Raw genomic sequence first — 57,671 nt, 5'->3', positions numbered from 1 at the left:
CATTTGTCTTGCTATTATAATTTTTATCCTTAAAACTCTTACAATCTTTACTAATTGCCTCATAAAGTGCCCTTGTTACCGAGTTAAATTTATCATCTTCTAAATACTCCTTAAGCTCACATTTTTCATTAAAATAAGCCACTGTATCAATCATATTTTTTAAGGCTCTTAAATTTTCATCAAATGGCAACAATTTACATAATATATTTTGTGCCTTTGGCTCTAATTTACTTTCTTCTATGATCAGCTTTTGAACCTCTTCATTATCCTCTATGCTTATTTCATAATCTATACTTTTTTCCTTATGGGCCTTAAAATCCTCCAAATCTATCCTTTTTTCTTTTTCTATAAGATTATCTGATTCTTGATTCTCTTTTTCCTTCTTACCATCTTGATCTACATATTTTTCCTTATAGCTTCCAAAGTTGTACCGATCTGTCCCTCTTTCTTTTTTATTATCTTGTTTATTATCGTCTTGTTTTTCAGGAACTAGCTCATCTTCATTAAATATTAAAACCACGCTACATTCTTTTCTTTCCTTAAGCTCTGCTACAAGGCCTAATAATTCTTTCATTCTTAATTTATTTGACTTTCTTTCTATATCATCAAAGCATATAATAATATTTTTAAATTCTTCTTTTTCAAACGAAGACAAAAGCAAGCCTAATGGAAGGCCTCCTACTGATATCCCCTTAAAACTTTTTAAGATTTTATTTTTTCTTCCATAAAGTTTAAGCACGATTTCATCTAAAATTTGCTGATAATGCTCTTTACCAAAAAGAGAAATGGTAACGATTTCTTTTTTATTATCCTCATAAGAAGTGATAATTTCTTTCTTATTATCCTTACGAAATTCGCAAAACTCGCAAAACTCGCAAACGATATTACGAAGCATAAGAAAGATTTTTATTAGTGGGCAAAAAACTAATTTTTTTAGACAAAAAGATATTTTTATTAGACATTTTAAACTTGACTTATCGTTTTCTTTATCTTTTAATAAAATATCTTCTTTCAATTCCTTAGCTATTCTTTCATGCCATACATAGCTTTTACCAACACCCCAACTTCCCTTTATAGCTACACATATACCCCTTTCAGCACTCAAAAGCTCCACAACCCTTTCTATCTTAGTTTTTAAATTCTCATTCTCTAAATTTTCCATAGCCACTCCTTTTAAAATTGCATAATTATAATATCACTAAAAAAATTAAATTTATATTTTTTCAATTTATTTTTGAGATATTCTTTTAAAATGTCTCTAAAAAATAAAAGATGAAAAACTCTATTTACTTTATTTTTCCTTAATCTTACCCCTTTGCGATGACTTAAGGATAAAAATGAGGTTTTTGCACGATCGCCTACCACTAAAAGCTCATTGTAAAACTCAAATTTAAACAAAGCCTAAGCACAAAGCAAGCCTTTAAAATAAGCTTAATTTTAATATAATTTTGATTTTTTATAAGCTATAATATTCTATAAAATTATTTTAAGGAGTTTAAAATGGCAGAAATGAAAACAGAGCGTAAAAACGTGTTGGATTATTTATCTAAAAATAAATTCGTTATACCAATGTATCAAAGAGCCTATGTGTGGGGAGAGGATGAGTGTGAGCAACTTTTTGATGATGTGTATAATTTTTTGATAATAAACAAGAGGATAGCGAGGAAGAGTATTTCTTAGGCTCTGCGATAAGGAAAATGGCAGACAAAACATAATAGACGGTCAGCAAAGAACTACAACTCTCAGTCTTTTAATCCGTGTCTTGTATAGAAAGGCATTAAATCAAAGTAATAATTTAAGAATACAAAAATTACTTGATTCCCTTGCTTCTTGTTTATGGGATACTGATCCACTTGATGGTTCGGTAGATTATTCTAAAGCACATTTAACAAGCGAGGTAGCAATAGATTCTGATAATACCTTGCTTAACGATATCTTAAGTGATAAATATGATTTTGATAAAGAAGATATTGATAATACTATTAAAAAGTCAAAGTCAAATTATGAAAAAAATTATTTGTATTTTGTGAAAAAAGTGGATGAATTAGCTCAAGATAAACCTGATAATTGGTATGGTTTTTGTTTGTGCTTACTTAAAAATTGCATTATTTTACCTATTGAATGCGATGGGCAAGATAATGCTTTAAGAATCTTTAATACTCTTAATAATCGTGGAGTTTCTCTTGATACAGCAGATATTTTTAAGGGTATAATTTATGCTAAGTTAAATAGTGAGGATAGATTAAACTTTGCTAGAGAATGGAAAAGCTTAGAATCTAAAATAGCCAACTCAAGCTATCTAAATAAAGAAAATATAAGTTTTTTATTTACACAACTAGAGCATATCATAAGAGCACAGCATAATGAAGTAGATACAGTAATTCCTAGCACACTAGATTTTTTCACCAAAAAAGATAAGGCAAATACTAAAAAGAAAAAGGTATTTTTTGGTGCAAATGATGAGCTTTTAAATAAAAAGGAGACCTTTGAGCTTATAAAAAAATTAGCAGAGTTTTGGTGCAATCCTAAAGAATATATGTCAAATGAAGCACAAAAATATTTTGACATCTTAAATATTTATCAAAATAGACTTTGGCAAATGGTAGTAAGCACTGCATATTTTAAACATGAACCAAGTAAGCAGCAAAGTGAAAATATATTTGATTTTATATTACCACAAGTGGTGTGCTACTGTGCTATTGGCTTAATCTATGGTAAGGGCGGAAGCTCTGGGCTATTTTGGGGCTTTATGAGAGCAAATATTAATATATTAGAGGGCAAGGAAAAAATATTTGAAAAGGGTATGAATATACCTGATTTAAGCATGCCAGAGCCTGATCGTTTTACTAATTTTTGCATAAAGGCTCTACCTAAGCATATCCGCTATATCCTTGCTATATACACGCTAATTTATGATAAAAATCAAGAGTGGGAGTGGAATTATAAGGGTAAAAATTGCTCAGTAATTAAGGGTGAAATAGAACATATCCTGCCAAAAAAATGGCAAGAGGGTAATTATCAAGTAAGAAAGGATGATGCAGGAAAGTTTTTAGAACACATAGGCAATAAGAGCTTATTAGAAAAGAAAATAAATATACATTGTGGCAATGATTATTTCTTAAATAAAAAGGAAAAATATTTAGAATCTAAGTTCTTAGAACTTAAAAAATAGGAGAAGATAAAAGCTTAAAAAATTGGTCTAGAAAAGAAATTGAAGAGCGAAATTCTAAAATTCATAAGCTTTTAGAAGACTTTTTTGCCAAAAGGCTTTTGCAATAAAAAATAAGCATTATTTTTAAATTTTTTGCCCTTGTGCTTGACTTAGAGCCACTCTTATTTTTTATAATTTCAAAAAGGCTTTTAGCCACAAAGGAGAAAAAATGAAAAAACTCATATCCTTACTTGGGGTATTTTTTGGGCTTAATCTCTTGGGCGCTTCTTGGAGTGAGGCTGATTTTAAGGACATTTTAAACAAGGATAAAAAAATGAAGATCTTAATCATAGGGGCAAATGGTAGCGTAGCAAAGGAAGTTACAGCTGGTTTTTTAAGCGGGACAAGTGTAAATTTAAGGCTTTTTTTAAGAAAGGCAAGTCGTTTGCAAGGCCTTAAAAATGCAAATCCTAGCAGGGTTGAGCTAGTTGAGGGCGATGCCACAGATAAAGAGGCCTTAAAAAGGGCTATGCAAGGAGTTGACGCAGTGTATGCAAATTTAGCTGGAGATTTAGAAACTATGGCTAAAACTATCATAGAGGCTATGAGCGAAGTAGGGCTTAAAAGGCTTGTTTGGATAAGCTCTTTTGGGGTTTATGAGGGAGAAATTTCTCAAAAAGAATTTAATAAAATAGCAAGTTATAATCCCCCTCACAGAGCTGCTGTAAGGCTTATTGAGGCAAGTGATTTGGATTATACCATAATTAGGGCTCAGTGGTTTAGCTGGGCTAATGAGATTGATTATGAGCTTACACAAAAGGGCGAGGCTTTTAAAAACGAAAGCGCTTATATTTCTAGAAAAAGCATAGCTCATTTAGTGATAAAACTTTGCCTTGAGGGTTCAAATTTAAGACAAAGCCTAGGTATAAACAAGCCTTAAATTTAACCTTTTAAAACTTATTTAAACTAAGATTTTATAATTTTTTTATTTTTTAAAAGGAGTAAAAATGCAAGAAAGAAGAGAATTTTTAAAAAGAGGGGCCAAATTTGTTTTAGCCTCATCATTTTTAAGCCTTAATAGCTTAAATTTGTTTGCAAATGAGACTAAGGAGGCTCAAATGCCAAAACTTAAATTACACAATGGGCTTGAAATGCCCCTACTTGGCTTTGGCACTTTTCAAATTTCAGGCTCTGATGCTCAAAAAAGCGTTGAAGAAGCTATTAGTGTGGGTTACCGCCTCATTGACACGGCTCAGTATTATCAAAATGAAAGTGAGGTAGGAGCTGGGGTTAAAGCTACCATAAAAGGCGGGCTTAAGAGGGAGGATTTTTTCATCACCACAAAGATCACTCCAAAAAATTATGAGGACACTAAAAGAGCCATTGAGCAAAGCTTAAAAAGGCTTGATCTTAATTATATTGATTTACTTTTGATACATTGGCAAAGTGCTGATGCTGAGGCTATGTGGAAGGCTTTTGAGGAAGCTCATGATCAAAAGCTTGTAAAAAGTCTTGGTATTTCAAATTTTAGCCGTGAAAGATTTAGTGATTTTATGAAAAAAATCCGCATAAAGCCTGTGCTTAATCAGCTTGAAACCCATGTTTTCTTTCAAAGAGCTGATTATCAAAGCTTTTTGGAGCAAAACGGGGTCAAACTTCAGGCTTGGAGTCCTTTCGCTCAGGGCAAAAATAATTTTTTCAAAAATGAAGTTTTAAGCAAAATTGGCTCAAAATACAATAAAACCCCAGCTCAAATAGGGCTTAAATACCTAGCTCAAAGGGGCATTAGCGTGATACCAAAGACTACAAAAAAGCAAAGAATGATAGAAAATATCAGCATATTTGACTTTGAGCTAAGTAAGGAAGATCTAAGCTTGATAGCCGGACTTGATACAGGAAAAAGTGTCTTTGGCTGGTTTGAGGGTTGATTTAAGGCTAAATTTCAAATTTAGCCCTTACAAACACCAGGTGTCAGCTTTTATAATTTCATAAATATTTAAATTTATACACTCAAAAAGGTAAAAAATGTTCTTGCAAACAATAAACAAAATCTTTAGCCTAAAACAAGGCGAAATAAGGCTTTTACTCTTAAGCGTGCTTTTTATCTTTATGCTTTTTAGCTCTTATGCGATCTTGCGTCCTTTGCGTGATGCTTTGGGACTTGAGGGCGGACAAGATGAGCTAAAATGGCTTTTTTTAGGCACTTTTATAGCTACTATTCTTGGCTCTTTATTAGCCATGCGTTTAAGTGGGGCTGTGAAGCGTAAATTTTATCTTAATGCCATTTTTATCTTTTTTGCCTCAAATTTGCTTTGTTTTTATGTGGCTTTATTTTTTATATCTACGAATTCACAGGGCTTTGTTTGGCTTGCGAGGATTTTTTATGTTTGGGTAAGCGTTTTTAATCTTTTCATCATCTCTAGTGCTTGGAGCTTGCTTGCTGATATTTTTAACAAGGATCAAAGCAAAAGGCTTTTTGGTATCATCACAGCCGGAGCAAGCCTTGGAAGCATACTTGGAGCTTTTAGCGTTAAGCTTCTTTCAAGCCATTTAGACGCCCAAAATTTCATACTCATATCCGTTCTTTTGCTCTTTTTAGTCCTCATACTCAAGGCGTTTTTGCTCAAAGAAAGCCTAAAACTCTTAGAAGAAAAGCAAAAATTCATACAAAGATTTAACACGCCCATAGGCTCAAAAAGTGCGTTTATAGGCTTTTCTATCATTATAAAGTCTAAATTTTTACTCGTTTTTGTGGGCTTTATCTTGCTTTTAACAAGCGTAAGCACCTTTTTATACATGGAGCAAGCTAGGATCATCAGCGAGCTTTTTCCAAAAAGCGATCCAAACTCAAGGGCTTTAAGGACGGCTGCCTTTGCAAATATAGATTTTATCGTGCAAAGTTTAAGCTTTATCATTCAAATTTTCTTCACAGCCAAAATCGCAAATTTAAGCCTAAAATGGCTACTTTGTCCGCTTGGCTTTATACTAAGCTTTGCCTTTGTGATCCTAGCTTTTACGCACCCTGCCTTACTTCCTATCATCATTGCTATGAGCGTGCGAAGGGTTGGCGAATACGCCCTTGTCAAGCCAGCTAGAGAAATGCTCTTTGTGCCTTTGAGTAGCGAGGAAAAATACAAGGTCAAAAATTTCTTAGATACCGTGGTTTATAGAGGCGGAGACGCACTTTCCGCCCAGCTTGAAGCAAGCTTGTTACACTTTGGCGTAGCTTTTACTCTCATTAGTGGTGGAGTTTTGTCCTTTTTATGGGGTATTTTAGGACTAAAACTAAGTAAAGACTATGAGAAAAATTTTTAAATTTAGGGGTTAAGATTTTTACTTTGCTATGTTTGCAACTGCAAAGAATTTGCCATTATGCTTTTTAGCGTTTGCGTAAATTTATAAATGAGGTATTAAAAACCCACTCATTTAAGCCACTTTGAGCTTTTATAATTTAGCTCTTTTAGTATATTTTAGTTTGTGCGATCTTACCTACTTCAAATTAAAAAATTTAGGCTTAATGCCACCATAAGATATTTAGACATGTTTTTAATGATAAAAAGAATAAAAATTTAAGAGAGGATTATAAATTTAGAGAAGTTTTAAATGGGGTTTGGCTTAGCAAACCCCATAAATTCTTAGAATTTATATAATGCTTGAAGGCGAACTGTGCTTTTTTTGTATTGATCACTATCAACACCAGAAGGCACATCACTTGAAGCATCAAGATAAGAGTAGTAAGCTAGGAAGCCAAGATTTTTGTTATAGTTATAGCTTAGCTCGCCTACGATTTCTGATTTTTTACCACCACCAGCGGCAACACCATAATGTCCTGCTTTAGTGCTACCAAAGACATATTGAGCGCCTATGCGGATATCTTGAGGTAGAGTATAACCAGCTCCTACATAAGTATAAGCACTTTTACCAAGAGCATCAGTTAGTCTTGAACCCTCAGCATAGAAAAGTTCTTTACCAAGTAAGCCTATAGAGTTTTGATCTTCTACAGTATTTACTGTAACCTTATCATCTTTACCATAGCTTACATAACCAAGTGTTCCATCAAAGCCATAACCCTTGATCGTACCATCAACTCTGTATAACATACCATTATCAACAGCATTATTAAGCTTATCTTTAAGTGCTGAGTCAAGTGAGTTTCCAAGATAAGAAGCTCTTATGTTCCACTTAAGATCTTCAGCAAGATCTAAGCCGTATTTTACATCAAGTGCATAAAGTGTAGCTCTTTTTTGCATATAACCAAACCAAACTTGTGCATCAAGACTTGATCCACCAAGATCAAAAGAGGTTATAGCTGCTGCACCATAAAGATTTTGTCTATAAAAGAAATCAGATACATAAGCATAGCTACCAGCACCTGTTCCTTGAACTTGACTAGCTACTACATTTTGATAAGCTGAAGCTCCGCCTTTGTTATTTGCAAAAGCTCTTTCGCCATCGCCTACTTCAAAGCCATCGACCCAAAAAGCTGCTAAGGTAACACCCTCGATAGAAGTGTTTACAAGCTTACCAGCTATACCCACCATATCATCTGTCCAGATAGTGCCTAGCTCTTGACGACCTACGATCACTGAGGTTGCATAGTCGCTGTTTGTATACTCTAAGTAAGCTTGGCGAAGGTTAAAAGCTCTTTGTGTATCTGCACTATTGCCATTTGTAGTAGGACCATAACCACCATTTGCTGACTCACCATACTGAGCTTGACCAAATACCTTAAAATCATCAGCTATACTTGCCTTTACACCAAGTCTTGCTCTGATCTTGTGGCTTTGTTTTGAAGTCGCTGTAGAGCTTTGTCCTATAAGAGGAGCTGCCACATCACTTGCTGTATCATAGCGGTAACGCAAATTTCCTGTAAAATCAACATTTTTAATCGCATCTTCTAAAGAAACAGCGTTTAATGCTGATAAAGAACCAGCAGCTAAGGCTGCAACTAAACTTAGTTTTACTAACTTCATTGAGAATTCTCCTTTACTGAAATTTAAAATTAGTGGTATTAGTGTAGCATAAGAGTTCGTAAAACTTGCTTAAATTTTGTTTAAAATGCCCAAAAATAGAATAAAATTTATAAGATTTAAAAGATAAAATTTGTTTTTTTAGGGTTTGTTTAGACAAACCCTAAGTGAAAATTAGAATTTATAAAGTGCTTGAAGACGGATAGTGTTTTTCTTGTAATTATCTTCATTTAAGCCGGATCTGAGATCACTTGAGGCATCAAGATAAGAATACCAAGCTTGGAAATTTAAAGCCTTGTTATAATCATAACTTACTAAGCCTAAAATTTCTTGCTTTTTACCACCGCCATCTTCTGAGCCTAAAGCACCTACCTTAGTTGCACCAAAAAGATAATGCACATTTAAGCTCACACCTTGAGGGAGAGTATAGCCTACTTTTGCATAAGCATAAGCATTTTCACCCTTATCGCCTGTAAGGTTTGATCCTTTTGAGTAGAAAAGTTCTTTGCCCGGTAAGCCTAGTTTGCCTGTGTCTTCAACTGTGTTTACGGTGTAAGCGTCTTTTTTACCATAGCCAAGATATCCAAGTGTTCCGTTAAAACCATAACCCTTGAGATCGCCTTCTACTCTATAAAAAGTGCCATTATCTACTTTTGCTTGGTAGCGTCTAGCAACATAGTCTTTCAAAGTAGAATCAACAGAGTTTCCTAGATAAGAAGCTCTTAAGCCCCAATTTAAATCCTCAGCTATATCAAGGCTGTATTTTACATCAAGAGCATAAAGAGAGGCTCTTTTTTGCATAAAACCATACCAAAGTTGAGCGTCGATCTTTTGTCCTCCAAGATCAAAAGAGGTTACAGCAGCTGCACCGTAAAGGTTTTGTCTAAAGAAGAAATCGTGGAGGTTAGTTCCAGGAATGTCTTGATTTTGTGCGTTTTTAAGATTTGTAGTAAAAAGCGTGGTATTAAAAGCTTCATCGCCATCACTTTCCATTTCAAAACCATCGACCCAAAAAGCTGCTAAGGTAACGCCCTCGATAGAAGTGTTTGTAAGCTTACCAGCTATACCCACAAAATCATCTGTCCATATAGTGCCTAATACTTGGCGACCAACAGAGGCTGAGGTTGCGTAATCACTCAAGACATATTCTAAATATGCTTGGCGAAGTTTTAAAGAACCTTGAGTATCAGCACGGTTGCCATCAGCTACAGAACCATAACCACCCTCATTAGAGTTTCCATACTGAGCTTGACCAAAGACTCTAAATTCATCAGAGATATGGGCATTAGTGTTAAGCTGGGCTCTTAAGCCGTGTCTTTGTTTTCTTTTGATAGAACTTTGAGTGTTATTTGCAAAGGCACTTGCTGTATCATAGCGGTAACGCAAATTTCCTGTAAAATCAACATTTTTAATCGCATCTTCTAAAGAAACAGCGTTTAATGCTGATAAAGAACCAGCAGCTAAGGCTGCAACTAAACTTAGTTTTACTAACTTCATTGAGAATTCTCCTTTACTGAAATTTAAAATTAGTGGTATTAGTGTAGCATAAGAGTTCGTAAAAATAACTTAAATGAAAATTAAACAACTTAAAAAGATCAATGGGGATAGGAAATGCCTTTTTGGTATAGATAAGAATTTATGATAAAAATAAATTTAAATTAAACAAGCGTAATTGTTCAACTACGCTTGTTTGAGTTTTAGAAATTATATATGGCTTGAAGACGGACAGTGTTTTTCTTGTAATTATCTTCATTTAAGCCAGATCTGAGATCACTTGAGGCATCAAGATAAGAATACCAAGCCAAGAAATTTAGGTTTTTGTTGTAGTTGTAGCTTACCTCGCCTACGATTTCTTGCTTTTTGCCACCGCCATCTTCTGAGCCTAAAGCACCTACCTTAGTTGCACCGAAGATATAAGTAAGACCGATTCTCACATCTTGAGGGAGGGTATAACCCGCTACTGCATAAGCATAAGCATTTTCACCCTTATCGCCTGTAAGGTTTGATCCTTTTGAGTAGAAAAGTTCTTTACCTGCTAAGCCAAGCTGACCTACATCTTCAACTGTGTTCACGGTGTAAGCGTCTTTTTTACCATAGCCAAGATATCCAAGTGTTCCATCAAAGCCATAGCCTTTTAAAGCACCCTCCACCCTATAAAAAGTGCCATTATCTACTTTTGCTTGGTAGCGTCTAGCAACATAGTCTTTCAAAGCTGAATCAACAGAGTTTCCTAGATAAGAAGCTCTTAAGCCCCAATTTAAATCCTCAGCTATATCAAGGCTGTATTTTACATCAAGAGCATAAAGAGAGGCTCTTTTTTGCATAAAACCATACCAAAGTTGAGCGTCGATCTTTTGTCCTCCAAGATCAAAAGAGGTTACAGCAGCTGCACCGTAAAGGTTTTGTCTAAAGAAGAAATCGTGGAGGTTGTCTTTTGTTCCATTTTCAAAAAGTGCAAAAGCTTCATCGCCATCGCCTTCCATTTCAAAGCCATCGACCCAAAAAGCCGCTAAGGTAACGCCTTCAATAGAAGTGTTCGTAAGCTTACCAGCTATACCCACAAAATCATCTGTCCATATAGTGCCTAGCTCTTGGCGACCAACAGAAGCTGAGGTTGCGTAATCACTCAAGACATATTCTAAATACGCTTGGCGAAGAACAAAAGGTTCATCAGTTTTTGCTCTGTTGTTGTTGCCGTTACCAGTTGTAGGACCATAACCACCCTCTGTTGTTGGCTGAAACTGAGCTTGACCAAAGACTCTAAATTCATCAGAAATATGAGCTTTTGCACCAAGAACAGCCCTAAAGTTGTGGTTTTGCTTTCCTCCAACAGAACTTTGAGTGTTGTTTGCAAAGTCGCTTGCTGTGTTGTAGCGGTAACGCAACTGACCTGAAAGATCAACATTTTTAATCGCTTCTTCTAAAGAAACAGCGTTTAATGCTGATAAAGAACCAGCAGCTAAGGCTGCAACTAAACTTAGTTTTACTAACTTCATTGAGAATTCTCCTTTACTGAAATTTAAAATTAGCACACACACTATAACATAAGAACTTGAAAAGAATTCTTAAATAAAGCTAAAAAATCCTAAAAACATGAGTAAAAATGTGTAAAATCGTAAATTTTATACAAAAAATCAGAATGGATTTTGTACATTTTGTTTGAGATAAAAATCCCCTAAACCAATAAGCTTATAAGCTTGATATTTTATTTAAAATAATTTAAGAAGCTTTTTATAAAATCAAGCTTAGCCTTTTTGAGCTAAAACGGCTAAGATATAAGGTTCAATGATAAATTTGCATTAATTCTTAAGCCCAAAAAGAATAAATTTTCAATTCCTTATAAATTTAAAACCCCTTTAAAATGACTAAGCTTAATATCTTATCCTTACTTACTTTGCTAGTTTAGCTATAATTTATCTCAAATCTTAATCCTTTAGCTAAAACAAAAATTATCAAAAAGATTTTTACTCTTTTTCAAAGCCTTAAACCAATAAATTTTTGAGCTGATAAATTTAAGCTAAATCAAGAGCCACCTTGCCATTTTTAAGCTCTGCAACCTTGACTTTGATCATATCGCCTTCTCTTAGCATGGTTTGAATTTTAGAGCCGTGCAAAAGCCCATCTATACCATCTCTTAGCTCAACAAATGCTCCAAAAGGTGCTATGGTTTTTACCTTGCCTTCAAATTCTTCGCCTATATCAAAATGAGGAAGCTCTTTTTTAAAAGGCTTTTTGCCTGCAAATTTAGTATCTTTAGAAATAAGCGCTAAGATATAATCCTTAGCCTCTTTTACTTGAGTAGAATTTGTCCCAGCGATCTTTACTCCTCCTTGATCTCGGTCAAGGTCGATCGAAACGCCAAATTTATCAATGATTTCTTTAATAGTTTTGCCCGCTTGACCTATGATATCGACTATTTTCTTTGGATCTATGCTAAAAAGCTCAAGTTTTGGTAGGTTTTCTTCATTGACAATGATTTTTCTATCAGCTTCTTCCATGATAGAAAGAATATGAAGTCTTGCTTCTTTTGCTTGATATAAGGCAGTTTTTAGCGTGTCTTGATCTATGCCACCTAGTTTTATATCCATTTGTAAGGCTGTGATACCCTCCTTGCTTCCTGCAACCTTAAAATCCATATCCCCATCATGATCTTCAAGTCCCATTATATCAGTAAGCACAGCTGTTTGACCCTCTTCAAACACAAGTCCCATAGCAACACCTGCTACAAGCTTTGCACTCTTTACCCCAGCAGCACGAAGAGCCAAAGCTCCACCGCAAACAGTAGCCATAGAACTTGAGCCGTTGCTTTCTAAAATTTCACTCACCAAGCGGATCACAAAGGGATAAGCCTCATCTACGCTTGGATATAAGGCTCTTTTAGCTAAATTTCCATGCCCTAGCTCTCTTCTACCCGGTGCTTTTATAGGGCTTGCTTCGCCTACTGAAAAGCCCGGAAAATTGTAATTAACCATAAATCTTTCGCTTATAGGTGCTTTTTCGGTAAGCAAATCAAACATTTGAGCATCGCTATCGCTACCTAGAGTCGCAACAACAAGGGCTTGAGTTTGTCCTCTCGTAAAAAGACAAGAACCATGTGCATTTGGCAGGATATTTGTTTCTATGCTGATAGGACGCACTTCATTTAAGGCTCTGCCATCAGCTCTTTTTTTCTCAGTGATGATTTGGTGGCGAACGATCTTTCTTTTAGCCTTATTTAAAGCATTTAACACCTCTTCTTCGTCCCAGCTTGCATCAACTACGATTTGATGAGATAAAACTTCTTTTGCAAGCTCATAAATTTCGCTAGCTCTTTCGCTTTTTGCCATTTGGTTGATCGCATTTTTAAGCTTGGCTGAGAAATTATCTTCCACAAAACTAAGAAGTTCTAAATTTTCATTTTCGATTTTGTATTCTAAATTTGCTGTTTTTCTATGCTTTAAAAATAGCTCTTCATATGAATTTGAGCCATTTAAAATCGCTTTTTGAGCAAGATTTAAAGCATGTAAAACCTCATCTTCACTTAGCTCATTCATAGCCTGTATATCTTCATTTTTACTTGGTAAAGCTCTCATTTCTATCATCAAAAGCTCATCTTTAACACCTGCTACATAAAGATCAAGGCTTGATTTTTTAAGCTCGGTATTGCTTGGATTTAAAACAAACTCATGATCAATCCTTGCTATACGCACTCCACAAACAGGAGCTTTGATAGGAATATCACTTAAAAAAAGTGCCACACTTGCAGCATTTAAGCTCATCACTTGCAAATCCACTTCACTATCAGCACTTAAAACCATGACAACAATTTGCGTTGGATAGGCATAACCCTTTGGAAAAAGAGGTCTTAAGGATCTATCGATAATGCGAGCTGTTAGGGTTTCTGCATCACTTGGCTTGGTTTCTCTTTTGATATAACCACCCGGGATTTTACCCACTGAATAAGTTTTTTCAATATATTGCACAGTTAAAGGCAAAAAGTCCTCATCTACAGGTTTATTTTCCCTAGCGACTGTGGCTAAAACAACGCTTTTTCCTTGCCTCATCAAAACAGCTCCTGCGGCTTGCTTGGCAACCTTATCCACATCAAAAATTTCTAAATGGTGGTTTAGTTCTATGCTGTATTGCATTTTTTCTCCTTGTTTTTGATGAAAAAGCGAGCTTACTAAATTTTGCTTTCAAAACTTAGTAAGCACCTTTTTTCATCTTTGATAATAAGTTATAGCTAAAAAAGGCTAACCTTTCTTAAATAGAACTTATAAAGAATTTACAGCATTTTCATTTTCTTCTAAGGCAAAGTCATACTTCACACCTCCTATAGGATAGAGATTGAAAACAAAATACACCCCACTTTTGTTTTTTGCCTTGATACCTGCACTTGTAAGCTGAGGATCTATCCTTTCTCTATACATTAAAGAATAATTCCAACATTTTCTTTGAAAGGTATAGCCAAGCTCCCAAGAATTAATATTTGCTCTATTTGTATCAAACCAAATACCTGAAAAGAAATTAAAATTTGCATTATAAGAATAATTTGCCTGAGTTCCTATAAAGCTGTATTTTGGTGCTTGAGAAATGACACCATTTTGACGCACTGACAAATCACTATCGTATTTATAAGCATGAGAGAAATTTAAGTTAAAGCGGTTAAAATCAATATCAATGCCACTTAAAACCTTGACAAAGCGTCTTTGTATGTAAGAATACTCAGCCTCATTTGAAAGAGTGATATTTTGGCTCAAATAATACTCAACAAGATTATTTAGCTTATCCCAACTTGTGATATCTATGTCATAATTAACATTAAGCCTATGTTTAAATTTCTTTTCACCCTTGTTGTTATAAAAATACTGCACAGCTTTGAGCTTAAAATCCTGTGGGCTTGTGTTGGTTTTTAAAAAATCCTCAGTGATTTCGCCTGATTTTGCACCCGTTAAAAAATACTCAGCTCCAAAATGTAAGCTATGGTAAAAATAAGAATAAGGCTTTGAAAGATCGGTATAAAGATAAAAGGTGTGGGAGTTTTCAAAGCGGTATTCTTTGTCTTTTTGGTATTGTGGACGGTTAGCATAATGAGCGATAGAATAATGCAAACTTTCACTAAATTTAAAATGCAAAAAATCATCAAATATACCCATATGATAAGTAAGCGGAAGGTCAAAATCCATGTAGTTTGCATAAGTGCCTATTTCTCTATAATACCTATGAAAATTAGCATCAAATGAATATTGGATATAGTTGTTAAAAATGCCATCTAAAAATCTATGATACTGAAATGAGGGGTATTCTTGAAGCGTATTTTTGTTATTTGCTACTGAGGTATCTATATAATACTTGGAATACATGGCATAATAATTATTTTCATCAGCTAAAAAATAATTAAATTTAGAAGTTGCCAAAGAGGTTAAATCCCTATAATCCCTACGCCCTAAATTAAGATAATCCACATCATTAAGATAAATTCCATCTATCCACAAACCCTCTTGGAAATTGTTTGAGAAAAAATCCTTGATGAGATTTGTTCTTAGGTATTTAAATTCAAATCCAAAATGTTGTTTATTTTTTAACTGCTCCTTTTTAAAATAAGCATTTTGTTCCCTAAAATATCCTGTATTAAACTCGGCATTAGAATACATTGAATCAACAATCCTAAAAGTCGTATACGATCCTAAACCTCTTGAGCTTCTATACTGAGGGTCAAGCTCTAGATCCCAGCTATCATATGCTGCTATGTAAATTGGTTGTTCATAATAAAAACCATCATTTGAATTTAGCTCTATTTTTGGTATCAAAAGCCCCGTTTGTCTTGAGGTATCTACACTAAAACCAAAATAAGGAAGATAGAAAATAGGCACATTTTTTACATAAAATTTAGCATTATAGACATTAAGAAACTGGGTATCTCTGTTAAGATCTGCACTGCTAAATTTAATCTGCCAATCAGGATTTTCTACATTACAACTTGAAACGCTTGAGTTTTTTCCTGTGAAGAATTTATCATCAAGCGAACTTTGTCCGCTTTGAAACCAAACTTCCATATCGTTATTTGCAAAAAAAAAGTTTTCAAAATCAGCCTCATTGGAGTTTAAATTTACCTTAGCATAGCAAGAATTGATCTTTTCTTTTTCGCCTCTTAAGACATTGACATTTCCAAAAAGTTCTATATCTTTGGTTTTATCGTTGTATTTTGCCTTGTTTGCACTGATAAAATACTCATCTGAAAATACTAAAACTTCAGAATCTGAACTTATAATATCGCCACTTTTTTGAGCCGAACTTGTATAAAAATCTACTTGCTGAGGAGTTGCATATAAACTAAAAAAAGAGGTAAAAAAAAGCAGAGCTTTACGCAAGTTCTATCACCACAGTTTTTGCTACATAATCTTGCCAAGTCTTTCTTGCATCATTACTTAAAGCCCAAGCAAAACCAAGCATAAAAGCCATATCGCTCAACTGACGCACGATAGAGCGGATCATACTTTGAGCTATACTTGGTTTATCAAGGAGATTTTCATCAAGAATGGCTATTTTGCAAATAATCTTTCCTATACTTGCTCCATACAAATAAGTAAAAATACTATGATAAGCAAACTGGAGCAAGATAAGTCCATAAAGAAAATTTTGCACTATAAGTAGAACTTCAAATTCATCTTTTGCATTGATGATTTGGTTAAAAAGTATGGCTATAGTGATGAAACTTAAAATAATATTGTCGATAAAATACGCAAGCACTCTTTTTGTAAAACTCGCGATCTTTAAACCCTCTCTATCAAGTCTTGAAAGTAAATCATTATCCATGAAGCACCTGTGCTGCTATATCTTTTCTAAACTGCTTGCCCTTAAAATAAACATTCTCACAAAGCTTGTAAGCATTTTTTTGGGCTTGCTCTATGCTCTTACCCACTCCAACACAAACCAAAATCCTACCTCCACTTGCATAAAGCTTCTTATCTTCAAGGCTTACTCCAGCATAAGAAAGATGCGTGCGAGCTGGTATATCTTTTATATCAATGAGTTCTTTATCGCTTGATTTATAGGGATAATTCTTACTTGCACATACCACGCCTACAGCAAATTCATCTTTAATGACAATGTTTGTATATTTAAGTCTTTTTTGAACGCTTGCAAGGATAAGCTCTAAAGGGTTTTCTATCAAGGGCATTAAAACTTCGCACTCTGGATCTCCAAAACGCACATTAAATTCCAAAACATAAGGTTCATGATCCACAACCATAATGCCAGCAAATAAAACACCTTTAAATTCGTTGTTTTCAGCTTTCATTCCCCTAAGTGTTGGAATGATGATATCTTTTTTTATCTTTTCCAAAAGCCTTTCATCAGCTAAGGTACTTGGGGCATAAGCTCCCATTCCTCCTGTGTTTGGACCCTCATCATGATCAAGCAATTTTTTATGATCTTGTGCTGCTGGCAAAAGCACGAAATCTTGCCCATCACAAACAGCAAAAACGCTAAGCTCAAAGCCTTGCAAAAACTCCTCTATCACTACGCTTTTTCCAGCCTCGCCAAAGCTTTTCCCACTTAGCATTTTTGAAGCTGCTTGCAAAGCTTCATCGCTAGTTTGTGCGATAATCACGCCTTTTCCCGCACAAAGTCCGTCAGCTTTTACGACTATGGGAGGATTTAATTTTTTTATAAACTCACTTGCCTCGTCTAAATTCCTAGTGCTTAAAAAACGCGCTGTTTTGATATTATGTCTTTTTAAAAAGTCTTTCATAAAAACTTTAGAGCTTTCAAGTCTCGCGGCTGATTTACTTGGACCAAAGATAGCTAAATTTTCTTTTTCAAAGCGATCAACTATACCACGAGCCAAAAAATCCTCGCTTCCAACGATACACAAATCAATTTTTTCATTTTTTGCAAAGAAAAGTAGCTCCTCATCTGTTTTAAAGCTTAAATTTTTCCCCAAATTTAAAGTGCCACCATTTCCGGGCGCGAAAAAAAACTCCCTATCCTCAGCTTTTAAAGCTAAAGCTATGGAATATTCTCTAGCTCCACTACCTAAAATTAAAATCTTCATTTTAACTCCTAAAAACCCAAATGGTCGTTTGCACAAGCACTGACCCTAAAAGATCAAAGCATACCGCTAGGCTATCCTTAAAGGCTACAACTTCTCGCTTTTTTCAAAGCTCAAACGACGCCACAGACACATTGTAATAGCACACTCGCAGTAAAATAATAATGTGTTGGATCCTCTTTAACGCTAGACGAGCCATTCAGGCGTAAGTATTATAACTTTTTAAAGCTTAAAGATTAATGCAAAATCAAAGAAGTTTAAATTTAGTCTTACCTTGTCTGTCAAAATTTTTACCCTCTAATATGACATCGGCTGTTTTTTCCCAAAGATTTTTTTCATCCAAATATACCATATCAAAATTATTATCACGCATTAAGGATTGGTAATTAACCTTTTTGGGAGCGTATTTTACGATAAAGTAAGGATTGAGTGTAAAAACTTGAATCTTTATTTTTGTAAGCAAATCAAGATCCGTTGTAACGACCAGGAATTTTTTTCTGTGTTCTTTTGTGATTTTTTGCACATAAGCTAAAAGTTTTTGATCAGTTGGATTTAAAGAGCTTTTATCTAAACGACTAAGATAAAGTTCAGCAAAAGAAATCACACAAAATGAATTTTCTATATTATTTCTTGTAAAATATGAATTTTTAACCCCAGAAGATTTTAAGGCTATATTCCAAATATATCTATCCATAATAGTCGCACACATATTAAGCCCTGTAACGATTTTATGAAAGAGCTTTTCTCTTGAAAGCTTAAAAGCATTTTCAAAAAGTGCGTAATTTTTCTTATAAAAATCAGCCCTTAAGGCTTCTAATTTTTTTAAGGTTTCTTCAAAATAGTTAATTTCCTTTAAAAGTTCATCCATTCTTTCTTGTTTTTTTTGAAGTTTTTCCGCATCAGGCTTTGGCTTTGAACTTTCAAGCTTGTGTTCCATTTGAGTGCTTTTAAGCTGGTGCTTACAAGAAGCAAGGCGGTTTTTGCGTTGATCAATAGTCGCAGCTAGGGCTTGATAATGACACTGCAAAGACAAAAAGGTTTCATTAAAAATTTTTACTATATTCAAAAGCTTTTGTTTATCTCTCATGTCATTATATGAGTTTTCAAGGTGCATCATAATGCTTCGAATAGATGCAAATTGGGTTTGATTTATGGAATTATCCATAAAAAGCAAGGTATCAAAAGCCTTGATCAAAAATCTTTTTACGATAAAATAATCAAGCACACAAGGAACATCTTTGATATTATCAACGCTAACCTTTAAGGCTTCTACGGCTAAAATTTCTCCTGAAAAATACTTCTGTATAGCCTGAGGGATAGTAAGAGATAAGGGGATAGCATCCATTGTATCAAAATCAATAGTTCTAAAAAGCTGAGTGATATAAGCACTTCTGCGTGAGTTTTGTAAGTCTTCAAGCTCTTCATCTCCGGCAGTTCTAAAAAAATCCTGTTCAGTGATAAAATCACCCTCTTTAAATTCTTGAAATTTTGATGGACGAATACCCGTAATATGTTTTCCATCAGCACGAAATTCAACGAGCATTCCAACACTTGGCATACTTTTTTTATCATGCCAGCTTTGCCCATTGAAATCAAAAAAAATCTTTGCATTATCCATAACAGTTCCACGCCCAGTGGAATCCATATATACCATTATTTTTCCGTGCATTTCTTTCCTTAAAGCTTTTGTAGCTCTAGATTGTAACTTTTATTTCATAAAAAAACTATAAATTTTTATATTTTTTATAAAAATTCATTTTAAATTCACAAAAGAATTATACTATTTCGTCGAAAAAATTATCATTGAAATTTTAAAGGAAAATAAAATACTATGTTTATTTACCAGTACATAAAACACCCCAAACGCGTAGGAGCTTTATGTTCTAGTTCTCAAAAACTTGGTCTTGTTATTACAAAAGATTTAAATTTAAAAAAAGCTTCTAATATAGTAGAAATAGGTTCTGGAACAGGAGCATTCACAAGACACATACTCAAGCAAAAACAAGAAAATACTAATTTTTTTGCTGTTGAGATCAATCAAACCATGGCAATAAATTTAGTAAAAAAAGTTGGCAAAATCGATATAGAAGTAGGCGATGCCAAGTCTTTAAAGCAAATGCTAGAAAGAAGAAATATGCCTCATGCAAACCTCATTATCAGTGGAATTCCTTGGGCTATGCTTAAGGACATAGAGCAAGAAAGGCTTTTGCAAGTGATTTATGAGAGCTTAGCTGAAAATGGAGAATTTCGAACCTTTGCTTATATCCTACCTACACTTAAGGCTAAAAATTTTAGACAAAAACTATTTAAACTTTTTAAAGAAGTTCAAATTTCAAAAACAATTTGGCAAAATATTCCGCCTGCTTTTGTATATTTTTGTAAAAAATAAACTTTCAAGGCTAAAACCAAGACTTTGGCATAAGCTCGCTTAATATCTCTTCATTTTCTAGCATGATCTCTATTTGGCTGTATTTTTTAGCCCATGATGGATCATTAACTCTTTGCAAGCTCCACAAGGAGAAAGCAAGGTTTTGTCGCTATCAAGTGCTAGGATACGCCTAAGCTCATATTCACCCCAAATACAAAAAAATGATAAGCATACTAAAAATAGCACTTCGCTATCCCATGCACTATCCACACACGCCCACATAGATCTTACCCTTGCTACTTTGCAAGCTTACAGTTTACTTTAAAATTTGATGAAAGCCTATGAGGCTTTAAAGCCTTGTAAGCTTCATCATATAATCTTTGCCAACTTTGATCCATTATTCCCATTCTATCGTAGCTGGTGGCTTGCTTGATATATCATAAACCACGCGGTTTATCCCCTGAACCTCATTTATTATGCGGCGGCTAATATTTTCCAAAAGCTCATAAGGCAAATGCGAAAAGCTAGCCGTCATTCCATCACTTGCATTGACAACGCGAAGACAAATTGTATTATCATAGCTGCGGTTATCACCCATTACGCCGACACTTTTTACATTTAAAAGCACGCAAAAAGCCTGCCAAGTCTTATCATACCAGCCGCTACTTCTAAGCTCTTCAAGTAAGATAGTATCAGCTCTTCTTAAAAGCTCTAAGCCCTGCTCATTTACCTCGCCCATAATGCGAATAGCAAGACCTGGACCAGGAAAGGGATGGCGGAAAACTACTTCCTTGCTAAGCCCTAGTTCAAGCCCTAAAGAGCGCACCTCATCTTTAAAAATTTCTTTCAAAGGCTCGATTAATTTTAAGCTCATCTTTTCAGGCAAGCCTCCTACATTGTGATGTGATTTTATGGTCTTACTAGCACCGATAACCGAACTTTCAATGATATCAGTATAAAGCGTGCCTTGGGCTAGGAATTTAACGCCTTTGTGTTTTTTAGCCTCTTCTTCAAAGACCTCGATAAAGGTCTTTCCTATGATCTTTCTTTTTTGCTCAGGATCAAGCACACCCTTTAAACGGCTTAAAAAAAGCTTGCTAGCATCAAGGCTGATTAAGCTTATGCCTAAAGTGTTTTTAAACATAAACTCAACCTGCTGCCTTTCTCCTGCTCTTAAAAGACCGTTATCAACAAAGACTATGATAGCTTGATCCTTAATAGCACTTGCTAAAAGAGCAGCTACCACAGAGCTATCAACGCCCCCACTTACCGCACAAAGCACCTTAGAAGCTCCTACTTCTTCGCGGATTTTTTTAATCTGCTCCTTAGCAAAGCTTCCCATATTCCAAGAACTTTCACACTTGCAAATAAATTTAGCGAAATTTTTTAATATGCTTTTTCCAAACTCGCTGTGTTCAACTTCTGGGTGAAACTGCAAGGCATAAAAGTTAAGATCTTCATTTGCAAATACGCAAAACTCGCTGTTTTCACTTGTGGCAAGCACCTCGTAATCCTTTGGTAAGCTTTCTACCTTATCAGAGTGACTCATCCAAACGATTTGCTTTTTAGGCAAATTTTTAAACAAAGCACTATCTTTTTTAAGGTATATTTGAGCCTTGCCATATTCTTTATGCCCTGCAGGTGCAACCCTTGCTTTAAAATAATGAGCCATTAATTGCATACCATAACAAATGCCTAAAATAGGCAAGCCCAAGTCAAAAATACCCTTATCGCAAAAATACGCATCCTTAGCATAAACACTAGCTGGGCCTCCGCTTAAAATGATACCCCTTGGCTCTTTGGCTTTGATATCGCTTAAATTTACATTAAAAGGCATTATTTCAGCATAAAAGCCCTGCTCTCTTAGCCTTCTAGCAATAAGCTGGGTGTATTGGGAACCAAAGTCTAAAACTAAAATATCTACTTTCTTCATCTTTTTTTCCTTATCCTACCAACGATTTAAATCCTGATATACTCTCTTATCAATCACGGTTGCATTTTCATCTTTTAACTCATAAAAAGGATTTGCCTTATATCCACAAGCTACGAAAATTAAACATACATATGCTATAATAAACACATGAAAAAAACTCGAAATAAATTTCAAATCAACACCGCCTCAAGCGCTATCGCTCAGCTTATGCAAAAAAAACATTTTACGCCCTTGAAAAATCAAATTTTTTATAAAGATTTTTTACATGTCATGATGAGTGCTTCGCACCAAAGACTTATCTCAAAAATCTTTATACATAATTATACCCTAATGATACTTACAAAAAGTTCAAGTGGCGCACAAGAATTAAATCATGATGATGTTAAATTTAATCTTAAATTCCTCATCAAGCTTTATGCTCAAAAAAACCCTCTAAGTCCATTTTCTTCGGTAAAAGAAATAAAAATTTTTATGGATAGAAATTTCTCAAAAACGCTAAGCGTTAAAAATAATCCTCAAAAAAATACCTTTTTAGAGCTTAGCAATGGAACTTTCAAAAATCCCTTTGAAAATCCAAATTTAGCCCAAAAATTTGAAGAGCTAAGAAAGGCTATCAAAGATGCAAAAAAAGCCTGAAAGCTTGCTTGAAAAAGAGCTTCAAAGCCTGCCTAATACACCCGGAGTATATCAATTTTTTAACGCTCAAAATAAGCTTTTATATGTGGGCAAGGCAAAGGATCTTAAAAAAAGGGTTCGCTCTTATTTTGCCTTTAGTCCAAGCTTGCACGCAAGTTCTAAAAATTCCTTACGCATTCAAAAAATGATCGCTGAGGCTGTGCATTTGGAATTTATCAACACAAGCTCAGAAGCTGACGCTCTCATCTTAGAAAATTCCTTTATCAAGCAATTACACCCAAAATACAATATCTTATTAAGAGATGATAAGACCTATCCTTATATTTATATTGATTTTGAAGAGGATTTTGCAAGATTTAAGATCACAAGAAAGATCATTAAAAAGCCTAAGATCAAGTATTTTGGTCCCTTTTTTAAAGGAGCAAAAGCACTTTTAGACGCCCTTTATTTTTACTATCCTTTAAAGCAAAAGCAAAGCTGTGATAAGCCTTGTATTTTTTACCAAATTTCTCGCTGTCTTGCTCCTTGTGCTGGGCTTATTTCAAAGGCTGAATATGAAAAGATCTTACAAAGGGCTACAAAGGCTCTTTTAAATCCTAGCATTTTGATTAAGAATTTAGAACACTCCATGCTTGAGCTTGCTAAAAATGAAAACTACGAAGAAGCAGCCAAGCTAAGAGATCAAATCGCTACCATAAAAGATTTAGAAGTTAAAATAGAACTTGATATAGCAAGGCTTGAGGACTTTGATATCTTTGCTTTAGCTTTTGAAAATGAGCTTTTATGCACCCTTCGCTTTGTGATTCAAGACGGCAAAATCATCAGCGTATATCATAGGCTAAGTTCTTTGAAAGAATTTGATAAAAACGAAGCTTATAAGCAATTCATACTTGAAAGTTTTAGCATAGATACGCCTTTGAGTTCAAATAAAATTTTTATCTATGAAGACTTTGAGGATAGGCAGGTTTTGCAGGATTTGCTTTGTCAAAGATTTGAGAAAAAAATCAGCATAAATGCTCCAAAAATAGGCGAAAAAAGAAAAATTTGTGATCTAGCCTTTCAAAATGCTAAGCAAATGATCAAAAATCAAAGCAAGGACAAGGAAAGTTCTCTTTTAAATGAGCTTAGATCTTATTTTGAGCTTGAGCATTTGCCTCAAAGAATAGAGGTTTTTGATAATTCTCATATGCAAGGAAGGGCTATTGTTGGGGCTATGATAGTGTATGAAAAAGGCTTTCAAAAGGCTGCTTATAGGCATTTTCATCTAAATCATAATAATGATTATGAGCAAATGAAAGAGCTTTTAACTAAAAGAGCGATGAACTTTGAAAAAAATCCAGCTCCTGATTTGTGGCTCATAGACGGAGGCAAAACTTTACTAAAACTTGCTGATGAAATTGCTAAAAGTAGCGGAGCAAATATCGATATACTAGCCATTTCAAAGGAAAAAATTGACGCAAAGGCTCACAGGGCAAAGGGCTTTGCTAGGGATAAAATTCATTCTTTAAGGGGCGAGTTTAGCTTAAGCGTGCAAGATGAGAGGCTTTTATTTTTACAAAAACTGCGTGATGAGGCGCATCGCTTTGCAATCTCTTTTCATCAACACACAAAGAAAAAGCAAGATTTACAAAGCTCAAAGCTTAAAGGCTTGGGGCTTAGCGAGGGAGTTTTGCAAAAATTATTAGCTTATTTTGGGGACTTTGAAAATATTTATAAGGCTGATTTTAAAGAGCTTGAAGCTCTTTGTGGAAGCAAGAATGCAAGCAAGATTAAAAATTTAGTTTGACAATAACTTTTCAATTTGTTATAATTTTTAAGATAATTGATATCAACTAAAGGCTGAAAATTTGAAATTTTTTCTCTTATGCTTGAGTCTTTTTTGTTTGCTTTATGCAAGTTCTTGTCCTTATGCTGAGGTTGAGACAAGAAGTCCACTTTCTATGCTTTTAAGAGTTTTAACAGGGGTAAGTTATACCTATACAAGCTATGCTAATGTATCCAGTTTGGAGGATAATCTTTAAAGGATGGTCCTTTTTGCCAGGGAAGTGTTTGAGCTGTCATAATGGAAATGAAGATTATAGTAGAAATTCTAGCTTTCATTTTCTCTTTGATTTTTATGTATGTGCTTTGCTATTTTTCTTTACTTTTCAAGTCAAAGAAAAATATATTCGCTCTCATTCTTTTTCTAAGCTTTTTGGGCTTAGCCCATACATATGATAATAATTATTTTCTTTATTTTTTAGCTGTGCTTAGTCTTTTGCATCTTTACCTTTCTATCATTTATATAAGAAATGAGAATTTTTTTAAAAAATTCTCAAATAATTTAAAAGCATTTAAAAACAAAGTTTAAATTCTTTTTTGATTTACATCTTCTAAGATATTTTGAGCAATATCATCAACCCTTATGGCTATTTGATTTGTCTTTTCTGTTATGTCAGCACTCTTGTGCATTAAATTTTCTAGATTGCTGACACTTTCATCAATTTGCCCTAAACCCTGAACTTGCTCTTGTATAGAATTACTCATATCATTTATGCTTTGCACTAAGACATTGATATTTACTTCTATTTCTCCTAAGGATTTATCAGTTCTTTCAGCCAAGCTTCTTACCTCATCAGCAACCACAGCAAAGCCTCTGCCATACTCCCCTGCACGAGCAGCTTCTATAGCTGCATTAAGAGCTAAAAGATTGGTTTGCTCTGATATATCTTTAATGACTGTAACAATAGCCTTTATGTCATCAGCCTTTGAGCTTACTTCTTGAGTTCTTGTGGCAATGCTTTGCATTGAGGAGTTAATCTGGCTTACTGTGGCTGCTGAGTTTTGAAGTGCTACGGCTCGCTCTTTGTTTTGTGTGAGCATATTTGAAGTATAATCTTTAAGCTCATTTGAATTTTGAACCAAACTTTGTGCTGATTGCAAAGAATTTGCAAGCATTTTTTTGATCTCCTGACCCAAAAGATTAGTTACAAGCTCCACTTCTCCTTTTGCATTGTCTATCTCAGTAGTAAAATCCAAACTCTTATATGAATCAAAAACGCGTTTAAGATCATTCATATTGCTTCCAATTTTATTTTGTAAAATTTCAAGCATTTGATTAAATGCTTTTTTGAGATTGATCAATTCAGGATTAACAGGATCTTGAGTGATTTTAATAGCCAAGTTTCCACTTTCTACTTGTCTTACAACATTTAAAACTTCATTTACCATATTTTTATCTTTTTCTAAATGTATTTGAGTGTTTCTTACATTTGTATCAATCATCAAAGACATATGAGCAAATTCATCTTTAGTTTTGATAAGTTCGATTGAAACTGATGATTTTTTATGATTAATATAATCAAAAAACTCACTTAAATTTCTAGAAATAAGCTCTATAGAACGAACTATGGTCCTATAAAACCAAACTCCAAGAGGCATAAAAATGATTAAAAATGTAGCGGCTACTGCAAAAGCTGAGTAAAAACTTGAATTGATATGATCAATGATATAAGCCACCTCCTTTGCTACCAAATCCTGCAAGGTATCCGTATAAACAGCTGTTGAAATCCAAATATCATCGGTATTAGGTATCAACATGGCATAACTTTCTTTTTCAGCAATGATATTTGTCCCATCAGATTGAGGTTTAGTGAATTTATAGGTTACAAAGCCTCCACCTTGTTTCGCTTGCTTATATAACTCACTCACATAAGCTACACCATCAGAATCCTTAGCCTCAGCCAAATCCTTGCCCAAAAGATCTTTTCTTACAGGGTGAGCTACGGCTGTCGTCTTCTTATAAACATAATAATACCCACTTTTATCTTCTTCATATCTAAAAGTTTCTATGGCTTTAGCTATAAATTTAATCTGATCTTCTTCATCAGCACCACTTAAGACACTGCCCAAAGAATCAGCCATAGATTCTGTTAAAAGACGGACTTTTTCTTTAATCTGAACGCGATAAATTTCATAAGTTGTTCGCTCTAAAAAGCCTTTAATTTTTTCATTATTAAGGAAGAACTGCGTAAATATAGTTCCAACGATAAACACAATAGCCAAAGCAAGAGCCAAAAATTTATACTTAATACCAAATTTTTTCATGAGTACTCCTTAATAATAAATTTTTATAAACTTAAGTCAAAAGCTTTCTCACCATTTCATTAAGCCTTTTTCCATCAACACTTGCTCCAAATTTAGCCTTTGCTTCTTTCATCAAAATGCCTTGTTCTTTAAGGCTTGTGATTTGAAGTTCTTGTATCAAGGCTTTTAGGGCTGTTTCAAGCTCGTTATCATCAAGTTGTTTTGGTAGATAGCAAGCAAAAAGTTCAGCTTCTTTTAGTTCTTTAGCCGCTAAATCCTCTCTGTTTCCTTGTTTGTAAAGAGTAGCAGCATCATTTCGTTTTTTGATCTCACTTGCGATGATCTTATAAATCCTTTCATCATCAAGTTCCACCCTTTCATCAACTTCTACTTGCTTAAAAGCTGCGTTTAAAGTCCTTAGACTATCTCGCTTAAACTCGTCTTTAGCCCTCATAGCTTCTTTGATCTCATCTAAAATTCTAGCCTTAACGCTCATTTTTTCTCCTTTGATTGAACTCATTTACGCAAATACCTTCTCTTAAACCCTCATCAACAACGACAAATTTATACTTATCAAAGAGTGCGTAAAACAAGAAACAACCAGCACTTAAGTAGTTTTTGCGGTTGTGTCCTACTGCTATTTTAGCATAAAGCTTGTCCATTTTCCAAAGTTTAAAACCAAATTTTAAAAAATCGTTCAAAACTAAACACTTGCCATTGATAAAGCTTGCCTGATAGTCCTCATACATGATGCCCTGCTTTAGAGCAAGCAAGGTTGTAGGAACTCCAGAGTTTAAAACTATGGTTTTTCCCTTAAATTTTCTTAAATGCTTTTTAGCTAAACTTACCTCATCAAAGGCTTTAAAAGCAAGATCTTTGAGCCTTTTATCATCTATCATAAAATGAAGCTTAAGCTTTTTATCCTTACATTTTTGCAAGAAATTTGATTTTTTAAGAAGTTTTTTGAAGTTAAAATTACTTAAATTTTGCTCTAGAGTGCGACTTTTTTCATAAAAGGTAATGATACCAAAATCAAAACTTTCATAATTTCTGCCAAAGGAAAGCTCGCAAGAAGCACCACCCAAATCACAAAAAGCTAAGTTTTTTTCTAAAAAATTGAGTCTCAAAAGAGCATTTTGCATACCTAAGATACTAAGTTTTGCCTCTGTTTTTGCATCAATTATTTCAAAGCAAATCCCAAATTCTTTCTTTAAAGTCTCAAAAATTTCCAAGCTATTGCTTGCTCTTCTAAAAGCTGCTGTAGCTACAGCCTTAGCACTTCTTAGCTCATATCCTTTTTCTTGCATAGTTTTTAAAGCATTTTTGAGTTTTTCTATAGCTTGAGTGCCTATTTTTCCACTTTCATTTAAATTTTTAGCTGCAGAGATGATGAACTCATCTTCTTGTAAGATATTTAAATTTGTATCCATTAAAACAGCTCTTAAGGTATTTGAACCAAGATCAATGCCCAGCATTTTCTTTTCCTTTAAACTTTTTTGAGTATAATAGCAAAAAATTTCAAGGAAAAGCATGTTTTTAGGTGTGAATATCGATCATATAGCTGTTTTAAGGGAAGCAAGAAAGATTAATGATCCAAATTTTCTTGAAGCTGCTCTTGTTGCTTCAAAGCATTGTGATCAAATCACTCTTCATGTAAGAGAAGATAGACGCCACGCACATGAAAAAGACTTAGAAGATATCTTAACACATTGTCCTTGTGTCGTGAATTTAGAATGTGCAGCAAGCAAAGAAATGATAGAACTTGCTTGCAAGCTAAAACCCTCTCGCATAACCTTAGTTCCTGAAAAAAGACAAGAGCTAACCACAGAAGGAGGCTTAAAAATAGAGCCTCAAAAGCTTCAAAAAGTAGTTGAAACCTTGCACGCAAATGATATAGAAGTTTCACTTTTTATAGACGCAAATGCTGAGGATATCAAAAAAGCCCAGCTTTTAAAGGCTGATTTTATAGAGCTTCACACAGGACATTTTGCAAATATCTATAGTGCCTTACATACAAATATACTCAAAACCCCTTATAAAATTTCAGCTTTAGATCTTCCAAGAACAAAACTTCAAAAGCTCTTAGATGATGAGCTTGAAAGATTGCAAGAGGCTACGAAGCTTGCTCAAAGTTTGGGTTTAAAAGTAGCAGCAGGTCATGGCTTAAACTATAAAAATGTTCATCTCATCACTCAAATTCAAGGCATTTGCGAACTCAATATCGGTCAAAGTATCATAGCAAGAGCTGTTTTTGTGGGCTTAAAAGAAGCTATACTTGAAATGAAAGCTTGTATGAAATGAAAACAAAAATAGCTATTAGTGTAGGCGATGTCAATGGGATCTCTTTAGAACTTCTGCTAAAAACTCACAAAGAACTTTCTAAATTTTGCGAGCCTTTTTATTTTATACATAAAAATCTTTTGCAACAAGGCTTAAAAAAGCTTGGACTTAAGGCTGAGAAGCTAAATTTAGTGCATTTTGAAGATGATTTAAAAAATGAGCTAAGTTTTAAAAAAGATAAAAATTTCACTATCCTTAACTATAAAAGTAAGCTTGGCATGAAAGTAAGCAGTGATTTTAAGATCACTCCCTCTAAAATCGATAAAAAAAGTGGCTTATATAGTTTTTTAAGTTTCAAAGCAGCTTCAAATTTCACTTATCAAGGCTTTGCTGATGCTTTGCTTACCCTGCCCATACACAAAAAGGCGTGGCAAGAAGCTCATATAGAGTATAAAGGGCATACTCAGGCTTTGAGTGATTTTTTTAAAAGAGAGGCGATCATGATGCTTGGGTGTTCAAAGCTCTTTGTGGGCTTATTTACCGAGCATATCCCCCTTAAAGAAGTAAGCAAACGAATAAGCCTTGAGCCTTTGAGTAAATTTTTAACCCGTTTTGCTCTAAATACAGGCTTTGAAAAGGTTGGTGTGCTTGGTTTTAATCCCCACGCTTCTGATTTTGGAGCTATAGGTGGGGAAGAAGAAAAGATCATGAAACAAGCTATCAAAATAGCTAATGCTTATCTTGCCTTTAAAAACTCCTCTAGAACAAAACAAAGTGAGTTTTTAAGCAAAATGGAACTCAAAGATAAAAAGAGCCTTTTTAAAAAGCTCTTGGAAGATGAAAATTTGATTGATGAGCTTAAAAAATTATCAAAATATAAAGAAATTTATCTTAAAGAAATTCTAGTTAGCGATAGTGCCTTTACTAAAAATTCGCTCAAACGCTGTAACCGCCTAGTTTGCATGTATCACGATCTTGGCTTAGCGGCTTTAAAAGCCTTATATTTTGAAAAAAGCATTAATGTAAGCTTAAATTTACCCATCATAAGAACAAGCGTTGATCATGGCACAGCCTTTGATATAGCCTACAAAAACGCAAAGATTAACACCAAAAGCTATAAAGAAGCTGCAAAAATGGCTGTAAAATTTGCACAAACAAAAAAAATGTCTTAAAATTTGCACAAAAAATGCACCATTTGCCCTAATGCTATAGAGCTATCATTTGGTGGAAAAGCTAAAGGCACTTTAAATTTAAAATTCTTGCGTTTTAAAATTTCAAGTAAGGTTTTGTTTTGAAAAACCCCACCACACAAAATCACTTCTTTAAGATTAAGAGCCTTTAAATTTTCATTTGCATAGCTCATGATACAATCAGCCAAAGCATTTAAAAAGCCTGTGCAAGCTTTGTTTTTATCAAAACGATCTTTTAAAACTTGCTTTAGAGCATTTTTTACGCAAATTTTATTTTCAAAACATTCAAATTTATAAGAAAAATCAAGGCTAAAATCATAGTGTTTTTCCATTAAAAGTCCGATTTGAGCCTCATAATCAAGCCTTTGTTGATCAAAGATAATCGCTCCAAAAGCATCGATAATCCGTCCTAAAGAGCTGGTTTTTAAACTACTTTGTGTATAAATTTTTTTCACGTTATGCAAGGTTTTTGTGTCAATTTTTTCTAAAAAATGCTTTGCTTCATCAAAAAGTTCGTATTCAAAGATGAGAGCTAAAGCAAGATTTTGGATATTTTTTATATCCGCTCCTATGAGTTTAAAGGGCTTAAAATGAGCTATTCTTTCATATTTTTTCATATTGGCTTTAAAGATTTCTCCACCCCAAATACTCTTATCATCACCATAGCCTGTGCCATCATATACAAAGGCTAAAACCTCTTCATCATAAATTTTATATTCAAAAAGCGTGGCACAAATGTGGGCAAAATGATGTTGAACCTTTAGGCATTCATAGTCTTTAAACTCAGCCACATAGCTAAAATTTGGGTGCTTATCGCTAAGAATTTGAGAAAAATTTAAATTATAATTTTGCACGAAAAAATCCAAAGTTTTTGTAAATCTTTCACGCACATCAACGCTTTTTAAATCCCCTATATAAGCAGAAATTAAAAGCTTATTATCATAATAAGCTACAAATTCATTCTTAAGTTCAGAGCCTAAAGCAAGAGCTTGTTTTGAATATGAGCTTTTAAAAGGCAAATACGCAGGATTAAGCCCTCTTGAGGTGCGAAGATACATTGTATCCTCTCCTATAATTTGAGCTATGCTATCATCGCTTGAATTGTAAATTTCTCTATCATAATCTAAAACAAAATCAAAAACTTGATGAAGTTTTTCAAATAAAATATCATCTTGATAAATAATGCTTTCTCCGCTTAAATTTGCACTTGTGGCAATAATTGGATTTTGAAAATACTCAAAAAGCAAAAGATGAAAGGGCGTATAAGCTAGCATAATGCCTATTTTATCTATATCAGGTGCAATTTGAGAAAAAACTTTTTTTGCTTTTAAAATAACTATGGGCTTTAATTTTCCTTGTAAAAGCTCTTGTTCTTTTTCGCTAATATGGGCTAAATTTAAGGCTTGTTCTAAATTCTTACACATTAATGCAAAAGGCTTTTTAGGGCGATTTTTACGCACTCTTAATTCTTTAACGCTTTTTTCATTAAAAGCATCACAAACAAGATGAAATCCACCCATACCCTTTATAGCAAGGATTTTTCCCTCTTTTAAAAGCCTTGCAGCCTCTTTAAAAGCAAACTCATCATTTGCTAGAATATTTTTTTGATTATCTTTTAAAGATACTTTAATAGCACACTTAGGACAAGATATGGGCTGAGCGTGAAAACGACGATTTGTAGGATCGCTATATTCACTTTTGCAAAAATCGCACATGATAAATTTACTCATGGTCGTGTTTTTTCTATCATAAGGCAAATTTTTAATAATACCAAATCGCACCCCACAATGTGTGCAAGTGATAAAAGGATAATGAAAGCGTGGATTTTTAGGGTCGTAAAATTCAGCCTCGCATTCTTTACATAAAGCAAAATCACTAAGCATTGGACTTGTTTTCGTGCTGTGTTTTGAGGAAGCGATGTAAAAACTTTTAAATTCTTTAAAAGCTATTTTTTCATAAACTAAGCTTTCTATCCTTGCTAAAGGGGGTAAATTTTGATAAATTTGCTCTATAAAATGAGTTAAGCTTAATTCATCGCAAGTTAGAATGATAACAACGCCTTTGCTGTCATTATACACCTTGCCACAAAGCTTGAGTTTTAAGGCAAGATTGTAGATAAAAGGGCGAAAGCCCACGCCTTGAACGAGCCCTGAAATTTGAAATTTATATGTAAAGAGGCACATCGCTTATTTTGCAATTTTTAAGATGCTTTAAAACATTTTTAAGTAAGCTTTTGTGTTCGAACAAAGAGCCGCTTACTACAGCTATTTGCACCTGTTTTTTAGCTAAAAGCTCATCATAGCTATCTCTTAAAAAAAGAGCTAAACTCTCAACACTTCCATAAGCTATATTTGTATTTTCAACACCTGCTAGCATAAAGCTCATAACAGACCTTAGCGTTCTAGCATAATCAAAGCTTTTATCCTCTTTCAAACGATAATCAATCTTTACCCCACGAGGCATTTTCGTTTCATCGCTTAAACGCAAAAGCTCTAAAGCACTCTTTTTCACATTTTTACCCAAACCCAAAGTCATACCCACTAAACCAAGAAGTGAAAAAAAGTTATTTTTAAGCTCAAACTCACCTTCTAAAAGTGGGAAATTTTTAGCAAAATTTGATAAAAGTTTTTTACCCACCTCATCAGCACAAATATCCTCATAAAGTGCTTTTGAATCCTTTGCTAAATTAAGTTTTAAAAGATTTTGCTCTTTATTTGCAAGTAAAATATCTGTATAATCTTTGCTAAGCTCTAAAATAAGGCTTTCTTGCTTAAATTTACTTCCTATGTAAGAAAGCCTCGCCATATTTTTATCCTCTTTTGAAAAAATAAGCTCTCTAGCTTGAGGCAAAATATAATCAAAGCCTTTTAAAACAAGCATTCTGCCCTCACACTCCAAAATCTTAAATTCATCTTTTTTATGGCTCAGTCTTTTAAAGCCCAAAAGCTTATATCCACTTTCAAAAAGCTTTTGAGTGAGTGCAAATAAAAAAAGATTATCAGCAAATTTAACATCGATTTGATTTTGTTCAAGTTCGTGATTTTGCTTAAAAATTTTGTTAAATCTTAAGCTCATCAAGGGCTTTTCTATGCTTGCTAGAAGTTTTAGTGTATCATTTGAGCAAGAAAAAGCTACATTGATAGCCTTAATATCAGTTGGCATAAGAAAACTAAAATCAACGCTCTTTTTAAAAAGACCTAGCTCATAAATGCCTTTATCATCTTGTATATAAATGTTTTTTTGCCCTATAAGTGCGTCAAAGCTTTTTTGCAAAAGCTCAAAAAAAGAATTTGTGTTTATGATTTCAAATTTATCGTTGCTAAGGCTTATTTGCATATTGACAAACTCGTCCCATTCATTTTTTACAAGTTCTTTGGCATTTAAGTAAGCATTTGAGTTTAAAAAGCTTAAAAAGTCTTTTTTGATCAAGGGTTTTGGCTCTGTTTTATTTTGCTTAAATTCTTGCGAGGATTCTTTTATCTCAAATTGACCTAAAAAAACAGAATTACTAATCCTTTCTAAAAGCGTGCAAAACTCGAGCAATTTTTCTTGCTCAGCTTGTATTTTAAAGATAATTTCCTCATCATCTTGATGAAGTTCATAAGAAAAATCTTTGGCATAATACCTCAAAAGATATACAAAAACATCACTATCACTTGCATACTTAAAAACAAATTCTAAAACCAAATCAAAGCCTTTTTTAATAATCAAATAAATCTATCCATCAGCTATTCATTATATCAAATTTATGCTTTGATATGCTCAAAATAAATTGATTTTAAATAAATTTTCTCTTTGTCTAAAATCAGGCATAAATTGAGCCAAATACTCATAAAATTCTTTTTGATGATGAGGAAAACTCAAATGTGCCATTTCGTGCAAAACGACATATTCTATAGCTTTTAAGGGCTTTTGCATTAAATTTAAATTAAGATTAATATAAGCTTTTTTATGATTGCAAGAACCCCAGCGAGAACGCATCTTTTTAATACTGAGCCTTTGCACTTTTTTATCCATAAGCAGTTCGTATTTTTTGATATAAAAAGTAAAAATTTTTTTAGCGTTTTGTCTTAAAAACTCCTCCATATTTTTTTGATCTCTTGCATAAAAAATTCCTTTTTTAAAACGAGGCTTTTTTAAATTTATATCAAAAGTAAATTTATATTTTCTGCCCAAAAAATACATAAAAGAATTTGCTTCCTTAAGCTTTTTTGCATACTCTTTTTTACTTTCAATCCAAGCCTTATGCTCATTTAAAAAATTTAAAACCTTGTATCTTGGACAAGTTTTAGGAATGCTTAGTTTAAATTTCCCCTCATGATCTAATTTCAAACGCAAGAAACGAATTTTTTTGATCTCATATAAAAAATGCGTTCCCTCAAATTCTAAAATCCCTTTTTCTACCATAAGCAAACTTTGAGTTTTTAAAAGAGTTTATATCATGTAAAGCATAAATTTATCTTGAAGCAAAAGATCCTCGCAAAAAGCGAGGATAAAGTTAAGGGATAAAATAAAGTGCGATGACAAAAATCGGCACTGAGAAAAGTAAGGCGGTAATACAATACCCCATAATATCACGCACCCCAAGTCCAGCAATAGCAAGAGCAGGTAAAGCCCAGAAAGGCTGAGCCATATTTGCCCATTGCTCTCCATAAGCAATAGCCATAGTTGCTTTTCCTAAATCAGCACCAAGTTCTTTTGCCGCATCAAGAACAAAAGGACCTTGAATAACCCAGTGTCCTCCACCACTTGGAACAGCAAAATTAATAGCAGCTGATGAGAAAAATGCCCAAACAGCATAATTATCTTTATTTGCTATATCAATGAAAAAGTCTGTGATCACTCCACCAAGTCCAGAATCTTCCATCATTAAAGCAATAGCAGCATAAAAAGGAAACTGCACTAAAATTCCAGCCGTTGAAGAAGCAGCGGTTTTAACAGCTCTCATATAAGCCATAGGTGTTTTATGCAAAAGCATTCCACTGAGCAAAAAGATCAAATTTACAGAGTTGATATTAAGTCCGGTAAAACCTTTTTGCCAAAAATAATTCGCCAAATAAACAGTGCCTAAAGCAACGATAATATAAGTTAAAAGTTTGCTTTCTTCGATCTTTAAAGCAGGAGTAGCATCCTTATCAAGAACTCTTTGATAGTTTGGCTCTTCAGCTAAAAGTTTAGGATCAACTGTTTTTGGATCTTTTGGAACCATGTAAGTAACCAATATAGGCATAAATATAAGCAAGCAAGCAATAACAAAGAGATTATACCAAGTAAAAATCGTTTCAGTTACCGGGATAGGATTGCCATCTAAATAACCTTTTACAATGATATTTGAAGCATCGGCAGCTGATAAAGGCATAGAGCCACTAAGCCCACCACCCCAAGTCATAAAGCCTATATAAGCGCAAGCTATGAGCAAACCATAATCAACAGCCTTTAAATTTCTAGCAATTTGCTTAGCAAATAAGGCTCCAACAACAAGTCCAAAACCCCAGTTTATAGCTGAAGCAAGCCCACCAAAAAAGCATACTAAAGCAACGCCTTGTTTAGGGGTCTTAGCAAAAGAAGCAATGTAGTTTAAAAGCTTTTTTACAGGCTCACTACTTGCCAAAGCAAAACCGGTTACTACGATCATAGCCATTTGGGTTGTAAAGGCAAGCAAATTCCAAAAACCATCTCCCCAAAAACCGACCATTGACATCACTGCACTAGAACCTTCTTTAGGCGTAACGATAAAATACCCCCAAACAAAGACGATCATGCTCAAAAGTATAGCAAAAACCAAAGGATCAGGTAAGTATCGATTAACGATACGAACCATAAATGAACTAATTTTTCCTATCATTTTTTCTCCTTAAATGCACACTTCAAAATTGGCATCAGTTTTTGCCTTAATCTCATCTAAGCTTACATTTGGCTGAAGTTCCACAAGTTTCATTTTGCCATTTTCAAAGTCAAACACACCAAGTTCAGTGATGAGACGATCAACGCATTTTGCACCAGTAAGAGGCAAAGAGCATTGTTTTTTTACTTTTGAATTACCATTTTTATCCGTATGCTCCATAATCACAACAACTTTTTTTGTGCCATTTACAAGATCCATGGCTCCACCCATTCCAGGTACTAATTTGCCAGGAATAATCCAATTTGCAAGATTACCCTGCTCATCAACCTCTAAACCACCTAAAACAGTTACATCAACATGTCCTCCACGAATCAAACCGAAACTAAAGCTTGAGTCAAAAAACATACCACCCTTTAAGATAGTAACGCACTGTCCTCCTGCATTTGTGATACGAGGATTTTTTTCTCCCTCACCAGCCATTTTTCCCATCATAAGCATTCCGTTTTCTGATTGCAAAATAATGCTTACACCTTGTGGGATATAATTACTTGCCGCAGTTGGCATACCTATGCCTAAATTTACCAAATCTCCATCTTTAAAATCTTTTGCCACTCTTTTTGCGAGTAATTCAACGAGTTCTTCTTTAGAAAGTGCCATTATTTCTCCTTTTTGTTTTCTACTATGTAATCCACAACAACGCCGGGTATTATCACATGATTTGGATTTAAAGGCTCATCTAAAAGCTCTTCAACCTCAACTATCACAATATCAGCAGCCATAGCCATAACTACATTGAAATTTCTTGTTGTACCATCAAAAGCTAAATTTCCATATTTATCAGCATAGGTTGCATAAATCATCGCAACATTAGCTCTTAAAGGTTTTTCAAGTAAATATTCTTTACCATCAACCTTGATCACTTCCTTGCCTTTTTGCACATCTGTACCAAGTCCTGTTGTAACAAGAACGCCACCAAGCCCATATCCTCCGGCTCTGATGCGTTCTGCTAAAGTTCCTTGTGGCACTAATGTCACATTAAGTTCGCCCTCGCTCATCAATCGTCCGGTTTCTTTGTTTGTGCCAATGTGCGTAGCAATAACATTTTTTACCTGCCTACTCACAATGAGCTTTCCATAACTAAAATCAGCCATAGCTGTGTCATTTCCTATTAAGGTTAAATTTTGAATATTAGAAGCTAGCAAGGCATCAACACATTTATGAGCTGTGCCACAACCTAAAAAGCCTCCCATCATCACGCTATCGCCGTCCTTTACCAAAGCAGCCGCTTCTTTTGCACTAATAATTTTCATCACTCTCCCCTTTCAACGATGCAAGCTATGCCTTGACCACCGCCTACGCAAAGCGTGGCAAGACCAAATTGTTTCTTTTGTTTTTTCATTTCGTGAAGTAAGGTTACCATTATCCTAGCTCCACTTGCTCCAACTGGGTGTCCTAGTGCAATAGCCCCACCATTTACATTAAGTTTATGCAGTTCTGGTTTTAGTTCCTTAATGCTTGCCAAAGACTGAGAAGCAAAAGCCTCATTGGCTTCGATCAAATCTATATCAGTAATTTTCATATTCGCCTTTTCAAGAACCTTTTTAGCAGCCATAGCAGCACCTATACCCATAATACTAGGATCAACCCCAACACTTGCCGTAGCTTTAATCGTAGCTAAAATTTCTAAGCCAAGCTCTTTAGCTTTTTTCTTACTCATTATCACAAGCATAGCCGCTCCGTCATTTATACCTGAAGCATTTCCTGCTGTAACGCTTCCTTCTTTATCAAAGGCAGGTTTAAGCTTGGAAAGTCCCTCTTTGGTAATATCGCCTCTTACAAACTCATCGACCTCAAAAATACTTTCTCCTTTTTTGCTCTTTAAAACAACAGGGACAATCTCATCTTTAAATTTCCCCTTATCTATAGCAGATTTAGCTTTAAGCTGTGATTGCAAAGCAAACTCATCTTGCTCCTCTCTTGAAATATTGTATTTTTTTGCTAAATTTTCAGCCGTAACACCCATATGATAAGTATTCATCGCGCAAGTTAAAGCATCTTTGATCATGCTATCAACAACCTTTTTATCACCCATTTTATAACCATCTCTTACATTCTCAAGTAAAAATGGAGCTAAAGACATATTTTCAGTTCCACCTGCTAAAACAATCTCTTGATCTCCTAATGCTATGCTTTGATAAGCAAGTGCTATAGCTTTAAGTCCTGAGCCACAAAGTTTATTTACGGTAAAAGCTCCTTTACTTTCATCAATGCCACTTGCAAGTAAAACTTGCCTTGCAGAGTTTTGTCCACAACCAGCCTGTAAAATTTGCCCTAAAATAAGCTCATCAACCTGATTTGGATCAAGATTGATATCTTTTAAAACTTGTTTAGCAACGATAGTAGCCAAATCCACAGCTTTTGTGTTTTTTAAGCTTCCCATAAAAGAACCAATGGCTGTTCTTTTAGCACTCACAATCACAACTTCTTGCATTTTCTGCTCCTTTAAAATTTTTAAAGTTAAGGCTTATGCTTAACTCTTAATTTTATGATACTTTGAGTAAAATGGTTACATTTTTATTATATTTTTATTTAAAAATTATTTACAAATATAAATCAGCTTAAAAATAAAAGAAAAATATGAGATGATAACAATAATTTATGGATATAAAAGATAAATAATTTCTAAAATTTTAAATTTAGTATTTACTTTTTATTTTAAAATTAAAAATGATAACATAAATTACAAAAATACTCAAGAAAAAATAAAAAATTATTTCAAAAAAATTATTCTTGTTACAAAAATTAATATTTTTTAATTTCAATTATTATTTTTTAAGATAGATAAGCAAATTCTCACAAGCTTTTGAAATAATCCTATAAGTTTCATCAAAATCCCCACTATACCAAGGATCAGGCACTTCTTTGTAGCCCAAATCCTTAGCAAAATCACAAAGCCTTAAAATTTTTTCTTTATTTTTGCAAATTTGGGACGCATTTTTAAAATTGCTCTCATCCATTACGATTAAAAAATCACTCTCCTCGCATAGCTTTAAGCTTAATTTTTTACTCGTAAAACCTTGTGCGTTAATACCCATTTGCTTAAGCTTTGCTTTTGTTTTAAAATGCATATCCTCGCCGTTATGCTCCCCTGAAGTTCCAGCCGAAAAAACGCAAATTTCACTTTCAAGTCCTGCATTTTTAACCAAATCTTTCATCACAAACTCAGCCATAGGCGAACGACAAATATTACCCAAACACACAAAACAAATTTTAAGCATAGATTTTCCTTTACTTTAACATAAATTTTAAAAAAAATATCATACAATAATTTCATGAATACCTTTAATAAAACTCTTTTTATACTTTGGTTTGGTGTTTTTACAACAAGTATGGGGCTTAGTCAGCTCGCACCGATCTTACCTATATATATTCGCGAGCTTGGGGTTAGTGAGTATGATCAAATAGCCTTTTACTCAGGACTTTCTTTTGGTATCTTATCTTTTTTTATGGCTTTTTTTGCACCCATTTGGGGCATGCTCACAAACAAATTTGGTTGCAAGATCATGCTTTTAAGAGCGAGCTTAGGACTAAGTGTATTGACTTTTTTACTTGCCTTTGTTCAAAATGTAGAACAAATTATCATCTTAAGAGCCTTAACAGGAATTTTATCAGGCTTTGTTTCTACGGCTGTGATTTTTGTGGCACTCATTACCCCAAAAGATAAGGCCGCTCAAGCACTTGCCACCCTATCCACTGCTTCAGTGAGTGGAAATTTAATAGGTCCTTTATTTGGTGGGCTTGTGTTTGAGTTTATAGGCTCAAGAGGTTCTTTTATCTTTATCGCTTTTTTAACCTTTTGCTCGTTTTTAACCATACTTTTTTTTATCAATGAAAAAAAGATCACACAAACAAAGGATTTAAAAAAACTTAAATTTAAAGAAAATATAGTCTTGATTTTGATCCTTTTTGCTCTTACTTTTATCATTCAAGCAGGTTTTAACTCTGTCATGCCTATCATGACTTTATTTGTAGAGCAAATCCACCACAGCGATACTTACATAGCATTTTATACAGGGCTAGTTGTTGCTGCAAGTGGGCTTAGCAACTTGGCTTTTGCTACTAAGATAGGAAAAATAGCTGATATCAAAGGAGCTGATAAGATCATCGTGATTTCTTTGATCTTTTGTGGGATCATTTTTTATCTTCAAAGTCTAGCTACAAATATCTATATACTCATCTTACTAAGGCTTTTACTCGGCATTGCACTTGGAGGACTTACACCTTGCATTAGTGCTTTGTTTAAGAAAAATGTATCGCCTGCAAGACTTGGTCTTGTTTTTGGCTTTAATCAAAGTGCCTTTGCTATGGGAAATTTTATAGGTTCTGTAGGTGGAGGATATTTGACTGCTAAATTCAATATAGAAACACTTTTTTCTTTTGTTGCTCTTGTTTTTATATGTAGTGCTTTAATGTTTTTTGTTCTTGATAAAAAATTTATGAAGATCTAAAATGGAATGATTTTTGCTTGTATAAAAGTAAATTTCTATAAAAAAGGTTTTCAAATGTTAGTTCAAAATACAAAGCAAAATTATCTTAGCGAGCTTGCTCCTAAAGAAAGTGCCAAAAACGCAAATGATACGAAATTTAATGAAGCTTTAGATGAAAGCTTAAAAACTCTAGAAAAAGAAAATACCAAAGAAAACTTAGCTCAAAGCCTGATGGATCAAATTTCAAAAGCCTTGAATGAAAAATTAGTCGATGGTAAAACAAAAGAAAAGCTTGATTTTAACTCTCTTGATGAGCAGATTCAAAAAGATCTTATATCTTTTACTAAGGGTGTCATGCAGTTTATGCAAAAAAATGAACAAAGCTTTGAAATTTTAGAAATTTCAGTTTCATTTTCCACTAGTCATAATGACACAAAATTAAGAGTTGATTACATCAATATCAATGTTTCTAACAAAACTGATCTTGATAAAATTAATATTTTTGAGTTATTGTTTAAAGATATGCAAGAGCAAGAAAAAAACAATACCACAAAAATTTCTTATTCTTATCTTGAATTTGAAGCTTTTAGTATGCAAACAAGCTTTGATGATCAGTTTGAAAAATCTTTTACCAAACTCTTTGAAGAACTTTTTAGCAAAAAATCAAATATGCTTGATCTAAATCAAAATGCAAAAATAGAAAATAAAACTTTCACAAACAAAGAAAAAAGTCCTTTGGAGCAAATTTTGGTCTAGTTTTCTTTTTGAAGATATCCAAGCTCTGTGAGCTTGTGATAAATTCTAGCCGTCATCTCGCCTGCTGTAAGGCTTCGCCCACCATGCTCAAGCAAAACAGTAACGACATATTTTGGCTTTTTATAAGGTGCAAAACTCGTAAGCCAAATATGTGAGCGGGAGTAGTATTTTAGATCAGATTCTCTAACCTTATTTTTATCAGCCTGAGAAAAACCCACAACTTGAGCTGTTCCTGTTTTTGCGGCTACTTTTACAGGCAAGGCATTAAGATATCTAAAAGCCGTTCCTCCTTGTTCATTTGCAACAGCAAACATCGCATCTCTTATGGCTGGAAGCTGAGATTTTTCAAAAGGAGTGAAAATTTCTTCATCTTCTAAGCTTTCATTATTTTCTTGCATTAAAAAACGAGGAGTAACGCCCTTGCCTTTAGCAAGCTGGGCAGTGTATTTTGCAAGTTGCATAGGAGTGATGAGAAAATCTCCTTGTCCTATGCTTGTATTTAGGGTTTCACCTTGAAACCAAGCCCTATTATATTTACTAAGTTTCCATTCCTTACTTGGCACTATACCCACAAACTCATGGGGCAAATCAACCCCTGTTTTGTTTCCAAAACCTATACGCCCCAAAACACTACTGATTGTATCTATACCAACCCTTAAGCCACCTTCATAAAAATACACATCACAACTTTGTTTAATGGCATGCTTAAGATCCATTTCCCCATGTCCTGATCTGTTCCAGCATCTAAAAAATCTCCCTCCAAGCTCTACTGAACCCGTGCAAAAAAAGCTACTTGAAGTATTCATAAGTCTTGAGTCCATAAAAGCAAGAGCTACACCCATTTTTACAACTGATCCTGGAGGATAAAGACCATTGACCATTTTATTCGTAAAAGGGTGTTCTGGATTATTTGATAGTTCTTTCCAATCCTGAACTGAAATTCCTGTTACGAAAGGATTAAGATCATACTCTGGAAAACTTCCTCCTGCCAAGATAGAACCATCTTCAGCATTCATAATAATAGCAGATCCTGAACTATCCGCAAAAAGCTCTGTTAGGAATTGCTGTAATTCTATGTCTATGCTAATCTTAATATCATTAGTTACAGGCTTTATCAAAGAAATTTCTTCAATTTCCTTATTTAAGGCATTAACCCTTACTTCTCGAACGCCCTTTGTGCCTTGCAAAAGTTCGTTATAATACCGCTCTAAGCCACTTTTACCTGTATAGTTTGTAAGTTTTGCAACCTCATTTTCATTCATATCTTGTAAATTTGCCTTGCCAACATAACCAATGATATGACTTGCTAAGGATTTGTAAGGATATTTTCTTTGGATAGTTGGTTTGATTTGTAAATTTTCTCTAAGATCAAGCTGGGCATATTTTGAAATCATTTCATCATAAGGTATAAAATCCACCACTTCGATAAAATCTTGATTGTAGTAAGAATCTGCTTTTTCATAAGTTTTATACAATAAAGTAGCATTAAGCTCAAGAAAGGCGTTAGAAATAGCTTCAATCTCACCTTGAAGAATGCTTCTATTTTGCTTTTTAATGTGCAAATAAGGCTTAATCGAAATGCTAAAACCAAGCTCATTAATCGCCAAATACTTGCCATTTCTATCCGTGATAATACCACGAACAGGAGCTAAAAACTGCGTCTTAACAGCATTTTGTTTTGCCATTTCTTCATAATAAACATTTGATTTTATGCTCAAATAATAAATTCTGCTTAAAAGCAAGATAAAAAACAAGATAACAAAAGCAAAAACTAAACGCATTCTCACTTGATTTCGTCCTTAAAAAAAATCGTTACAATTAAAGATTCTAAAAGTATATAATAAAGATATTCTACGCTAAAACTCTTAACGCTTGCATTATTAACATAAGATAAAAGACAATCAATGCCAAAAACTAAGCCATAAGCACAACATACAAAAAGAGAGGGTATGAGCTTGCTGATTTTAAAATTAGTTCTAAGATAATCAGCACAGAAAAAATAAAACAAAGCAAAAGCAATACAGCATGAAAATAAATAATAATTATGCGTTATATCAATAAAACAAAGATACAACAAAGAAAAATACCAGCGAAAGTCAAGATCATAAAGCGTTGTATTTCTTTGCATAAGCAAAACAAACATATAACAAAAAAATACACCAATTAAAACAGGTAAAAAGGCAAAAATGGAACTTAAAATTTGATACAAAACAAAAAATACGCCCCAAGAAATATAAAAACCATTGACACTTTTGTGATAAATTCTTTCTTTGTGCTTTTTACTCACCATTAACTCCTAAGGATTTTTTTAAGATGAGTTCTTCTAAATTTTGTAAACCATCTTTTTTATAAGAAGAAACTAAAACAGCATTTTTATAAGCATTTTTAAGTCTTGCTTTTTGGCTTTGATTGAGCTTATCGCTTTTTGTAAAAACTTTTAAAACCTTTTGATCAGCTCGCAAAAAACTTTGCAAATACGCATCAACGCTCTCATCAAGCTCTAAATCGGTATGACGAGAGTCGATAAGATGAATAAAAAGCTTGATTGAGTTGCGTAGTTTTAAAAACTCATCGAGGTTTTTATTCCAAATTTCTTTAAGACTTTTACTCACTCTTGCATAACCAAAACCGGGTAGATCAATGAAATTTACGATTATTCTTTCATCATGCTGTTTAAAAATGACCTCAAAAAAATTAATAAGCTGTGTTTTTCCCGGAGTACTTGAGCTTTTAGCGAGTTGTTTTTGATGGCACAAGGCATTGATTAAAGAGCTTTTTCCTACATTTGAACGCCCTAAAAAAGCGATTTCTGTATGTAGGGCGGAAAAATTCTCATCAAATTTAGGCAAAGATGAAAGAAATTTAGCTGAAATAATCACTTTGTTTCCAATTCGAAAATAAATCTTGTGGGTTTGTTATCCTTACCCTTAACCCTGTAAATTTCTTGTTTTTTATCCACCACGATCAAGTCGCCATAAATTTTTTTATTGCTTCCTTGCTCTTCAATAAAGGCGTTGCCATTCATTTCATACACATCTTTTAATACATCATAAATAAGCTTATCAGCCACACCCTTATATAATTTATTACTCAAAAATACCTCAAATTTAGCATTTCCTGTGGCGATATATTTTATAGGTTTTCTTTGTTTATCGACGAAAACATCAAGCTTTTCTGATCGCAAAATATCCTTATCTTTCTTGACGATAACATTTCCAGAAAGAATATTTTCTCCTTTTTTCTCATTCGCATAAAAAGAATTTGCACTGATTTGAAGCTCTGATGCATATGAAAAACACAAAAAAAGGCTTAAAAAGAGTGTCAATCCACATGCAACCATGCCTTTGCTCCTTCGGCTCTAAGCTCTTTGTTTGCTAAATCATACTTTAAACTTTGACCCTGTATTTTGTTATCTTTACGCGTAATAAAAAATTCAAATTCTGTGCTTAAAATTTTATTTTTATTATCAAAAGATAGGGCTTGAGTTGTGATCTTTGTATCGTTAATATCTGTATATAAAACATCTCCTTGAAGTAAAATGATATCATCTTGCAAAAGCTCGACTTCATTTGAACTGATATTATAATCCGTATTTAAAAGTATAAAATCACTCAAAATATCCTTATGTTTATATCGCACCCACTCTCTAGCCTTGTAGTTTGTATTTAAGCTACTTGAATTAAGCTCGTAAAGTGTAACATCTCTAGCCTGAATATTTTTAAAATCAATAGCACTAGGTTTAATATCTAAAGAATACAAATCTTGCAAACTCAAATACACCAAAGCTAAGGCAAAAAAGCCCATAGCTACGCTAAAAATTTTTATCGCCAAAGTTTATCCCATTCTTCTTGCATGTCATTATACCTAATGATATGTTCTATCATTTCAGCAACTGCTGCTTGTCCACCTTTATTTTCAAGAGTATATTTTGTTTTTAAATTTGCTAAGGCATCAGCTGGCTTAAAGCTTAATTTTACAGCTTCAAGCAAGCTTTTATCATTATAATAATCGCCTATGCAAGCAGTATTTTCAAAGCTTAAATTTAGCCTTTCTAAAAGCTCTTTTGCACAAGAAAGCTTGTCTTTGATACCTTGAAAAAGTAAATCAATCTTTAAATCTTTTGCCCTAAGTTCCACGCATTTTGAGCTTCTTCCTGTGATGATGGCAACTTTTTTCCCAAGCTTTAGCCAAGCTTCAATGGCTGCTCCGTCTTTGACATTAAATTCTTTTATTTCATCTGCACTACTTGTGTAAATGATCTTACCATCTGTTAAGCAACCATCGACATCAAGAAAAATAAGCTCTATCATCAAAATTTCCTACTCACGAACAACAAAAGCCCCACTAAATGCACCACTTCTAGCAAAGTCTCTTGCTTCAGCCTCGCTTCTAAACCCTGTTAAAAATACCCTATTTAAACCATCTTTAGGGCTTTGTCTTACTACTGATGAATATGCACCATAATTTTTATATTTATCAGCCGTTATTCTTGCACCCTCAGCATTTCTAAACGCACCAATTTGCACCATAAAATTTCCACCCTCATAAATATGACCATTATCAACTATTTCACCGCTACTTCCTAAATTTACATTTTGATGAACGATTTGATTGCTATTTGATGAGCTTAGATCGGTATTACTTGTACCAAAACCGATAACCTCAAGACGAACAGGTGCTGTGCCTGAAGTTACCATATCTATTTGAGTAGCTGCTGCTTTGGATAAATCGATAATTCTATTATCAACAAAAGGACCTCTATCATTGATACGAACGGTAGTTTGCCTGTTATTGTTTAAATTTGTAACCTTTAAAATCGTATTCATTGGTAAGGTTTTATGTGCTGCTGTAAAAGCGTTTTGATTATAAGTTTCTCCATTGCTTGTTTTTTTACCATGAAAGCCGGGTCCATACCAGCTAGCAATCCCATCAGCTGTCTCGCCAACCTCCACAACGGTTGGATAATAGGTCTTTCCGTTTATGGTGTAAGGCTTCATTGTGCCTTTTAAATTTTTAGAATTATTTGGCGTACTTTTAAAATCATTACCCGGATAATAAGTCGTTGGCTGACTTTTTGTTGTTGTGCAAGCACTGATTAAAATCGCACCAAAACTAGCGACTAACAACCTTAGTAGATTTTTTTGTTTGCTTAGAATTTGCATATTTATACTCCTTATTTGCAATCGGTAAGATAAGTTTTTGTTTAAGAGCGAGATGATCTTTTTTAATTTTATTATATTTTCGAATTTGTGCAATGCTTATACCATGTTTTTTAGCTATAGAATATAAAGAATCGCCTGATTTGACAATATAAATTTTTGTTTGAGGTAACCTTGTATCAACCTTTGTCAGTTTGCTTGGATTATAATTTTGCTCAAAAGCTAAAGATTTTGACACAGGGATATACATATAATAATCTTTATCAGGCGGAGTAAAATCATGTTTAAATTGTGGATTGTAGTATTTTAAATCTCCTAAACTCAAATCAGCCATTTTTGCTAAATCTTTCAAAGCTACACTTGAAGGAACTTCAACCCTTGTAAAATCACTGCTTAAAGTATGATTTACAAAAGAAGCATCGCCACCTAAATTAAAATCCTTATCACTAGCTAAAAAAGCAAGAGTAAGAATTTTCTTGATAAAAAGCCTCGTTTCAAGAGGTATATACTTAGCCTCCTCATCAAGAAGAACATGAAGCTCATCACTACCTGCTTCCTTAATGGCTTTGCTTAGTTTTCCACTACCGCAATTATAAGCCAAGATAGCTAAATACCACTTACCAAATTCATTTTTAAGACCCTTAAGATAATTTGCTGCTGCTATACTTGACTTAAAAGGATCGCGTCTTTCATCAACATAAGGATCAACTCTTAATCCTAAACTTTGTGCGGTTGGCTGCATAAACTGCCATACCCCTACAGCTTTTGCATTTGAAACACTATGTGCTTTAAGACCTGATTCTACCATAGCAAGATATAAAAACTCAGCCGGTAAATCCTCTTCTTTTATAATCATTTTAATCATAGGAATAAACTCATAAAATCCATTAACCGAATGCCTAAGAACTGATGAATATAATTTTTTTAAATTATCCCTACTTTCTATGAAATTAAGATCGCCTATAAAACTTGGCTCAATATCCAAACTTCTTAATATCTTCATCTGTCTTTCATAATATTCTGGAGAAAAAGAATTTGCCACTAAAAATTGGACAAATATCAGAAAAACTATCATACTTTTTTTCATCAAATCAATCCTTAAAAAATAATTCATTCGCATTTTGAGTGCAAAGCTCTATGACCTCATCTTTAGACAAGGATAAAAGCTCAGCCATCTTTTGAGCTACAAAATTTGTTAAAAGAGGCTCATTTCTTTTACCTCTAAAAGGCTCAGGACTAAGATAAGGGGCATCAGTTTCAATCAAAAGCTTATCTTTTGGAATTTTTGGCAGAATTTGGACTAAATTTTTAGCATTTTTAAAGGTCAAAACTCCACCGATTCCAAAATAAAAATGTTCCTTTAAACCTAGCAAAAGTTCGCTTGCATTAAAACAATGCAAAACGCCAAATCCACTACCCTGTCTATAAGATGAACCTGTTTTTTTGATAAATTCATTTAAGATTTCAAAAATATCCGCATTTGCCTCGCGTGCGTGGATAATCACGGGCTTTTCAAACTCCCTTGCAAGCTCAAGTTGGAATTTAAAAAGCTCTTTTTGCCTTTGCTTTATCTGCTCTTTATTTTCATTTTCTAAACGAAAATAATCAAGCCCGCACTCCCCCACAGCCACGCACTTTTCATGCACAATAAGTTTTCTTAAAAGTGCTTCATCAAAGCTTTCAAGCACGCAAGGGTGTGTGCCTACTGCAAAATAGATATTTTCATATCTTTCACAAATTTCAAGAGCTTTTGGCAAATCAGCCGTATTAGCAGCTGGGATTATGATCTTGCTGATATTATTTTTGAAAGAATGCTCTAGGATAACATTTAAATCCCCACAAAAGCTCTCATCATCTAAATGACAATGAGTGTCTATGATCTTAGCTTCATCTTTAAAATCAAGATCTAAAAGCATACCTCAACCCTATCTTTTCCGTTGTTCTTCGCTAATTTTAAAGCATCATCAGCCTTTTTCATCAAAACATTAATATCATCTTTGCTTTTGCCAAAACAAACACCTATACTTGCCGTATAAAAAAGCTCATCAAGTGCTACTAATATACTATTTTGTTTGATTTCAACACGAATAAGAGAAAAAATCTTTAAGGCTTTTTCATTGCTAATATTTTTTAATAAAATACAAATTTTAGTCGAATCAAAATGTCCTGCAAGATCTTTGCCTTTGATATTATTAGTGATAATTTTCGCACTTGTTTTAATGAGTTCGTTTCCAACATCAAAGCCGTATTCTTCATTAATGCTTCCTAAGTTATCAATATCTAAGAAAGCAAGAGCAAATTCTTCATCTCTATCTTGAATTTCACGCAAATAATCCTTTAACTCAGACATCAATGCATTAGAATTTTTAAGCCCGCTAAGCGAATCAAGATCTGTTAAAGAGCTGATTAATTGCAAGTCTTTCATATCCTTTAAAACCTTATTTAATCTTGCATTAAAAAGTTCTTTACTAAAAGGCTTGATGATAAAATCATTTGCCCCAATTCTCAAAGCCTTGCTCTCCTGGGCATCATTTTTTTCTCCTAAAAGTATGACGCCTATTTCAGTTTTGGCATATTTTGAACGCACAGCTTCTAAAACACCTATCCCATCAACTACAGGCATATTTGCATCACATATAATCAAGCCTGTATCAACATTATCTTCAAGATAATTTAAAGCTTCTTCTCCATGAGCTGCTACTAAAACATTAAAAAGTCTTAGACTTAAATTTCTTTTCACTTCATTTCTTTCAGGAAGCTTGCTCATGGCTAAGATCACCTTTCTTTTTTGAAAGGTGATCAAATTTTCAGCTACAGCGATAATCTCATCAATACAAGTATCACTTTCCTTAAAGATATAATCTAAAATATCCTTGCTGACAAAATTTTGTCTTATTTTTTCATCATTCATAGCTGTTAAAACTACGCTAGGCAAAGACTTTCCTAATACAAAATCAACAATTTCCCCATGAGGCGCATCAGGCAAACAAAGATCAACAAAACACATAAAAAAATGCTCTTCTTCAATCAAAGTCTTAGCCTCCTCGAAAGAAAAAGCGATCTCAACCTCAAGTTTTAAAGAATTTGAAATTTTTTTTGCAAGCAATTTGCATAGCATTTTATTATCATCAACGACTAAAATCTTTTCTTTCATTGTAAATAAACTCTCTATTTCTGTAAATTTCAAAGTTGAAATTATATCATAACTTAAGTTTTATTTTGCTTAATACTCAAGTAAAGTTTTTGCAAACTCGACAGCTTCATCACTGATCTGTTCTCCGCTGATCATTCTTGCAAGCTCTTTTATGCGTTCGTCTTTTTCAAGCCTTCTAACCCTACTTTCGCCATTTATCTTTTCGACCAAAAAGTGATTTTTAGCCTGAGATGAAAGTTGTGGTAGGTGCGAAATGGCAAAGATTTGATAAAATTTAGCAAGCTCGTTTAAAACCTTGGCTATGCTCATTGCTTCTTTTCCGCTTAAATTCGCATCAATTTCATCAAGAAAAATAATCCCCTTGCCCTCGTTTAAAATAAAGCATTCAGTGGCGATAAAAGCAAGTCTTAAGCGATTTAGCTCGCCTGAGCTAAGTTTTTTAAGGCTTGCTTCATTGATATTTAAAACAAGCTCATCTTGCCCTAAATTTGTGATTTCATCAAGCTTTGAAAGGCTTAAATTGACATCTTTCATATAAAGATTTTTAAGATAAGAGCTAAGCAAGCTCTCAAGCTCGCTTAAATTTGCCTTTCTTTTTTGACTAAGCTTTGTAGCCATTTCTTCGAGTTTTTCTTTAAATTTAGTAAAATTTTTCTCAAGCTCTTTTTTTTCAAAACTTAAATTTTCATAATGCTCAAGCTCTTTTTTCTTTTCGTCTAAAATTTGCAAAGCATTTTCCACGCTTTCATAGCGGTTTATGATAAAAGAAAGCTTTTCTATCCTATCAAGCACAGCTTCTATGTCAAAATCAAGCTCATCAAAGCTTTGCTTTTCAGCCACTACCCTAAGCTCATTTAACGCTTCTTCAAAAAAAGTGCTATCCACTTCGCTTAAATTTAGCGCATCAATCACAGCTTTTTCAAGCTCAAAAATAGCTCCAGCCCTAGCCCAAGCTTCTTCTATCTTGTCTTTTTTGGAAAGCTTTTTTTTAAGGCTCATTAGCTCTTCGTATTCGCCTACTTTTGGATTTATAGAGCTGATTTTTTCTATTTGCATAGTAGCAAGCTCTTTTAGCTCCTCAATTTTTCTTTCTTCTTCTTTGAGCTTTAAAAGCTCATTTTCACACTCTTTAAAGTCTTTAAAAAGCTTTTCAAACTCAAGCTTAAAGTCTAAGAAATTTTTATCTTTCTTTGCTTCCAAACTATCAAGCAAATTTAAAAATCTCTCATTGGAAAATTCATTATTTTCCTTAGCTGAAAGGTATTTAACAAAGCTTTTTGAAAGCGTTTGTAAGCTTTTTTTATTTATATTTTGGTTGTTGATAAAATACTTCGCACTTTTTTCTTTAAGCATCTTAAAAACATTTTCATCATCTTCTTCTATGCCAAATTCTTGCATATCAAGCTTATCATCAAGCACAAGCTCTACAAATTTAGCCTCACTATCACAAAGTCCAAAAGCACTTAAAATTCCTTTAAAAAGCACCGATTTGCCAGCTCCGCTAAGCCCTGTAAAAACAACAAGTCCCTTTTCAAGCTCAAGCTCAGCCTTTTTAAAACTCACATTTTCTCTTATAAAAATCGTTCGTATCATCATTTTCCCCAGTGCAATTTTTCTTTTAAAATTTGAAAATAATCCCTATTTTGAGGATGTATGAGACTTACGCTTTTATCGCTTAATTTGATTTTAATACTCTCAAAATCGCCACTTTTGAAATTTTCCTGCCCATCAATGCAAATAAGACAATCCTTAGTCCTTACTTCAAGCTCAAAACCGCGTGGCAGTACCACAGGACGCTGAGTAAGCGAGTGCGAACAAACAGGCGTGAGTATAAAAACCTCAGCCAAGGTATAAACAATAGGTCCATTTGCACTAAGATTATAAGCTGTTGAGCCAGCAGGCGAGGCTATTACAAGGCCATCTCCTGAATATTCGTTAAACACGCTTGAGTTTCTAAGAACCTCGATATGAGCCATGGATTTTTGCGAATTTCTAAAAAAAACAACATCGTTAAAGGCTGTTTTACTCAAGCTTTGTCCATCTTTTAAAATAAAATTAACCTCGAGTAAAAAAGGCTTTTCTATCCTAAATTTACCCTCAAAAAAATCATCAAAAAAAGCTCTTGCTTCACTTGTTTTAAAATCTGTTAAAAAGCCTAAATTTCCAGCATTTATACCAAGCAAAGCCTTATTATACTCACAAGCTTTTCTACAAAGTGAAATCAAAGTGCCATCTCCTCCCAAAGAAATCACAAAATCACTTTGTACAAAAAGTTCCTCAAGCTCAAATTTGGCTAAATTTATCGTTTTTGAGCTTGTTTTTTCAAGCAATAATTCTATATTTTTTTGCTCAAAAATATCTTTTAAAAACAAAATTTCTTCATCTAAATTTGAATTTTGTCTTGAAACAAGCCCTATTTTTTTAATGTTTTTATAATTAAGCGGTGTTTTCATAAAAAAATTATATCAAATTATTAGCAAAGCAAAAGGAAAAAAATATTATAATTTCCCTTAATTTTTTCAAAGGGATAGAATTTGAGAACACATTATAACACAGATTTAAGCCTCAAAAATGTAGGCGAAGAGGTAACGCTTTGCGGTTGGGCAAACTCTTACCGCGATCATGGTGGCGTGATTTTTATTGATTTAAGGGACAGAAGTGGGCTGATACAACTAGTTTGCGATCCAAAAGATAGTACAAAAGCTCATGAAGTAGCCTCCTTAGTTCGTAATGAATTTGTTTTGATAGCCAAGGGTAAAATTCGTCCAAGAGGCGAGGGACTAGTAAATCCTAAGCTTAAAACAGGCGAAATTGAAGTTGTCGTGCATACTTTGATCATCGAAAATGAAAGTGCTGTCGTGCCTTTTGGTATCAATGATGAAAGTGTTAATGAAGAACTAAGGCTTAAATACCGCTTTTTAGATCTTCGCTCAAACAAGCTTTATGATAATTTTGCTCTGCGTTCAAAGGCTTGTATAGCAGCTAGAAATTCGCTTGCAAATATGGGATTTTTAGAGGTTGAAACACCTATTTTAACAAAGGCTACTCCTGAGGGTGCTAGGGATTATTTAGTGCCATCTCGTGTGCATCAAGGTGAGTTTTACGCTCTACCACAAAGCCCACAGCTTTTTAAACAGCTTTTAATGTGTGCGGGATTTGACAGGTATTTTCAAATCGCAAAATGCTTTAGAGATGAGGATTTAAGGGCGGATCGTCAACCTGAATTTACGCAAATTGATGTTGAAATGAGCTTTTGCGAGCAAAAAGATGTGATGAAAGTTGCCGAGACCTTTTTAAAAGATATTTTCAAAGCCTGCGGAAAAGAAATTCAAACCCCATTTCGTCAAATGACTTATAAGGAAGCTATGGAAAATTACGGCTCTGATAAGCCTGATTTAAGATTTGATCTTAAATTTGTCGATGTTATAGATATTTTTGCACGCTCAAATAATGAAATTTTTGCAAACATTGCTAAAGATACTCGTAAAAACCGCATTAAGGCTATTCGCGTGCCAAAAGGCGATACCATTTTTTCAAAAAGACAAATGCAAAGATTTGAAGAATTTGTGCGTAAATTTGGTGCTGCAGGGCTTGCTTTCATACAGGTTAAAGAAGATGGGCTTAAAGGACCGCTTTGTAAATTCTTTAGCGAAGAAGATCTAAAAGAACTTAGTCAAAGATGTTCGCTTGAGCTTGGTGATGTTGTGTTTTTTGGGGCTGGGGTTAAGAAAACCGTGCTTGATTATATGGGAAGATTTAGGATTTTCCTAGCACAAGAGCTTCAAATCATCGATGAAGAGGCTTTAGAATTTCTTTGGGTTGTTGATTTTCCTATGTTTGAAAGAAATGATGATGGCAGTTTTTCTGCTATGCACCATCCTTTTACCATGCCTAAAAATATCGATGAAAGCGACCTAGAAGAAATCAGCTCTATAGCTTATGATGTCGTGCTTAACGGTATAGAACTTGGTGGTGGGAGTATAAGAATTCACAAAGATGAGATTCAACAAAAAGTCTTTAGACTTCTTAATATCGACGAAGTCGCACAAAGAGAAAAATTTGGCTTCTTGCTTGATGCTCTAAGCTTTGGAGCACCACCTCACGGAGGCATTGCCATAGGACTTGATAGGCTTATCATGCTGGTTACTAAATCAAGTAGCATAAGAGATGTTATCGCCTTTCCAAAGACACAAAGAGCACAGTGCTTGATGACGCAAGCACCAAGTGCGCCAAGTAGCGAAGCGATGAGGGAGCTTGGATTAAAATTAAGGGAGAAAGTAAAATGAAAGATTTGTTTTTGATTATAGGAGCGCCTGGAAGTGGCAAGACTACCGACGCAAGCATTATCGCAAAGGAAGATGATAGCGTTACGCATTATTCTACCGGCGATTTGTTAAGAGAAGAAGTAGCACGCAAAACCGAACTTGGAAAGCTTATCGATAGCTTCATCTCAAAGGGAAATTTAGTGCCTTTAAATGTCGTCGTAGATACCATAGTAACGGCGATTAAAAACGCTCCCACACAAAATATTATCATCGATGGCTATCCAAGAAGCGTTGAGCAAATGCAAGCCTTTGATAAGGTTTTAAGCGAGCAAAATGAGGTTTGCTTAAAGGGCGTGATTGAGGTTAAAGTAAGCGAGCAAGTGGCTAGAGACAGGGTTTTAGGACGAAACCGCGGGGCTGATGATAATGAAGAGGTTTTTAATAACAGAATGGGGGTCTATCTTGAGCCTTTAGAAGCTATCATTAAATTTTATGAGAGCAAGAATTTGCATTTTGTCATCAATGGCGAAAGAAGTATAGAAGAAATCGTCATGGACATGAGGGCTTTAATCAACAAAATCAAATCGAAAGGATAAAAAATGAATTTAAGCAAAATCAAAATAGGAGAAATCCCAAACAAAATCAACGCAGTGATCGAAATCCCTTATGGCTCGAGTATAAAATATGAGCTTGATAAAGAAAGTGGTGCTATCATGGTGGATCGCGTTATGGCTAGTGCGATGTTTTATCCGGCAAATTATGGCTTCATCGCAAACACTTTGGCTGATGATGGCGATCCTGTGGATATTTTGGTTTTAAATGAATATCCTATCCAAGCAGGAGCAGTGATTCCATGCCGTTTGATCGGCGTTTTGATCATGGAAGATGAAAGCGGAATGGACGAAAAACTTTTAGCCGTGCCTACAAGTAAGGTTGATCCAAGATATGACAATATCAAGTCTTACACCGATTTACCACAAGCTACACTGAATAAAATCAAAAATTTCTTTGAAACTTATAAAATCCTAGAGCCAAATAAATGGGTTAAGGTGCAAGATTTCAAAGATATTAAGGCTGCTGAAGAGATTTTACAAAAAGCGGTTGCTAATTTTAAGGGATAATTTGAAACAAATTTTTCTTGGTGGTGGCTGTTTTTGGTGTATAGAAGCTGTTTTTGAGCGTGTTTTAGGGCTTGTTACTGAGGTAGGCTATGTAGGAAATACACCAAATCCCACCTATCAAAGCGTTTGCATGGGTGATGGAAGTATCGAGGTGGTTCGCATAAACTATGATGAACATATCATCAAACTTGAAGAAATTTTAGATATTTTTTTTAAAATTCATGATCCAACTAGCCTTGATAGACAGGGTGCTGATGTAGGGGTTCAATACCGATCTGCTATCTTTTTTGAAAATGTGCAAGATAGAGATTTGATATTAAATTTTATCCAAAATATCCAAATCAAATTTCCTCAACCAATCCTTACTCAGGTAGCAAAACTTCCTCTTTACACAAAGGCTGAAGAATATCATCAACATTTTTTTACCAAAAATCCAACTCAGGCGTATTGTTTAGCCACTATACCACCAAAACTAAAAAAGCTTGGTTTTAACTAAAAAACACTACAACAAATTGATCAAAACTTACTGAGTATTCGCAAAAAATAGATATAATGGATAAAAATCTTAATGAAAGGAATATGATGAAAAAAATAGCTAGTAGCGTGATCTTGGCTTCAAGCTTACTTAGTTGCACAGCTTTTGCTGAAGAAGCAGGCTTTTTTATCGGTGCAAATACAGCCTATGGCTCTATAAAAGCAGGGGATACAAGCGGATTTAATGCCTATAGATTTGGTCTTGTTGGTGGTTATAAGCAGTTTTTTACTGAAGAATTTGGTGCAAGATATTATCTTAATCTTGATACAGGAACAAAATACACAAAGGGTAGCAATAACTCGCAAATTCAAAGATTTGATCTTGGATTAAATGTAGATGCACTTTATAATTTTTTACAAAGTAATGATCTTGAATATGGAGTTTTTGGCGGTTTAAGTCTTGATTATGCGATGAATGAGGAAAAATTAAAGCGTATTGATGGACCTGATGGACAGGGGCTTGATTTGGGGATTAATTTTGGTTTAAGACTAAACTATGCACAAAAACATGGTGTTGAGCTCTTCTCAAGATTTGGTCTAACAGGAGTTAAACTTGGAAAGCCAGATGATAGCACGCAAATATCGCCATACAGCGATGAAAAAATCCAAACACCTTATGCTGTAGGACTTCGCTATACTTATAGCTTTTGAATTTTTGGTTTGGAAAAATTATTCCAAACCACTTTTTTCTTCTTGAAAATCCTTAAAAAGAATGCGTAAATACTGATCTTTGATCTCTTGATGATGAGGCAAAATTTCTTCATTAAGCAAAGAAAAAGGATACACTATAAAATTTGTAAATTTATCTCCATCTTCATCATAATGCACATAAGTAAGTTCGGCTTTAAGATCGCTCATTTTAATTTTTTCTTGTGGTTTTTTCGTAATCTTTAAACTTACTAAAGCACCTATTCTTCGCTCTAAGCCGATTTGAGAAGAAAGAAAATTTCCTAAAGAATACACCACCAAAGTATCATTTATCATCTCAATAGGCTGTAAGACATGAGGGTGTGTCCCTATAACAATGTCAACTCCTTGCTCTGCCAAAAAGAAAGCAAGATCCTTTTGCTCTTTTGTTGGAGTAAAAACATATTCTTTTCCCCAATGCATAGAAACGATGAGTAAATCAACCTCGGATCGCAATGCTTGTATATCTTGTTTTAATCTTTCCTTACTATAAATATTGATCAAAAAAGCTTGCTCTTTGGGAAGTTCATAAGAATTTAAACCATAAGTATAAGCCAAAAAAGCATATTTTATACCATTTTTAGTATAAATTTTATTTTTCCTACTTTCTCTTAAATTTTTATTTACTCCAGCAAAAACAGCATTTGTTTTTTGCCAAAATCGTAAAGAACTCAACAAAGCCTCTTCTTTGCGATCAAAACTATGATTATTGGCTAAAGATACAAGATTAAAACCAAGTTCAAGCATATTTAAACCAAATTCTTGTGGGGAATTAAAATTTGGATAAGTACTAAGTCCAAGCTCCTTGCCCCCTAAAACGCTTTCTTGATTATAAAAAGCCAGATCATGCTCTTTAATCAAAGGCTTTAAAAACCTTAACATAGGAGAAAAGTCATAACTTACTCGACCATCTTTTGATATTTTTGCGTCCTTATAAACACGACTATGGAGCAAGGCATCTCCTGTCATGATCAAAGAAAGTTCAAAAATATCTTGTTGAGAAGATAAATTAGAATTTACATGCGTTTGATCCGCATGGGAAAAATAAAAAAGATTAAGAAAGAGTAAAAATCGTAAGCAAAAATCAAAAGCCCTTTTCATGATCAAAAGCAAAGAGTTAGAAAACTAACTCTTTTTTCATTTCAATAAAGACTATAAACATATCTTAACATAGTGTTAAAAGTCTGCTTGCCTTTTAAGCCACGATCATTTAAGTCATGGCTTTGAAGAGGAACTCTAAAAGCAAGCTCAGCAGAATGCACCTCATTAAAAACCGCTCTACCTCCAAAATTTAGGGAAGTATCAAAGCCGGTATCATTCCAAAAAGTAAAGCCTAAATTTATACCACCAAAAACACCATAAGAGCTTGAGCCTTGATTGATAAAATTATAAAGGGCATCAACATTTGCACCGATATTATAGTAAGTTCCTACATAAGAAGGCATATCACTCATGCTATTATAATACAGATTTCCATAAACACGAACACCAAAATTTTCATCAAAAAACTGCTTAAAACCCAAAATACCATGAAGGTT

54 protein-coding genes and 1 pseudogene (2 of these 55 cut by a window edge) are annotated in these 57,671 nt (G+C 34.0%); 18 read left to right on the top strand and 37 right to left on the bottom strand.

Features of this window, described 5'->3' with window-relative positions; all coding sequences use genetic code 11:
• On the bottom strand, positions 1-1,162 hold the 5' portion of the coding sequence (locus DMB92_RS06040; RefSeq protein WP_142682153.1) for a P-loop NTPase fold protein. Its footprint begins 773 nt before the window's first position; only the first 1,162 of its 1,935 coding nucleotides appear in the window; the start codon lies at positions 1,160-1,162; the stop codon falls past the left edge of the window.
• Positions 1,163-1,500: 338 nt separating this feature from the next.
• Between DMB92_RS06040 and DMB92_RS09385 the strand changes: the two genes are divergently transcribed.
• The 5 genes from DMB92_RS09385 to DMB92_RS06020 all read left to right on the top strand — a co-directional run bounded on the left by DMB92_RS09385 (position 1,501) and on the right by DMB92_RS06020 (position 6,466).
• Positions 1,501-1,680, top strand: a complete 180-nt coding sequence (locus DMB92_RS09385) for a DUF262 domain-containing protein (RefSeq protein ID WP_260604766.1) — start codon at positions 1,501-1,503, stop codon at positions 1,678-1,680.
• A gap of 31 nt (positions 1,681-1,711) precedes the next feature.
• On the top strand, positions 1,712-3,172 hold the full coding sequence (locus DMB92_RS06035; RefSeq protein WP_312845143.1) for a DUF262 domain-containing protein: 1,461 nt from the start codon (positions 1,712-1,714) through the stop codon (positions 3,170-3,172).
• 208 nt (positions 3,173-3,380) lie between these two features.
• Positions 3,381-4,091, top strand: coding sequence for an NAD(P)H-binding protein (locus DMB92_RS06030; protein WP_260604765.1), 711 nt, complete (start codon positions 3,381-3,383; stop codon positions 4,089-4,091).
• A gap of 67 nt (positions 4,092-4,158) precedes the next feature.
• On the top strand, positions 4,159-5,079 hold the full coding sequence (locus DMB92_RS06025) for an aldo/keto reductase (RefSeq protein WP_221886252.1): 921 nt from the start codon (positions 4,159-4,161) through the stop codon (positions 5,077-5,079).
• 97 nt (positions 5,080-5,176) lie between these two features.
• Positions 5,177-6,466 (top strand): NTP/NDP exchange transporter, encoded by a 1,290-nt coding sequence (locus tag DMB92_RS06020; protein WP_142682152.1) that lies wholly within the window; start codon positions 5,177-5,179, stop codon positions 6,464-6,466.
• A gap of 320 nt (positions 6,467-6,786) precedes the next feature.
• On the opposite strand, the gene DMB92_RS06015 is transcribed toward DMB92_RS06020, so the two are convergent.
• The 8 genes from DMB92_RS06015 to DMB92_RS05980 all read right to left on the bottom strand — a co-directional run bounded on the left by DMB92_RS06015 (position 6,787) and on the right by DMB92_RS05980 (position 19,322).
• Positions 6,787-8,124, bottom strand: coding sequence for a major outer membrane protein (locus tag DMB92_RS06015; protein WP_142682151.1), 1,338 nt, complete (start codon positions 8,122-8,124; stop codon positions 6,787-6,789).
• Positions 8,125-8,295: 171 nt separating this feature from the next.
• The gene (locus tag DMB92_RS06010) at positions 8,296-9,618 is read right to left on the bottom strand and encodes a major outer membrane protein (protein WP_142682150.1); all 1,323 of its coding nucleotides are present in this window, start codon (positions 9,616-9,618) and stop codon (positions 8,296-8,298) included.
• A gap of 200 nt (positions 9,619-9,818) precedes the next feature.
• Positions 9,819-11,117 (bottom strand): major outer membrane protein, encoded by a 1,299-nt coding sequence (locus tag DMB92_RS06005; RefSeq protein ID WP_142682149.1) that lies wholly within the window; start codon positions 11,115-11,117, stop codon positions 9,819-9,821.
• 516 nt (positions 11,118-11,633) lie between these two features.
• Positions 11,634-13,748 (bottom strand): polyribonucleotide nucleotidyltransferase, encoded by a 2,115-nt coding sequence (locus DMB92_RS06000; RefSeq protein WP_142682148.1) that lies wholly within the window; start codon positions 13,746-13,748, stop codon positions 11,634-11,636.
• A gap of 126 nt (positions 13,749-13,874) precedes the next feature.
• Positions 13,875-15,971, bottom strand: a complete 2,097-nt coding sequence (locus DMB92_RS05995) for an LPS-assembly protein LptD (RefSeq protein WP_260604764.1) — start codon at positions 15,969-15,971, stop codon at positions 13,875-13,877.
• The gene (locus DMB92_RS05990) at positions 15,964-16,416 is read right to left on the bottom strand and encodes an RDD family protein (RefSeq protein WP_142682147.1); all 453 of its coding nucleotides are present in this window, start codon (positions 16,414-16,416) and stop codon (positions 15,964-15,966) included. Before DMB92_RS05990 ends, DMB92_RS05995 begins: the two co-directional genes overlap by 8 nt.
• The gene (gene purD, locus DMB92_RS05985; RefSeq protein ID WP_142682146.1) at positions 16,409-17,656 is read right to left on the bottom strand and encodes a phosphoribosylamine--glycine ligase; all 1,248 of its coding nucleotides are present in this window, start codon (positions 17,654-17,656) and stop codon (positions 16,409-16,411) included. Before purD ends, DMB92_RS05990 begins: the two co-directional genes overlap by 8 nt.
• A gap of 244 nt (positions 17,657-17,900) precedes the next feature.
• On the bottom strand, positions 17,901-19,322 hold the full coding sequence (locus DMB92_RS05980) for a hypothetical protein (protein ID WP_142682145.1): 1,422 nt from the start codon (positions 19,320-19,322) through the stop codon (positions 17,901-17,903).
• A 162-nt stretch (positions 19,323-19,484) separates the two neighbouring features.
• On the opposite strand from DMB92_RS05980, the gene DMB92_RS05975 reads away from it, so the two are divergent.
• Complete coding sequence (locus DMB92_RS05975; protein ID WP_142682144.1) at positions 19,485-20,042, top strand: class I SAM-dependent methyltransferase; 558 nt, start codon at positions 19,485-19,487, stop codon at positions 20,040-20,042.
• A 69-nt stretch (positions 20,043-20,111) separates the two neighbouring features.
• Here DMB92_RS05975 and DMB92_RS05970 read toward each other — a convergent pair whose 3' ends face one another.
• Positions 20,112-20,303: a hypothetical protein gene (locus tag DMB92_RS05970; RefSeq protein ID WP_142682143.1), complete on the bottom strand. Its 192-nt coding sequence runs from the start codon at positions 20,301-20,303 to the stop codon at positions 20,112-20,114.
• A 115-nt stretch (positions 20,304-20,418) separates the two neighbouring features.
• Positions 20,419-21,954, bottom strand: a complete 1,536-nt coding sequence (guaA, locus tag DMB92_RS05965; RefSeq protein ID WP_142682142.1) for a glutamine-hydrolyzing GMP synthase — start codon at positions 21,952-21,954, stop codon at positions 20,419-20,421.
• Between the two features lie 147 nt (positions 21,955-22,101).
• On the opposite strand from guaA, the gene DMB92_RS05960 reads away from it, so the two are divergent.
• From DMB92_RS05960 to DMB92_RS09175, 3 genes are all read left to right on the top strand, one after another.
• On the top strand, positions 22,102-22,590 hold the full coding sequence (locus tag DMB92_RS05960) for a hypothetical protein (protein WP_142682141.1): 489 nt from the start codon (positions 22,102-22,104) through the stop codon (positions 22,588-22,590).
• A complete protein-coding gene (uvrC, locus tag DMB92_RS05955; protein ID WP_142682140.1) occupies positions 22,574-24,376 on the top strand; it encodes an excinuclease ABC subunit UvrC in 1,803 nt (600 codons plus the stop codon). The genes DMB92_RS05960 and uvrC overlap by 17 nt, the downstream gene beginning before the upstream one ends.
• A gap of 61 nt (positions 24,377-24,437) precedes the next feature.
• Positions 24,438-24,611: a hypothetical protein gene (locus tag DMB92_RS09175; RefSeq protein WP_185900171.1), complete on the top strand. Its 174-nt coding sequence runs from the start codon at positions 24,438-24,440 to the stop codon at positions 24,609-24,611.
• 325 nt (positions 24,612-24,936) lie between these two features.
• On the opposite strand, the gene DMB92_RS09550 is transcribed toward DMB92_RS09175, so the two are convergent.
• From DMB92_RS09550 to DMB92_RS05940, 4 genes and pseudogenes are all read right to left on the bottom strand, one after another.
• Positions 24,937-25,452, bottom strand: coding sequence for a methyl-accepting chemotaxis protein (locus tag DMB92_RS09550; RefSeq protein WP_409513399.1), 516 nt, complete (start codon positions 25,450-25,452; stop codon positions 24,937-24,939).
• A gap of 621 nt (positions 25,453-26,073) precedes the next feature.
• A pseudogene (locus DMB92_RS09545) lies at positions 26,074-26,676 on the bottom strand (cache domain-containing protein); the annotation flags it as partial.
• Positions 26,677-26,707: 31 nt separating this feature from the next.
• Positions 26,708-27,151 carry a GatB/YqeY domain-containing protein gene (locus DMB92_RS05945; RefSeq protein ID WP_142682161.1) on the bottom strand — a complete coding sequence of 148 codons (444 nt, stop codon included), beginning with the start codon at positions 27,149-27,151 and terminating at the stop codon, positions 26,708-26,710.
• Positions 27,141-28,130: a Ppx/GppA family phosphatase gene (locus DMB92_RS05940; protein ID WP_142682138.1), complete on the bottom strand. Its 990-nt coding sequence runs from the start codon at positions 28,128-28,130 to the stop codon at positions 27,141-27,143. The genes DMB92_RS05945 and DMB92_RS05940 overlap by 11 nt, the downstream gene beginning before the upstream one ends.
• Positions 28,131-28,185: 55 nt before the next feature.
• On the opposite strand from DMB92_RS05940, the gene DMB92_RS05935 reads away from it, so the two are divergent.
• Together DMB92_RS05935 and pdxA are read left to right on the top strand one after the other, a co-directional pair.
• Positions 28,186-28,956, top strand: coding sequence for a pyridoxine 5'-phosphate synthase (locus DMB92_RS05935; RefSeq protein ID WP_142682137.1), 771 nt, complete (start codon positions 28,186-28,188; stop codon positions 28,954-28,956).
• Positions 28,953-30,107: a 4-hydroxythreonine-4-phosphate dehydrogenase gene (gene pdxA, locus DMB92_RS05930; protein ID WP_142682136.1), complete on the top strand. Its 1,155-nt coding sequence runs from the start codon at positions 28,953-28,955 to the stop codon at positions 30,105-30,107. The genes DMB92_RS05935 and pdxA overlap by 4 nt, the downstream gene beginning before the upstream one ends.
• Here pdxA and hypF read toward each other — a convergent pair.
• The 8 genes from hypF to DMB92_RS05890 all read right to left on the bottom strand — a co-directional run bounded on the left by hypF (position 30,104) and on the right by DMB92_RS05890 (position 39,248).
• The gene (gene hypF / locus DMB92_RS05925) at positions 30,104-32,308 is read right to left on the bottom strand and encodes a carbamoyltransferase HypF (protein WP_142682135.1); all 2,205 of its coding nucleotides are present in this window, start codon (positions 32,306-32,308) and stop codon (positions 30,104-30,106) included. The genes pdxA and hypF overlap by 4 nt on opposite strands.
• Positions 32,289-33,812: a hypothetical protein gene (locus DMB92_RS05920; protein ID WP_142682134.1), complete on the bottom strand. Its 1,524-nt coding sequence runs from the start codon at positions 33,810-33,812 to the stop codon at positions 32,289-32,291. The genes hypF and DMB92_RS05920 overlap by 20 nt, the downstream gene beginning before the upstream one ends.
• 75 nt (positions 33,813-33,887) lie before the next feature.
• Positions 33,888-34,532 carry a M48 family metallopeptidase gene (locus DMB92_RS05915; RefSeq protein WP_142682133.1) on the bottom strand — a complete coding sequence of 215 codons (645 nt, stop codon included), beginning with the start codon at positions 34,530-34,532 and terminating at the stop codon, positions 33,888-33,890.
• Positions 34,533-34,623: 91 nt separating this feature from the next.
• Positions 34,624-35,970: a TIGR00366 family protein gene (locus DMB92_RS05910; RefSeq protein ID WP_142682132.1), complete on the bottom strand. Its 1,347-nt coding sequence runs from the start codon at positions 35,968-35,970 to the stop codon at positions 34,624-34,626.
• A gap of 9 nt (positions 35,971-35,979) precedes the next feature.
• Positions 35,980-36,627, bottom strand: a complete 648-nt coding sequence (locus tag DMB92_RS05905) for a 3-oxoacid CoA-transferase subunit B (RefSeq protein ID WP_142682131.1) — start codon at positions 36,625-36,627, stop codon at positions 35,980-35,982.
• Positions 36,627-37,280, bottom strand: coding sequence for a CoA transferase subunit A (locus tag DMB92_RS05900; protein WP_142682130.1), 654 nt, complete (start codon positions 37,278-37,280; stop codon positions 36,627-36,629). The genes DMB92_RS05905 and DMB92_RS05900 overlap by 1 nt, the downstream gene beginning before the upstream one ends.
• The gene (locus DMB92_RS05895) at positions 37,280-38,461 is read right to left on the bottom strand and encodes an acetyl-CoA C-acetyltransferase (RefSeq protein ID WP_142682129.1); all 1,182 of its coding nucleotides are present in this window, start codon (positions 38,459-38,461) and stop codon (positions 37,280-37,282) included. Before DMB92_RS05895 ends, DMB92_RS05900 begins: the two co-directional genes overlap by 1 nt.
• Positions 38,462-38,795: 334 nt before the next feature.
• On the bottom strand, positions 38,796-39,248 hold the full coding sequence (locus DMB92_RS05890; protein WP_142682128.1) for a low molecular weight protein-tyrosine-phosphatase: 453 nt from the start codon (positions 39,246-39,248) through the stop codon (positions 38,796-38,798).
• Positions 39,249-39,302: 54 nt separating this feature from the next.
• Between DMB92_RS05890 and DMB92_RS05885 the strand changes: the two genes are divergently transcribed.
• Positions 39,303-40,478 (top strand): MFS transporter, encoded by a 1,176-nt coding sequence (locus tag DMB92_RS05885; protein ID WP_142682127.1) that lies wholly within the window; start codon positions 39,303-39,305, stop codon positions 40,476-40,478.
• Positions 40,479-40,532: 54 nt separating this feature from the next.
• On the top strand, positions 40,533-41,213 hold the full coding sequence (locus DMB92_RS05880) for a hypothetical protein (protein WP_142682126.1): 681 nt from the start codon (positions 40,533-40,535) through the stop codon (positions 41,211-41,213).
• Here the strand turns inward: DMB92_RS05880 and mrdA are convergent.
• The 12 genes from mrdA to DMB92_RS05820 all read right to left on the bottom strand — a co-directional run bounded on the left by mrdA (position 41,210) and on the right by DMB92_RS05820 (position 51,979).
• Positions 41,210-43,000, bottom strand: coding sequence for a penicillin-binding protein 2 (gene mrdA, locus DMB92_RS05875; RefSeq protein ID WP_142682125.1), 1,791 nt, complete (start codon positions 42,998-43,000; stop codon positions 41,210-41,212). The two genes, DMB92_RS05880 and mrdA, sit on opposite strands and share 4 nt — an antisense overlap.
• Positions 42,997-43,500 (bottom strand): hypothetical protein, encoded by a 504-nt coding sequence (locus DMB92_RS05870; protein WP_142682124.1) that lies wholly within the window; start codon positions 43,498-43,500, stop codon positions 42,997-42,999. Before DMB92_RS05870 ends, mrdA begins: the two co-directional genes overlap by 4 nt.
• On the bottom strand, positions 43,493-44,092 hold the full coding sequence (gene yihA / locus DMB92_RS05865; RefSeq protein ID WP_142682123.1) for a ribosome biogenesis GTP-binding protein YihA/YsxC: 600 nt from the start codon (positions 44,090-44,092) through the stop codon (positions 43,493-43,495). The genes DMB92_RS05870 and yihA overlap by 8 nt, the downstream gene beginning before the upstream one ends.
• Positions 44,089-44,553, bottom strand: a complete 465-nt coding sequence (lptA, locus tag DMB92_RS05860; RefSeq protein ID WP_142682122.1) for a lipopolysaccharide transport periplasmic protein LptA — start codon at positions 44,551-44,553, stop codon at positions 44,089-44,091. Before lptA ends, yihA begins: the two co-directional genes overlap by 4 nt.
• A complete protein-coding gene (gene lptC / locus DMB92_RS05855) occupies positions 44,535-45,044 on the bottom strand; it encodes an LPS export ABC transporter periplasmic protein LptC (protein WP_142682121.1) in 510 nt (169 codons plus the stop codon). The genes lptA and lptC overlap by 19 nt, the downstream gene beginning before the upstream one ends.
• A complete protein-coding gene (locus tag DMB92_RS05850; RefSeq protein ID WP_142682120.1) occupies positions 45,035-45,523 on the bottom strand; it encodes a KdsC family phosphatase in 489 nt (162 codons plus the stop codon). Before DMB92_RS05850 ends, lptC begins: the two co-directional genes overlap by 10 nt.
• A 9-nt stretch (positions 45,524-45,532) precedes the next feature.
• Positions 45,533-46,375: a septal ring lytic transglycosylase RlpA family protein gene (locus tag DMB92_RS05845; RefSeq protein ID WP_142682119.1), complete on the bottom strand. Its 843-nt coding sequence runs from the start codon at positions 46,373-46,375 to the stop codon at positions 45,533-45,535.
• Positions 46,326-47,459 carry a lytic transglycosylase domain-containing protein gene (locus DMB92_RS05840; RefSeq protein ID WP_142682118.1) on the bottom strand — a complete coding sequence of 378 codons (1,134 nt, stop codon included), beginning with the start codon at positions 47,457-47,459 and terminating at the stop codon, positions 46,326-46,328. The genes DMB92_RS05845 and DMB92_RS05840 overlap by 50 nt, the downstream gene beginning before the upstream one ends.
• 4 nt (positions 47,460-47,463) lie before the next feature.
• Positions 47,464-48,288 carry a TatD family hydrolase gene (locus DMB92_RS05835; protein ID WP_142682117.1) on the bottom strand — a complete coding sequence of 275 codons (825 nt, stop codon included), beginning with the start codon at positions 48,286-48,288 and terminating at the stop codon, positions 47,464-47,466.
• Positions 48,279-49,526, bottom strand: a complete 1,248-nt coding sequence (locus tag DMB92_RS05830; RefSeq protein ID WP_142682116.1) for a diguanylate cyclase domain-containing protein — start codon at positions 49,524-49,526, stop codon at positions 48,279-48,281. Before DMB92_RS05830 ends, DMB92_RS05835 begins: the two co-directional genes overlap by 10 nt.
• 69 nt (positions 49,527-49,595) lie before the next feature.
• Positions 49,596-51,119 carry an AAA family ATPase gene (locus DMB92_RS05825; protein ID WP_142682115.1) on the bottom strand — a complete coding sequence of 508 codons (1,524 nt, stop codon included), beginning with the start codon at positions 51,117-51,119 and terminating at the stop codon, positions 49,596-49,598.
• On the bottom strand, positions 51,119-51,979 hold the full coding sequence (locus tag DMB92_RS05820) for an NAD(+) kinase (RefSeq protein WP_142682114.1): 861 nt from the start codon (positions 51,977-51,979) through the stop codon (positions 51,119-51,121). The genes DMB92_RS05825 and DMB92_RS05820 overlap by 1 nt, the downstream gene beginning before the upstream one ends.
• 81 nt (positions 51,980-52,060) lie before the next feature.
• Between DMB92_RS05820 and aspS the strand changes: the two genes are divergently transcribed.
• The 5 genes from aspS (at position 52,061) to DMB92_RS05795 (ending at position 56,097) form a co-directional block, all read left to right on the top strand.
• Positions 52,061-53,812 (top strand): aspartate--tRNA ligase, encoded by a 1,752-nt coding sequence (gene aspS / locus DMB92_RS05815; protein WP_142682113.1) that lies wholly within the window; start codon positions 52,061-52,063, stop codon positions 53,810-53,812.
• The gene (locus DMB92_RS05810; RefSeq protein ID WP_142682112.1) at positions 53,809-54,387 is read left to right on the top strand and encodes an adenylate kinase; all 579 of its coding nucleotides are present in this window, start codon (positions 53,809-53,811) and stop codon (positions 54,385-54,387) included. Before aspS ends, DMB92_RS05810 begins: the two co-directional genes overlap by 4 nt.
• Before the next feature lie 3 nt (positions 54,388-54,390).
• Positions 54,391-54,912: an inorganic diphosphatase gene (gene ppa / locus DMB92_RS05805; RefSeq protein WP_142682111.1), complete on the top strand. Its 522-nt coding sequence runs from the start codon at positions 54,391-54,393 to the stop codon at positions 54,910-54,912.
• A 1-nt stretch (position 54,913) separates the two neighbouring features.
• Positions 54,914-55,408: a peptide-methionine (S)-S-oxide reductase MsrA gene (gene msrA, locus DMB92_RS05800; protein WP_142682110.1), complete on the top strand. Its 495-nt coding sequence runs from the start codon at positions 54,914-54,916 to the stop codon at positions 55,406-55,408.
• Positions 55,409-55,494: 86 nt separating this feature from the next.
• The gene (locus DMB92_RS05795; RefSeq protein ID WP_185900170.1) at positions 55,495-56,097 is read left to right on the top strand and encodes an outer membrane beta-barrel protein; all 603 of its coding nucleotides are present in this window, start codon (positions 55,495-55,497) and stop codon (positions 56,095-56,097) included.
• An 18-nt stretch (positions 56,098-56,115) separates the two neighbouring features.
• Here DMB92_RS05795 and DMB92_RS05790 read toward each other — a convergent pair whose 3' ends face one another.
• Both DMB92_RS05790 and DMB92_RS05785 read right to left on the bottom strand, forming a co-directional pair.
• Positions 56,116-57,234 carry a CapA family protein gene (locus DMB92_RS05790; RefSeq protein ID WP_142682108.1) on the bottom strand — a complete coding sequence of 373 codons (1,119 nt, stop codon included), beginning with the start codon at positions 57,232-57,234 and terminating at the stop codon, positions 56,116-56,118.
• Between the two features lie 41 nt (positions 57,235-57,275).
• Positions 57,276-57,671, bottom strand: partial view of an outer membrane beta-barrel protein gene (locus DMB92_RS05785; RefSeq protein ID WP_142682107.1) — the 3' portion only. It continues 153 nt past the right edge of the window; the window shows 396 of its 549 coding nt (coding positions 154-549); its start codon lies off the right edge, out of view; it ends in the stop codon at positions 57,276-57,278.

Origin of the sequence: Campylobacter sp. MIT 99-7217 (genome assembly GCF_006864365.1) — a bacterium.
GTDB lineage: Bacteria > Campylobacterota > Campylobacteria > Campylobacterales > Campylobacteraceae > Campylobacter_D.
Note: the sequence above shows the minus strand (reverse complement) of the source record. Positions and strands in the feature narration are given on the sequence as shown.

Excerpts from the sequence above, each read along its gene's own strand:
- DMB92_RS09385 (WP_260604766.1), top strand. The coding sequence starts at position 1,501 with ATGGCAGAAATGAAAACAGAGCGTAAAAACGTGTTGGATTATTTATCT.
- DMB92_RS06030 (WP_260604765.1), top strand. The coding sequence starts at position 3,381 with ATGAAAAAACTCATATCCTTACTTGGGGTATTTTTTGGGCTTAATCTC.
- DMB92_RS06025 (WP_221886252.1), top strand. The coding sequence starts at position 4,159 with ATGCAAGAAAGAAGAGAATTTTTAAAAAGAGGGGCCAAATTTGTTTTA.
- DMB92_RS06020 (WP_142682152.1), top strand. The coding sequence starts at position 5,177 with ATGTTCTTGCAAACAATAAACAAAATCTTTAGCCTAAAACAAGGCGAA.
- DMB92_RS06015 (WP_142682151.1), bottom strand. The coding sequence starts at position 8,124 with ATGAAGTTAGTAAAACTAAGTTTAGTTGCAGCCTTAGCTGCTGGTTCT.
- DMB92_RS06010 (WP_142682150.1), bottom strand. The coding sequence starts at position 9,618 with ATGAAGTTAGTAAAACTAAGTTTAGTTGCAGCCTTAGCTGCTGGTTCT.
- DMB92_RS06005 (WP_142682149.1), bottom strand. The coding sequence starts at position 11,117 with ATGAAGTTAGTAAAACTAAGTTTAGTTGCAGCCTTAGCTGCTGGTTCT.
- DMB92_RS06000 (WP_142682148.1), bottom strand. The coding sequence starts at position 13,748 with ATGCAATACAGCATAGAACTAAACCACCATTTAGAAATTTTTGATGTG.
- DMB92_RS05990 (WP_142682147.1), bottom strand. The coding sequence starts at position 16,416 with ATGGATAATGATTTACTTTCAAGACTTGATAGAGAGGGTTTAAAGATC.
- purD (WP_142682146.1), bottom strand. The coding sequence starts at position 17,656 with ATGAAGATTTTAATTTTAGGTAGTGGAGCTAGAGAATATTCCATAGCT.
- DMB92_RS05980 (WP_142682145.1), bottom strand. The coding sequence starts at position 19,322 with ATGCACGGAAAAATAATGGTATATATGGATTCCACTGGGCGTGGAACT.
- DMB92_RS05975 (WP_142682144.1), top strand. The coding sequence starts at position 19,485 with ATGTTTATTTACCAGTACATAAAACACCCCAAACGCGTAGGAGCTTTA.
- DMB92_RS05970 (WP_142682143.1), bottom strand. The coding sequence starts at position 20,303 with ATGTGGGCGTGTGTGGATAGTGCATGGGATAGCGAAGTGCTATTTTTA.
- guaA (WP_142682142.1), bottom strand. The coding sequence starts at position 21,954 with ATGAAGAAAGTAGATATTTTAGTTTTAGACTTTGGTTCCCAATACACC.
- DMB92_RS05960 (WP_142682141.1), top strand. The coding sequence starts at position 22,102 with ATGAAAAAAACTCGAAATAAATTTCAAATCAACACCGCCTCAAGCGCT.
- uvrC (WP_142682140.1), top strand. The coding sequence starts at position 22,574 with ATGCAAAAAAAGCCTGAAAGCTTGCTTGAAAAAGAGCTTCAAAGCCTG.
- DMB92_RS09550 (WP_409513399.1), bottom strand. The coding sequence starts at position 25,452 with ATGCTCACACAAAACAAAGAGCGAGCCGTAGCACTTCAAAACTCAGCA.
- DMB92_RS05945 (WP_142682161.1), bottom strand. The coding sequence starts at position 27,151 with ATGAGCGTTAAGGCTAGAATTTTAGATGAGATCAAAGAAGCTATGAGG.
- DMB92_RS05940 (WP_142682138.1), bottom strand. The coding sequence starts at position 28,130 with ATGCTGGGCATTGATCTTGGTTCAAATACCTTAAGAGCTGTTTTAATG.
- DMB92_RS05935 (WP_142682137.1), top strand. The coding sequence starts at position 28,186 with ATGTTTTTAGGTGTGAATATCGATCATATAGCTGTTTTAAGGGAAGCA.
- pdxA (WP_142682136.1), top strand. The coding sequence starts at position 28,953 with ATGAAAACAAAAATAGCTATTAGTGTAGGCGATGTCAATGGGATCTCT.
- hypF (WP_142682135.1), bottom strand. The coding sequence starts at position 32,308 with ATGTGCCTCTTTACATATAAATTTCAAATTTCAGGGCTCGTTCAAGGC.
- DMB92_RS05915 (WP_142682133.1), bottom strand. The coding sequence starts at position 34,532 with ATGGTAGAAAAAGGGATTTTAGAATTTGAGGGAACGCATTTTTTATAT.
- DMB92_RS05910 (WP_142682132.1), bottom strand. The coding sequence starts at position 35,970 with ATGATAGGAAAAATTAGTTCATTTATGGTTCGTATCGTTAATCGATAC.
- DMB92_RS05905 (WP_142682131.1), bottom strand. The coding sequence starts at position 36,627 with ATGGCACTTTCTAAAGAAGAACTCGTTGAATTACTCGCAAAAAGAGTG.
- DMB92_RS05900 (WP_142682130.1), bottom strand. The coding sequence starts at position 37,280 with ATGAAAATTATTAGTGCAAAAGAAGCGGCTGCTTTGGTAAAGGACGGC.
- DMB92_RS05895 (WP_142682129.1), bottom strand. The coding sequence starts at position 38,461 with ATGCAAGAAGTTGTGATTGTGAGTGCTAAAAGAACAGCCATTGGTTCT.
- DMB92_RS05890 (WP_142682128.1), bottom strand. The coding sequence starts at position 39,248 with ATGCTTAAAATTTGTTTTGTGTGTTTGGGTAATATTTGTCGTTCGCCT.
- DMB92_RS05885 (WP_142682127.1), top strand. The coding sequence starts at position 39,303 with ATGAATACCTTTAATAAAACTCTTTTTATACTTTGGTTTGGTGTTTTT.
- DMB92_RS05880 (WP_142682126.1), top strand. The coding sequence starts at position 40,533 with ATGTTAGTTCAAAATACAAAGCAAAATTATCTTAGCGAGCTTGCTCCT.
- lptA (WP_142682122.1), bottom strand. The coding sequence starts at position 44,553 with ATGGTTGCATGTGGATTGACACTCTTTTTAAGCCTTTTTTTGTGTTTT.
- DMB92_RS05850 (WP_142682120.1), bottom strand. The coding sequence starts at position 45,523 with ATGATAGAGCTTATTTTTCTTGATGTCGATGGTTGCTTAACAGATGGT.
- DMB92_RS05845 (WP_142682119.1), bottom strand. The coding sequence starts at position 46,375 with ATGCAAATTCTAAGCAAACAAAAAAATCTACTAAGGTTGTTAGTCGCT.
- DMB92_RS05840 (WP_142682118.1), bottom strand. The coding sequence starts at position 47,459 with ATGAAAAAAAGTATGATAGTTTTTCTGATATTTGTCCAATTTTTAGTG.
- DMB92_RS05835 (WP_142682117.1), bottom strand. The coding sequence starts at position 48,288 with ATGCTTTTAGATCTTGATTTTAAAGATGAAGCTAAGATCATAGACACT.
- DMB92_RS05830 (WP_142682116.1), bottom strand. The coding sequence starts at position 49,526 with ATGAAAGAAAAGATTTTAGTCGTTGATGATAATAAAATGCTATGCAAA.
- DMB92_RS05825 (WP_142682115.1), bottom strand. The coding sequence starts at position 51,119 with ATGATACGAACGATTTTTATAAGAGAAAATGTGAGTTTTAAAAAGGCT.
- DMB92_RS05820 (WP_142682114.1), bottom strand. The coding sequence starts at position 51,979 with ATGAAAACACCGCTTAATTATAAAAACATTAAAAAAATAGGGCTTGTT.
- DMB92_RS05810 (WP_142682112.1), top strand. The coding sequence starts at position 53,809 with ATGAAAGATTTGTTTTTGATTATAGGAGCGCCTGGAAGTGGCAAGACT.
- ppa (WP_142682111.1), top strand. The coding sequence starts at position 54,391 with ATGAATTTAAGCAAAATCAAAATAGGAGAAATCCCAAACAAAATCAAC.
- DMB92_RS05795 (WP_185900170.1), top strand. The coding sequence starts at position 55,495 with ATGAAAAAAATAGCTAGTAGCGTGATCTTGGCTTCAAGCTTACTTAGT.
- DMB92_RS05790 (WP_142682108.1), bottom strand. The coding sequence starts at position 57,234 with ATGAAAAGGGCTTTTGATTTTTGCTTACGATTTTTACTCTTTCTTAAT.